We start from the raw sequence: 47,375 nt of genomic DNA on the forward strand, positions 1-47,375 counted from the left end.
CGGTAGGGGCGACCCGCTTGCATTAATGGAAAATACCCATCCACTCAATGAGGTCGGGTCGCCCTTTATTCAATGGGCGGTTGGGGATTAAGCTGTCTTGGATTTTAACCTAATGGTTTAGGTAAAGGGCGACCCGAGTCAATTGAGTGGATACCGTCGTTACTTTATGCAAGCGGGTCGCCCCTACAGGAACATTAACGGTTATCGATTGATGTGATGCCGGGTAAAACGATTACTGCTGGGACTAAGATGTTTAAATCTCAGCAAATGTCAATTTTCCTTACTTAAGCGTACTCCCTGGAACGATAAGATTGCGTAAACTGATCAGGGAGTTGTATGAAGATTTGATGAAGGTTTAGGGATATTCAACGATTGTTTGTCCTTAACAGGTAAATCCCGATTTTTCTTGTAAACAAATATAACAATTTTTCGCGGGTTGCATAAAATTAGTGGCTTAATTGTGAGTAATAAGTAGAACTGGATTTGACGAATAAATACCTTCAGGTACTTTCTGAGCCAGAATTTTCCAGTTCGTTCATAACTATCAAGGTGTAATTCAACCATGATGACTACTCGCAAAATCCGTCGAACGCTTCTCACCCTAACCAGTTTTGCTACGTTAGGATTTGCCGTATCCCTACCCGCCCAAGCTATAGAATTTAGGTCGATTGACGGATCAAACAACAACCTGGATAATCCAACCTGGGGTGAAGCCGAAATTGAACTCATTCGCCTCCTCGAACCCGATTACAGTGACGGGATTTCCGCGCCTGCGGGGATAAATCGCCCCAACCCTCGCGCCATCAGTAACGCGATCGCATCTCAATCCGAATCACTCCCCAATCCCTTCCACGCCAGCGATTGGCTATGGCAATGGGGACAATTTGTGGATCATGACATCGACTTGACTGATCCGCCTGCGGGTGCAGAACCTTTACCCATCATCGTTCCAGAGAATGATTTAACCTTTACCCCTGGCTCAGAGATTCCCTTTAACAGAAATGTCGCCGCACCAGGAACAGGTACAGATAGTAATAATCCCCGCCAACAAGTTAACGCGATTACCGCTTATATTGATGGGTCAAATGTCTATGGATCAAACTTAGAACGGGCGAATTTTTTACGCACAGGAGACGGCGGAAAACTGAAAACCAGTACCGGGAATCTGTTACCCTTCAATACTGCCGATCTGCCGAATGCCAATCCCTTTGGCGTTGATGCTGACAATCTATTTATCGCTGGGGATGTGCGGGCAAATGAACAGATTGGCTTAACAGCCGTTCACACCCTGTTTGCACGGGAACACAATCGGTTAGCTGATGAAATTGCCGCAGATCCCACCACTCCCGAAAAAGCGGCTGATGCGGGACTTTCTGTAGACGACTACATCTATCAAACCACCCGCCGGATTGTCGGTGCCCAAATTCAGGCAATTACCTATAATGAGTTTTTGCCTTTACTCTTGGGTGAAGGGGCAATAGATCCCCATAGTGGCTACGATGAAACGGTAAACCCCAGTATCAGTAACGAATTCTCCACCGCTGCCTACCGAGTGGGTCATACAATGTTATCTCCAGAACTGCAACGGATCAACAATGATGGCACATCAGCGGGGAGTATTTCATTGAGAGACAGCTTTTTTAAACCTCAAGAAATTACCGATAACGGGATTGATTCATTACTATTAGGATTAGCATCTCAGAAAGCCCAAACCATTGATGCATTTTTAGTCGATGATGTCCGCAATTTCCTCTTCCCTGCTGGAAACGGGGGACTGGATTTAGCTGCTGTAAATATTCAACGGGGACGAGATCACGGACTTCCCAGTTATAATGAAGCGCGTCGGGCGTTAGGATTAGGCGGATACACCAGTTTTGATCAAATTACATCTGACGCCGAAGTTGCCCAAAACTTCCGAAATATTTACGGCACAACCGATGGTCAGGATAACATTGATTTAGTCGATTTGTGGATGGGTGGAATTGCCGAAGATGCGTATAACGATGGGATGGTTGGCGAACTGTTCAACACGATTCTCTCCGATCAATTCCAGCGTTTACAGGATGGCGATCGCTTCTTTTATCTAGCCGATCAGGATCTTCTGAATTTAGTCCCGGATGTTGGCGATACAAGGCTTTCTGATATCATTGTTCGCAATACGGATATTACCACGATTCAGGATAATGCCTTCATTGTCGCCAAAGATGTACCAGAATCTTCTGCACTATTCGGATTGTTTTTAATTGGAGTTTTCGGTGGGACTTTGGGGAAATTGTGTAAGCGCTAATCCATTAGGTAGGGCTTGCTGTCGCGAGTATTGGGGAGATGGGGTGAGGGAATGTTGAGGGAGAGCGAGCGCGTTTCCCACGGATGTGACTAACCCAGACGTCTGTCAACACCTGATAGAAGAGGGGGTGAGTCGAGAGGCGTGCGATACGTTCTCAACGAACAGGCTCCGCCAACGCGGATTGGTTAATAATGTGGGAATCTCTATATATGCAACCTTTGACACGGTGACGGATCTATTGACAAAAAAACAACGTAATGGTAGAAAATCAAAAAGAGTTTTTTCTGTTTATTTCAACAAAAAAGGAAATAAAATATGAGCATTGAGACAGAACGAGTTCCGGCTTCTCAATACATGAAAAAGACCCTGGGAATTTCTTCAGCTCCCTACGAAGCCTACCTTAACTATGGATATGCACTTCTAGCTATTGCTGGAGCTGACGGAGAGGTTTCAACAGCGGAGATGGACTGGTTGCTGAACCATCAACGCATGGTTGGCGCTCCAGAAGAGCTTATGGAAAAATACAAATCCTTTGACTACAAAAGTGCTAAATTGGAAGAGTTATTATCCCATATTACGGTTGATGTTTCTACTTGGTCATCGTCGAGGACATTGTTGTATCACGCCATTCAAATGGCTCGTGCCGATGAAGATTACTCATCTGAAGAGCAAAAAGCTGTAAACAAAGCCGCTAAACTTTTGAACGTTGAAGATGATATTGCACTGGCTCTCAATAAATTGGTAGAAATGGAAGAAGCTACCAATGGATTGCGTAGGGCTCTATTGCAAACCGAAACTTGGAATGCTTGATATCTTGATATTTGGCTTCCAGGTGGGGCAGATAGTTGATTGACACCCCCACCGTTTAGAGACGTAGCTACGTCTCTACATTAATTTCCTTCTCTGGCGCGATTTCGTTCCCCCCGACAATCCCGATCGATATTATCAACCTCTTCTTGCGCTTTACATTGCTCGTAGACAATTTGACCCGTTGAATAATTGGGAAGTTGTTTCCGTTTTTCTAAGGCTTTTTTAAAGTAGTTTAGGGCAGCTTCCGGTTTATCTTGATGCACTAAAATTTGGGCTTTCAGGTATAAGACTTCTGGATTATCAGGCGTCATTTCCAGAGCGCGTTCGACATAATCCATCGCCTGATCATATTTTTTCAAATCTCGATAGGCTACAGCAATCCCCCGATATGCCAGATACTTGGGATAACCATGAGTTTCTAACTTTTCAATCGCATCAGCCGGATCAGCAAAGGGGACATTAACGGCTAACATCAAATCCATGTGACCTGTGAGTAAGTTCAACTCTGGATCGGTAGGCTCAATGGCTTTGGCTGCATCGATATATTGAAAGACTTTCTGGAGTTTACTTAGCGCTCTAACTGGACCTTCTTTCTCAAAGTTATAGGTTCCTTCTAAAAAGTGACCGACAGCAGTGTAAAGATTACCGCGTAGTGGATCGGATATGATCAGTTGTTCAGCCGTGGTTCGGGTTTTTGTGGCGTAAGTATTCAGGGCTTCTAACTCTCGCTCAGTGTACGCGATCGCGGCTAGCATGGCATAGACTAACGGATCAGTTCCTTCACTGGCTTCCGCTTGCTGAAGGTAGTCCTTCGCGGTTTTATAATCTCCTTGTTTAAAAATTGATTCAAATGCGGCTTCCGTATTATCACCAATATTGCGGGGATTACTGGGACGAAACGGATCACCCGCTAAACTCGGAGTCACCCAGCAACTGACAACCATAATAGCTGCACCAGCTAAGGCATTTACAGTTCGTCGCGGGGTTGGCAACCAATGATTCATCGTCTTCACTATAACTAATGTCTTTAACGTTCGACGTTAGGGGAAATTTGAGGTTCCGTCCGCAATCCTAGACGAATGTCACTGACTTAAGTCCTGACTTTTCACGCCATTTAGAAAAATCGATATCAAACCCTTTCCCCCCAGCCCCCTTCCCAACCCCCCTCGTTCCCCCCTACCCCCCTCGTTCCCCCCTACCCCCCTCGTTCCCCCCTACAAGAGGGGGGAGGACAGAGGATGCGAGAGCTTTTGTTGCATGGGGGAGGACAGAGGATGCGAGAGCTTTTGTTGCATGGGGGAGGACAGAGGATGCGAGAGCTTTTGTTTCATGGGGGAGGAGAAAGGATGCGAGAGCTTTTGTTTCATGGGGGAGGAGAAAGGATGCGAGAGCTTTTTTGGCACGGGGGAGGATAGAGGATGCGAGAGCTCTTGTTGCACGGAAGGGGGAGAACAGAGGATGCTTTGCTTTTATTGATTGCAGGGGGAGAATTCAAAGCCTTCTCTCTCTTCAGGAGAGAGGTTTGGAGAGAGGACCAAAAGTAAGCTTAAGTCTGGTGGGTTAAGCGAAGTCGAAACCCACCCTACGGCATATCAAAGGTTTTGGCGATCTCACAATGCAAATTTTCAGTGCCATTCATCCTAAGACAATCGATGCCACAATGAAGAAGATCCGAACATCTTTTTGCTTAACGGATTTGGATGCTTTATCTCAAAAATATCACCTATCACCCCCCCGCTACTCCCACCGCGATCTTAAAAGGTTTGACTCTAACCCTAGCACCACAACAACTCGGACTGATCATCGGTCGCAGTGGTTCTGGCAAAACCACCTTATTGGAAATTTTGGCAGGTTTAGCTCAAGCCACATCGGGCGATATATTCTGGGGTGAACAGGGATTAACTCCTGATCACTTACAACAACTAGCCGGATTGGTGTTTCAGTTTCCTGAACGCCATTTTTGTGGCTCTACGGTACTAGAGGAATTGCGGATGGGACACCCGGAATTGGGTTCAGAACGGGTTCAGGAAGCGTTAACTGAAGTGGGACTGGGTGAGATTTCGCTGTATACCTCTCCTCATGCGCTCAGTGGCGGTCAACAAAGGCGTTTAGCCTTAGCGGTTCAGTTAATTCGCCAACCGACTGTATTGATGTTAGATGAACCCACGGCGGGACTAGATTGGTCAATGCGCCGCCAGTTAGCGAATTTGCTCTTAAAACTCAAGTCTCATTGGACATTACTGGTGGTGACTCACGATGCGGGTGAGTTATTGCAAATTGCTGACTGCTGTTGGACAATCCAACAGGGTGAACTGAACTCGGTTGACCCAGCGAGTCTGGGACAAAAGGCGGTGGTTACGAGTCATTAGTCAAAACACTGATTTCACGGATTTATTATCCAGATGGGGGTAGGGAGGTGAGAGCTTATTCACACACTGATTACACAGAAAAGTTTGTTCTCTCATCAAGACGCGGGTGATTATGATTTTAACGGAGATTGTTTCGTCATTGGTCATTTGTCCTTCGTCATTTGTTTGTCCTTCGTGGACATGATATTAATGAACGATCAACAACTGCTTCCGGAAATGGTTGAGGTTTGGCAAGAAACCTTAAATTGGCAACCGAATCCGAGTCAACACCAGCAGTTTCAGCACTTGTATGCTGGAATTTTGGCAGGGAATCGCCAGTTGAATTTAACCCGCATCACCCAACCGGAGGATTTTTGGGAAAAACATTTATGGGATTCGTTGCGAGGTGTGGCTTCGCTGTTGTCAGAGGAGGAGAAACCGCTCAATATTATTGATATTGGTACGGGTGCAGGATTTCCGGGATTGCCTGTTGCGATCGCGCTTCCTTCAAGTTCGGTAACGTTACTGGATTCAACCCGCAAGAAAATTACCTTTCTTGATTCCCTGATTCCCCAGTTATCTCTCCCCAATGCGACTACTGTAGTCGGTCGAGCGGAAAACTTAGGACAACAGCGTCAGCATCGCCAACAGTATGATATTGCCCTAGTTCGGGCGGTGGGTTCGGCATCGGCTTGTGCTGGCTACGCTTTCCCCTTTCTGAAGCCGGGAGGGTTAGGGATTTTATATCGGGGTCATTGGAGTGAAGAGCAAACCGATGAGTTGAAGGGGAAGGTTGAATCATTAGGGGGCGCGATCGCATCAGTTGAATCCTTTACCACGCCCCTCTCTCATAGTATCCGCCACTGTTTGTACTTACGAGTCCCCATACTGCTCGGATAAGTCCTCAAGTCCTCATTTAATTTCTTCCCTCCCAGCTCTCTCAGCTCCCAGACGCGCCATGGCACGTCTCTACTTCCCCAACTTCCCCAACTTCACCGCATTGACAAAGCGGCTAAATCACTCACATCTGGTAAAAAACCCCAATCTTTCTGATATACTAGCTTGCCTGCGGCAACTCGTGTTAGGTTAACAATAGTGTAAATATTCTGTAATAATTAGAGTTACGAGCCAAAGCATTAGCTTCAAACCTGATATGACGACCCAGAGTTCACAAAGGGGTCGTAGCTAAACCGTGTAAATGGTCAAAAGAGTTTGATTTTACTACATCAGTCTGTGCTGTTGAGGTTGGTCAGGATCAGTGGAAAATTATCTGGACGTAGAAATCGTTCATTCCTTTCCTCTATCCTGTTTCAATCCAATTGCTGGTGTATGCTCATGGATTCAAATTTCAATCACATCTGGAGGTATCCTTCATGTCCGTTCGTCTTTACGTTGGCAACCTGCCAAAAGAACCCGTTGATCGCGATGAACTGCAAGCCATTTTTGCCGAAGCCAGTCCCTCGGTTTCCACCAAAGTGATTAAAGATCGCAAAACGGGGAAATGTCGCGGATTTGGTTTTGTCACCGTTCCCAATGATGAGTTGGCTGAGCAAATTATTGAGAAATTCAACGGTCACGTCTTTAAAGACAGTGCCTTGAAAATCGAAAAAGCCCAGCCCAAGTCAAAAAGTGCCAATGAGGAGGAACCTCGCTCATCTGGAGGTGGCAGTACCCCCGGACGTCGGCCAGGGGGTAAAAAAGCCAAACGGAGTTCTTCTCCAACACCCGATTCGGGTTCAGTTCAACCTGACCCCCGGTGGGCGGATGATTTGGCAAAACTTAAGGAACGATTATCGGCGCAACCGAATAATTCCTAGAGTTTGTCTGAATCAAAAGCCAAACCCACTGAACTCGTCTAGTGACAAAAGCGGCGTTAGACAACCCGCGCTAACCGTAGGACACGGTAAACGCAGTCTGTTCTGCTGCCAATTTACCGTGTCCGTCTTTGTTGCCAAATTCCAGGTATAGCAAAAGGCAGAAGGCAGAAGGTTTATGATTGGTACGTGGTGTTTCAGCCGTTAAAGAAAGTCCTAACTTTATGACTTTATGGCGACAGCTATAATGTTGATTCGCTAAATACCGACTGACAATGATACCCTTACTTCTGGGGTGACACCCTGAAATCTGGGCATCGTTAAACCAACGATGACATAAGCCCAATCCCCAGTAATTCATAACCAAGAAGGACATTTTAGTATGAGTGCAGAAACTGACCCCGTTAAGGTGATGAAGCAAGAAGTCGGTAAAGCAGCGGCTGAACGGGTGCAATCCGGGACAATTGTTGGCTTAGGTACAGGTTCAACCACGGCGTATGCGATTCAGTATATCGGCGATCGCATCAAAAAAGGTGATCTGAAAGATATTAAGGGAATTCCCACATCATTTCAGGCAGAAGTGTTAGCGAAAGAGCATGGTATTCCCTTAACTAGCTTAGATGCGGTGGATCATATTGATGTTGCCATTGATGGCGCTGATGAAGTTGATCCGCAAAAGAATTTGATTAAAGGCGGTGGTGCAGCACATACTCGTGAGAAAGTGGTGGATTCTCTCGCCGCTCAATTTATTGTGGTTGTTGATAGTGGTAAGCTAGTTGAGCGGCTGGGTTCCACGTTTAAACTGCCTGTAGAAGTTATTCCGATGGCGTATGTCCCAGTGATGCGGGCGCTTGAGAAACTGGGGGGCAAACCCGAATTGCGGATGGGGGTTAAGAAAGCGGGACCCGTGGTAACCGATCAGGGAAATATGGTGATTGATGTTACCTTTGATTCGATTGATAATCCAGGTGAATTAGAAAAGACGATTAATAATATTCCTGGTGTTTTAGAGAATGGTTTATTTGTCGGTGTGGCTAATGTGGTGCTAGTCGGTGAAGTGAAAGATGGGAAACCCCTAGTACGCGAGATGTAATCGGTTATCCATCTCGTTTTATTGTAGGGTGGGCAAGACTATAAACATTGAAATGCCGATGTTATCGTTTGTTGCTCTTGCCCACCGAGCGAGTAACTGCAATTTAGTAAGATGGTGCGTTACGCTGCGCTAACGCACCCTACAATTTTATTAATTTGCATTCGATTCTTTTTGTTGTAACGCTTGCTTAGAAGACAGGGCGACCCGAGTAAATTGAATGGATAAAGTTGTTCATTGGTGCAAGCGGGTCGCCCCTACACAATGATGGCATTATTTGTGTTTATAAGTAGATGGACACAATTAAAGCGACAAATTTCGATGTAGAAGTCTCGTTTTAGGGGATCATCGATATACATCAGGGTTTTGATGTGTGTCCAGGTCAATTGTCTCCGCAGTGCAGAGACAATGTCGGGTGCTATACAGCATTTTTCAGCACAGGTAGAGACGCGCCATGGCGCGTCTCTACTCACCTTATCGCCGTCGTAACACCATCATCGATCGCGCGATAACTGGAATCGGCTTATCCTCGGTATAGATGATTTCTTCCTCGACAAAGCGAGGCTTGTCGGTGTCAATCACCACCACCCATTCTCTGGCTTGCAATCCTGGGGGGAGCGTAAATTCAATCATCTCATAGTGAGCATTGAAGCAGATGAAGAAACTCTCATCCATGACTCGTTCCCCCTCCTCTCCCGGCGTGGCAATTTCTTCACCATTTAAGAAAATACCGATCGCCTTGGTATACCCCGCCATCCATTGATCCTCGGTCATATCGCCGCCATCGGGGTTGAACCAACTAATATCCTTAACGCTAGAACCGTGAATCGCTCGACCGAGAAACCACTTGCGTCGCCGGAATGTCGGATGCTGGCGGCGAAAATAGATCAGTTGACGGGTAAAGTCTAAGAGTGCCGCATTTTCCTCCGGTAAATCCCAATCAAACCAGGAGATTTCACTATCCTGACAGTAGGCATTATTATTCCCCCCTTGCGATCGCCCAATTTCATCGCCGCCTAGTAGCATGGGGACGCCTTGGGATAGCATCAACGCTACCAAAAAGTTGCGCCGCTGTCTATTCCTTAACTGGAGAATTTCTGGGTCATCGGTTTCGCCTTCCGCCCCACAATTCCAGGAACGGTTATGACTTTCCCCATCCCGGTTTTCTTCCCCATTTGCCTCGTTATGCTTTTCGTTGTAACTTACGATGTCATTCAGGGTAAACCCATCATGGGCGGTAATGAAGTTAATGCTAGCACTCGGTCGGCGTCCGTTGGACTCATACAAGTCAGAACTTCCGGTAAAGCGATAGGCAAATTCGGCTAAACTACTATCTTCACCACGCCAAAAGTCGCGCACGGTATCCCGATATTGCCCATTCCACTCGGACCACAACAAAGGGAATTTACCCACTTGATAGCCGCCCATACCCACATCCCAGGGTTCAGCAATCAGCTTCACATTGCACAGAACCGGGTCTTGGTGAATAATATCAAAGAATGCCGCCAGACTATCCACCTCATAGAGTTCTCGCGCCAACGCCGAGGCTAAGTCAAAGCGGAAGCCATCCACATGCATCTGTAGCACCCAATACCGCAGGCTGTCCATAATTAGCTTCAGGACTTGGGGATGACGCACGTTCAGGGAATTACCACACCCGGTAAAATCCATGTAGTAGCGAGGGTCATCTTCCATGAGACGGTAGTATGCCACATTGTCAATGCCGCGCAGGGAAAGCGTGGGACCGAGATGATTGCCTTCGCCCGTATGATTGTAAACGACATCCAGAATCACCTCAATCCCCGCTTTATGTAGCGCCTTGACCATTTCCTTAAACTCACGCACCTGTTCCCCTTGGGTGCCACTGGCGCTGTAGTTAGCATGGGGCGCGAGATAGGCGATAGAATCATACCCCCAGTAATTTTTTAACCCTTTATCCACTAAATGTCCGGGTTGGGACAAGAAGTGATGCACCGGGAGCAATTCTACTGCCGTAATCCCCAACGTCTGAAGATACGCGATCGCGGCAGGATGCGCGAGTCCCGCATAAGTTCCGCGTAGGGGTTCGGGGATGTCTGGGTTTAGCTTAGTGAAGCCCCTAACATGGGTTTCGTAAATAATCGTTTCGTGAGCCTGTCGTTGCAGCAGTTCGTCCTCTTCCCAGTCAAAGGATTCATCGACAACGACAGATTTGGGAACCAGATGAGCATCATCAATTTCAGACAATACCAAGTCTTTCTCTGGATCGTCCCACGGATAACCAAAGATTTCCTCCCCGTAGCCAATCTCGCCATCCAATGCCTTAGCATAAGGGTCAATGAGCATTTTATTGGGATTGAAGCGATGACCCTCCTCCGGTGCAAAGGGACCATGGACGCGGAAACCGTACCGTTGTCCTGGACCAATACCCGGTAAATAACCATGCCAGACGAAGTTGCTGACTTCCGTCAACTCGAAGCGTGTCTCCTCATCCTCATCATCGAATAAACAAAGCTCGACAGCCGTTGCGTTTTCACTGAACAAGGCAAAATTTGTGCCTTTACCATCCCAGGTTGCTCCTAAAGGGTAACTTTTACCGGGCCAAACGGGTACATACATGGGTGAACCTCCTTACTCCATCACTATAAAATACTCAAGCTAAAGGCAACCTTTTTCCTAAGCCGTAAGATGGATCTAATTACTTATCGCATTTGCGCCTGATCAGGATCAACCTATAATTGGGCAGATTATTCCCTTCCCTAACAATAGATGCAGTTGATTAATAATGGGTAGATCAGCCAATCAATGCTTTTGGGGATTTAGGAGATCAACTGCTGCTTTTAGAAGTGAATCGGGATTAAGTCAAACATCTAACAGAATTGGTCATCGGTAATTTTGAAACTTTTATGGCAGCCAATGGTATACATTCAACCTATCCCATTTTTAATCCTCAACGTCTAAGCAATTCTAACTGACCATGAATCTCCAAGACCACTATGTCGCATTGATGATTGGTAACTCTCGGCTGCACTGGGCTTGGTTTGTGGGAGATACTCTCCAAGAGGCTTGGGATACCCAGCATTTCCCAGCAGCCGAGGTGGAATCGATCATCCAACACTGGACATCTGGTCTTCTACCTACTACTATCTTCGGTAAACCTTTCCTTTCTTGGTACTCTTCCAATCCATACCTACCCCTTTATATCGCTTCAGTCATTCCTGAGCAAACTCCATTGTGGCAAACTTATCCAGTTGCCCACGTTATTACTCTAGAGGATGTACCGCTTTTAGGCGTCTATCCCACCTTGGGCATTGATCGCGCCCTGGCTGTGTTAGGGGCGGGGGAAACCTATAATTATCCCGTGCTGGTGATTGATGCGGGGACAGCGTTAACCTTTACGGGTGTCGATGATCATCGCCATCTTGTCGGCGGCGCTATTTTACCCGGACTCAAATTACAACTCGAATCCTTAGCCCACAACACAGCCGCCTTACCGTCTATCTCACTTAAGCGCCAATTACCTAACCGTTGGGCGATAGATACCTTGACCGCGATTGAAAGTGGCGTTATTTATACTCTATTAGCAGGAATTCGAGAGTTTATTGCCGATTGGTTGCATCGCTTCCCTAACAGCCCAATTGCTTTAACGGGTGGAGACGCTGACTTATTACTCGACTATTTACATAGTCGTTCTCCTAAATTTTATCCTGATCTTGTTGCCGATCGCCACTTAATTTTTTTGGGAATTAATTTTGTGGCTATAACTAAGAATCTTGCAGGCGAAGATGTATAGCCGAAACGATTGGTATTTTGGGAATACCCTATTGAGGGCAAATACCACCGCAAAATTCTCTATGGACAACTTATGATTTAAGTTTGATTTATCTAATTATTGAAAGAATAATCGAATTAAATTTTATTGAGAATTATTAGCTTTATCATTTTTTAGCGATAACTTTACAAAAAAAACACAGGTAATACACTGAATTTCTTAGTCAGTCTGGAATACTGGAAATAGGCAAGGGTAAACAGTTAAGAGAATTAAAAAAATGTCCTTTTCTAACCAACTCCAGCTACTTGATCTAAAAAATATGGAAGAAAATCTTGAAGAACTCCTTTCTAGATGTCGTCAAATCCGACAGGGTTCAGGCGATGACCAAGACACCGAGGTACGAAATCAAACCGCTTCTGCTGACCAAGAGTCAGACTCAGACGATACATACTGGAGTTGAGCATTCGGGAGCGCGATCGCATGAGCTAGATTAATTGGCAAGCCTTTGAGGAGTGACTTGATCGGTTTACCCCAATGCTTGCCTCTGTAGCGTCTGGCTTTGAGCGCTCGTTGCTGGAATAGTAGCCGTCTGAGCGACTACCATCTGGTTTTGAGCCTGTGCCACCTCAGGTACAAGCAACGGTGTACCGAACACCAATGCAGAACCAGCCGCTAGCACAGATAGCCCTCGTGTCAGGGAGTTTTTTGACGTTTGTGAATTTTGATAGAACATAGCGTATAGACCTTTATTAAACGTGTGGCTAGCTTTAATGTGAATGTGGCTGTAGATAATGGTGAGGTTATGCTCACGGGTAACGTTGATAATCTGAAAGCTAAGAAAGCGGCGGCACAAGATGCGAGTAATACGGTGGGTGTCTGGAACGTGGAAAACCAGATTAATGTACAACCTGTTGACGAGGTAACTCAGAGTCAGATTACCACCAATGTGAATAATGCGCTTGAGCGTGATCCCTATGTGGAAGCGAATCAAGTAGATGTGGCGGTGAATAATGGAGTTGCCACGTTAACGGGTAATGTGGATACCTGGTATGAACGCAATCAAGCCACGGAAGAAGCCTACGAAGCTGGCGCGATGAGTGTGGTTAATCAGCTTGATGTTGATTATGATATTCAGTCCTAATCGGCAAAATTGACGTTTTCGTAAATATCGCTCAAATTGATCTGAAACTCGATTGACCTTAATTCAAGAACCGCCTCGGCTGATTCCTGCTCACTTAAGAACCATTGACCCTCAGTATTTTTGGCATACTGCATCACATGATATTTGGTTTGGTCAATCAAAATATATTCCTTAAACTCTGGAATCGACCGATAGAAAATAAACTTATCGCCTAAATCATAATTCTTCGTTGATTTGGATAATACCTCAACAATCAACGAGGGATTCATCACCGTCGTTGTCCCCGTTCCCGTATAAATCGGTTCTCCTTCAATAACCATCACATCAGGATAGGTGTACTGACGATAACGAGGTATCCATAACCGCACATCCCCGATATAGACGCGATAATTTTGCCCTCTCAAACCAAACTTTAAGTTGGCGGCAAAATTCAACGCAATTTCATTATGATTCGTTGTCCCACCCGTCATCGGTACAATTTCTCTATCGCGATATTCATGCTTATACTCCGCTTTCTCCTCTAGTTCCAAGTATTCTTCTGGGGTGTAGTAGCGTTTTTGTGTCTGTAATTGCATAAAAGATACCCGCTATTCCTCTACCTCTAATAGTTTCTCAGCCGAAACGTGATAATGCTCAATTTTAACCAACGGTTCCCATCCTAATGTTACTGGGTTTTGTATCGGATGCACCTCTGGCGTAGTGGCACAATTAAACACCACATACAACCAATAATCCTGCTTCAACCGTTCCGCCGTTTTATACTCATTCGTGGTTAATCCTTTAGCAATCAGTTTAACCGACTCCCCCATCGGCATCGCCATGATTACTTGCACGGGTTCTGGAAAAATGGAGCCACGCAGGATCACATTGGCTTTTAATTGGTCTAGCTGTACGCCTTGGTTAGCAGCCGAACGACTCTTCATCAGCAAAATACCTGGATTTTAATCGAGTCCGCGATATCACCCCTCTCCCTCAACGTCACCTGAATCGGGACAGGGTTCTCGTGATCGAGCCTAACTCATCACCCGATCGCACCGCACCTCGTCTGTCTAGGACTTGCTGAATACTGTTTTAATCTTTTGTATAAACGATTTAAATCTCAAAATTTGAATTGATATGTAAAGATAATTAAAAAGCAGAGTAAATGAAGTTGATATAAGAAAGGAGACAACGGATGGTCGCAGTAGCAGAGGGAATTCAGCGTCGGTTGACGATGCAAACCGCCGAAATTGCCCCGGATACCATAGCAATCCGATCGCTGGATTGGGATCGCGATCGCTTTGATATAGAATTTGGGTTACAGAATGGTACGACCTATAACTCGTTCCTGATTCAGAGTGAAAAAACGGCGTTGGTGGATACGTCTCATGAAAAGTTTCGCCAACTCTATCTCGATACATTGACGGGATTAATTGACCCAGCCAGATTAGATTATCTGGTAGTTAGCCACACAGAACCGGATCACAGTGGCTTAGTTAAAGATATTCTGGCACTTGCCCCCAATATTACGGTGGTTGGGTCAAAAGTGGCGATCCAATTCCTGGAAAATTGGGTGAATCAGCCGTTTCAATCGCAAATCGTCAAAAATGGCGATCGCGTTGATTTGGGAAATGGGCATATCCTGGAAGCAGTAATTGCCCCGAATCTCCATTGGCCCGATACGATTTTCACCTACGATACCAAAACCCAGGTTCTGTTTACCTGTGATGCTTTTGGGATGCACTATTGTGATGATTACACGTTTGATGAAGATTTAGACCTGCTCGAAGCCGATTTTAAATATTACTATGACTGTTTAATGGGTCCCAATGCCCGTTCGGTGCTATCCGCCCTGAAACGGATGGACAAGTTACCTGAAATTAGCACCATTGCTACAGGTCATGGTCCCTTACTCTATCACAATCTGAGTGAACTCACGGGACGGTATCGGCGTTGGAGTGAGGAACAGGCAAAAGCTGACACGACTGTTGCTGTATTTTACATCTCTGATTACGGATATAGCGATCGCCTCTCCCAAGCGATTGCCCATGGAATTACCAAGACGGGTGTAGCGGTGGATATGATGGACTTGCGATCGGCTGATCCGCAAGAGATTAAGGAATTGATGAGTATTGCGTCTGGGGTGGTGATGGGTACACCGCCGACGACGGGAGACGTTGCTGCTGTCGCCCAAACCGCGATGGGTACAATTTTGGGGGCGACGAATCCGAAGCAGTCGTTTGGTGTGTTTGAATCGGGGGCTCTTGAGAGTGAATCGGCGTATCTGTTGGTGAATAAGTTTCGGGATTTAGGACTAACGCCAGGATTCCCGCCGATTTTAGTCAAAGATACACCGAATGAACGGGTTTATCAGTTATGTGAAGAAGCGGGGACGGATTTAGGACAATGGCTGTCACGCGATCGCACGATTAAGCAAACGAAGTCCCTGGATAGTGATTTGGATAAAGCCTTGGGGCGAATCAGCAGTGGGCTCTATGTTATTACTGCCAAAAAGGGGAATATCAGCAGTGCGATGGTAGCGTCGTGGGTAGCGCAAGCGTCATTTAAACCCCTGGGCGTATCGGTGGCGGTGGCAAAGGATCGGGCGATCGAGTCGTTTTTGTATGTGGGCGATCGCTTTGTTCTTAATGTCTTGGAAGCCGGAAGTTATCAAGGGCTGATGAAGCATTTCCTCAAGCGTTTCCCGCCCGGTGCAAACCGTTTTGAGGGGATTAAAACCTATTCTGCCAGCAATAGTTCTCCGATTTTAGCTGATGCTTTAGCCTATATGGAATGTGAAGTGAAAAGCCGCTTAGATTGTGGCGATCACTGGACTATTTATGCCACAGTTTCGGCGGGACGAGTTTCTAAGACGGATGCGATGACGGCGGTACATCATCGTAAGGTGGGGAATCATTATTAGTCATTTGTCATTTGTCCTTTGTCATTTGTCCTTTGTCCTTTGTCCTTACACATAACCCATAAAATAAGTCCCGAAAAAAAGCCGAATTAACCCTTGACTTTTTCACGGATTTTCGGTACTTTTATATCATGGGAAAATGTGCCGTCCTATAGACCAAAATTAATCTTAACCCGTAGGGTGGGTTAGGCGGTGCTTAATAGAGAAACAAACTAGATAATCTTATGTCCGCCGTAACCCACCAATGGTTAGGCGGTGCTTAATAGAGAAACAAACCCGATAATCTTATGTCCGCCGTAACCCACCAAGTTACCCTTTCTTTCCGGGTGAACTGACAATAAAGCTTCCTTGAACCAATTAATGTCTTCCCTTTTCACGATACTAGGGCGAGTCGAGGAAATTAATGGATTTGCCCTTAACGAGAATTCAGCGACTCGCCCCTACAGCATCTACATTAGCATGGCGGTCATGGGAGTCTTTGACTTGGGTACGTTTGCCAAAGATGGCGTCGGCTTCGTCAAACAGGAGAATTGCGCCTCCAGTTTCGGCGGCGTCGAAGATACGGCGCAGATTTTTCTCCGTTTCGCCGATATATTTACTGATAACGGCAGACAGGTCTATTCGATATAAATCTAAGCGTAATTCATTTGCCAAGACTTCTGCCGCCATGGTTTTCCCTGTACCACTTTGTCCGGCAAATAGGGCGCTGATACCCAAACCCCGATTACTTTTCTGGGCAAATCCCCATTCTGTATACACTTTAACCCGTTGGCGCACCTGATTTACCATGTCTTTGAGGAGTTTAAGTTCGGGTTCAGGGAGGACAAAATCATCCCAAGTGGCGGTGGGTTCTAGGCGTTGTGCCAAATCTTCTAAACGGGGGCGGGATTGGATGCGACAGATATCCCAGAGGTGGGAGGTGAGGAGTGAGAGTTGGGGTTGGGTGTCGGCGGGGGTTTGTTTACGCCCTTTGGGTTTGGCTTGGGTTTCCAGTTGGGCGATATCAGAGTGGAAGGCGATGCAGGCGGCTTGGATATCGGTGTGGGTGAGGTTGAATTGGGCGACGATGGCGGGGATTTCGCCATTGAGTTGGCTGGCGGTTTCCCCCAGGTGGGTGTGCCAGAGGTGGAGTTGTTCGAGATGGGAGAGGGCGGGGATATCGGTGGTGATGAAGGGGCGTTGGGCGGAAGGGAGGCGTTCGGGGGTACTGATAATCAGGGGGGTGTGGATGGCTTTGAGGAAGTGGCAGAGTGCCTCGATATGGGGGGTATGGCTGGTGTTGAACTCCTGGCAATCTAGGAGGAGGATACTCTGAGTGAGGAGTGCATCGCGGTGCCAACGGCGGATGAGGTGAGAGACGTCTGGGAGAGAGGTGGGGAGGCGATGGGCTTCTAGGCGTTTGAGGGGGCGATTGAGGAGGGAGGCGACGGTGGTGATGATGGCACTGGCGGCGCTGGGGGTAGTGTTACACAGTTGGATGATGGGTTGTAGAGACGCGCCATGGCGCGTCTCTACATCTGGAAGGCGAGGGGCAGATAACAGGGATTCAACACCCGCCTCGTTGGTGGATTCCCCGATAGTATTAGGATTAGTCTGCCATAACTGGGCGATGCGATCGGCGATTTGTTGATGAGAGGGTTGCAGGGTAGCCGGAATCGCTGTGTCTAGGGGTTGAATCAAGTGCATCAACTGGGTGTCTTGATAGGGTTGACCCAATAGATACAGCAGGGGGACAACACCGACGACATTCAGGGGCAACGTGACCAGAAAACCAAGGTTGCTCCTTTGTCGTCAATATCTCCCCTGGATAGCCAGCAACAAAATTACATAGTACAACGTTTTAAAGAAGATGATTGTTGGAAAAGAGCAACCGGTTCAAAAAAAGGATTCATGGCTGAGAAGAATGAAAAATATTCAGGTGCAAAGACAAAATACGAATTGACAAAGAAAAACTTCATAGAAGCAGCTCATTTATTTTCTAAATTTGAATATTGGGTTGCAGCCCTGTTTAAATTCTCTCGCCCAGATGACTTAGTTTCGTTAATAAACGAGGGAGTTCCAGCGGATTGGTTTGCATCGATATCCATCGTGGCCATTGGATGTAGCCTTAAAGCTAACAGTCGAAAGAGGAATGGTACGCGTAGTGCAGTTTTTTCCAAATGACCGTAGACAAACAAATGCAATATCCTTTACAAATGCTGAACTGACAATTCTTGTTAATCTCTTGCCCTAAAACGTTTGGGTCTTCCGGACTTAGTGTGCCAAACTATCAGTTTTAATATCTCAAAATCAAGCTCCATAAGGACTGTAGCGCCTAAGCCTCTAAAAACAACTTGAAATTAGGGAATAAATGGCTAAAGCTCTTGCTGCCCAATATTTTAGCAACTCCAACTAACAATTTAGCACACCAACTACGGAAGACCCGGTGAGGTTGAGGGGAGGAAGTGCGATCGCGGGGTGATTTAATTTGGGAAGAGAGTGCGATCGCGCTTGGAGAAAAGCATAACATCCCCGACAGGGCGCATCATCCCAAAATCGGTGGGAGAATTGGCAAGGTTAGCATATAAAAGTGCGATCGCCTTGGATTAAAGCATATACTGTTCGCGGTCATAATTGGACAGATGCTTCGTTTCGTTCCTCCGCTTCGCGGAGGACTTCACTCAGCATGACATATTTCACCTTTAACGGCTACGAGGGAATTCGCGTGATGATTGGGTTGAGGAGATGGGATGCGATCGCGCGGTGATTTAATTTGGGAATAGAGTGCGATAAGCTTCGCTTGTGCCGAAGGCAATCGCTGTTTAGGTTAGGTTGAAAGGAGAGAGTGCGATCGCGGGCGTGATCAGATTTGGGAGGAGAGTGCGATCAGCTTCGCTTGTGCCGAAGGCAATCGCGTTAAGGTTAGGTTGAAGGGAATAGAGTGCGATCGCGCTTGGAGAAAAGCATAACATCCCCAACCGGGTGTACACTTCCCAATCAGCATACAAAAAAACCGAGTTGCATTCTATCACGTTATTGGTACGCCTTGCCGAGTATTTGGACAGATGCTTCGTTTCGTTCCTCCGCTTCGCTACGGACTCCACGAACCATGACATATTTCACCTTTAACGGCTACGAGGGAATTCGCTTGGTGATTGGGTTGAAGGCAGATTGTGCGATCGCGGGCGTGATCAGATTTGGGAGGAGAGTGCGATCAGCTTCGCTTGTGCCGAAGGCAATCGCTGTTTGGGTTAGGTTGAAAGGAGAGAGTGCGATCAGCTTCGCTTGTGCCGAAGGCAATCGCGTTAAGGTTAGGTTGAAGGGAATAGAGTGCGATCGCGGAGTGATCAGATTTGGGAGGAGAGTGCGATCGCGATCGTCTATAAAGTCAAATATATCATTGGGCGCAACGTTTGCAATAGGGCGCACGGGGCGTGCGCCCCTACAGGCGGACACATTTTTCCATGATAAAAGTATACCAGAAAAAAGGCGCGATCGCATGGATTTGGTTTGAGTGCGATCGCAAAAGAGGAGTAAAAGAGTAGCTCAATTTCTCCACTATTTTCATCAACCCAATTGTGCTATAAACCATTCCCGTAAGCGCGAACTTAGACGCACCGAACTACTCGCTAAATCCTGCACGGCTTTTATTGATGCTTCCTTAGAAATCAGACCCATTCGATAGGCAATTAGCAACACTCCTAAGGTTCCCTTAACCTGCAAACCTAAACCAATAGCAACCCGTCGGGCTAACTTCTCATCAATCAAAACCCAGTCCGCTTTAATTTCCTGAGCAAGTATTATCACATCCTGTTCACCCCGATCAAGTTGCACTAATTCAGCCGATAATAACAGAGAACGCTCTGGCGCTTGAATCACTAACCAATTGGCTTGAGCAACCGCCTCAGCACCTGGACGTTCCTCTCCCTGTAATGCTACTTCTTCATAAACCGAGACAGGCACAACCACCTGCTCAAACAGTTGATTTAGCAGAAATAGATAACCCGTAATAGATAGGGCGATTAAGGGGGTACTATTAACAACAGTCTTCAATGTGTTTCCCCCTGCTTATACCAAACTGCACTCACCTCTCCCTCTTGTTCTAATTCCTCCTCTAGGTAATCAATCACAGCGAATCCCGAGTCAGACAGCAACTGATAAAACTGCCAACGACTACAACCCATGACTTGGGCAGCCAATCCACCTGAAATATCACCGGATTGGTATAAAGAACCCAAGGTTGAGAGTAAGATTTGCCGCCGCAAGTCCTCTGGCTGTGGTTCGGGTAGAGTTGTCAATAGTTCATCCGGAACAATAACTTCTATTTTCACGTTACAATTCAATGTTTACCCATTGAGGCTATAGGTGTATATATTTCTTTATGATAAAACCCTACCAAAAAAATGGCGCGATCGCGCTTATTGAAAAAAATCATAACATCCCCAACCGGGCGTACACTTCCCAATCAGCATACAAAAAAACCAAGTTGTGTTCTATCACGTTATTGGTACGCCTTGTCGAGTATTTGGACAGATGCTTCGTTTCGTTCCTCCGCGAAGCGGAGGAACGAAATGAAGCATGACATATTTCACCTTTAACGGCTACCAGGGAATTCGCTTGGTGATTGGGTTGAATAGAAGGGATGCGATCGCGGGGTTATAAGATTTGGGAAGATAGTGCGATAAGCTTCGCTTGTGCCGAAGGCGATCGCGTTTGGGTTGGGTTGAGGGGAGAAAGTGCGATCGCCCCTACAGGCGGACACATTTTTCCATGGTGAAAGTATACCAGAAAAAAGACGCGATCGCGCAATTAACTATGTAGAATTATAATATCCCTCTCAATGGTATCAGACTGAATATGGTTTCCTCCGTTACCATCAAACCTTCTACTCTAATTGGTAAAATTAAACTCCAGCGAGTTGAAGAACTTATGCTGTTTAAATTTACTGAGGATCTGCAATCCCGAATGGAAGAACTACTCGAAAAGAAAAAAAGCGATCGCCTAACCTTAGAAGAAATCAGCGAACTCGAAGCGATTGGCGAACTTGATCGCATTTTTACCCATATCAATGCTATGCTCCTCGCTCAAAAATGACCGTTAATGAGACAGTACGCCAACAAGTGCGAGAGCGAGCCAAAGGATTGTGTGAATATTGTCATTCTCCCGAACAAATTTGCACAACTCGTTTTACGATTGATCATATTTTACCGCGTTCTCTTAACGGTTCAGATCACTTGAATAACCTGGCTTTTGCTTGTCGCCGTTGCAACGAGCGTCGCTATAATTTCGTAGCTGGATACGATCACATCACTGAAACGATTGTTTCTCTTTTTAACCCGCGTCAGCAACAATGGTCAGACCATTTTATCTGGAGTGCGGATGGGAAAGAAATCCTGGGAACAACCCCGATTGGTCGAGCAACGTGCGATCGGCTTGATCTCAATGATACCCGCTATCCAGAAGAGGAATCGATCCGAAGTGCGCGAGAACTATGGAAAAGAGTAGGTTTACATCCTCCCAAAACTGATCCAAGCCAATCCGCTTAAACAAGTGTGATTAGCTTCGCTAGTGCCGAAGGCAATCGCGTTTGGGTTAGGTTGAGGGGAAGAGAGTGCGATTCGCGATCGTCTATAAGGTCAAATATATCATTGGGCGCAACGTTTGCAATAGGGCGCACGTCATATTGAGAAAGGGCGGTCGATTTAGCAGAAATAGATAACCTGTAATAGATAGGGCAATTAAGGGGGTACTGTTAACAACAGTCTTCAACGTGTTTACCCCTGCTCATACCAAACCGCACTCACCTCTCCCTCGCGTTCTAATTCCTCCTCCGGGTAATCAATCACAGCGAATCCCGAGTCAGACAGCAATTGATAAAACTGCCAACGACTACAACCCATGACTTGGGCAGCCAATCCACCTGAAATATCACCGGATTGGTATAAAGAACCCAACGTTAAGAGTAAGATTTGCCGCCGCAAGTCCTCTGGCTTTGGTTCGGGTCGAGTTGTCAATAGTTCATCGGGAACAATAACTTCTATTTTCACGTTACAATTCAATGTTTACCCATTGAGGCTATAGGTGTATATATTTCCTTATGATAAAAGCTTACCAAAAAAATGGCGCGATCATAGTTTAGCTTAGGTTGAAAGGAGAGAATGCGATCGCGTTTGGGTGAGGTTGAAGGGAGAGAGTTCAATCGCGTTTGGGTGAGGTTGAAGGGAGAAAGTGCGATCGCATGGTTATAATATTTGGGAATAGAGTGCGATCGCTCGCCTCGTCGGTTGGTTGGAAGCCTGAAACCCAACATCACCATGCCGATCAATAATCTTGAATTCAAGAGCCACTCTCCAAATATCTGCTCACGAAATCCACAGGTTTTAGGCACTCAAACTCACCCGTCTGTGCTATTATCACCCGAATCAGCTCATGATTCGACGATATAAAACAATCCGCTTCACCAAATTTGGCGGTCAGATAAACACCAACATCTTCCCGTGGTAACCACACAAAAGGATCTGTCGGCTGGAAACCCGGTTCATTCACCAGAACATAACGCAACTTTAAATTCTGCCAAATACGAGCAACAACACTACCCGCCCAATCTTTATTTTTTAACCGCTTTGCAACTCGTAAAATTTGCTCAATGACAACTGCCGAAATCACCACCTCTGCCGCATCAGAACGACGAGATTCAAATCCTAACCACTGTAAGATCTTCCATTCAGCACTGGTAGAATTGGCAACTCCCACAATATAGACATTGGTATCTAGAAAGACTCGTGATGGTATAGCCATCTCAGTGGGATTCCCCTTCAGCCAGCATCTCTCTCTTAACGTCACGAACTAACCCGACAATCGATTCTGAGGAACTGTAGCCGCTATTCCTAAGTGCTAGGATTAACTCTTGGCGGACTTGCTCCATCGGGTTCTTGGCTAAATCGCTTTGCCATGATATTTCTGGGAGTTCCTGCTTCAATGAGTCTAAAGCCACCTTAGTTTCCCCGGCTGAAGAAACAATCGTTACTGTTTGAGGTGTTTGAAGTCGCGTTGCTTTCAAAAAGCGCAAAAAGTCCAGAACCTCAGCCAAGATTGGCTCTGGAACCTCTCCCATTTCTTGTAAGATTAGATCTTTTGAAGTCATCGTTACCTCACGGTGAACCATAGGGCCATAGTTCAATTTTCCTCTATTTTAAAGCGATCGCCCTTAGTTTAAAGAATAATATCCCCACCAGGGCGTATATCCCAAAGTTGGTGGGAGAATTGATAAGAGTAGCATAACAGGAGTGCGATCGCGCTTATTGAAAAAAAGCATAATATCCCCACCAGGGCGTATATCCCAAAGTTGGTGGGAGAATTGATAAGAGTGGCATAACAGGAGTGCGATCGCTGTTTAGGTTAGGTTGAAAGGAGAGAGTGCGATCGCGCCTCAAAAATCAAGCTATTCCTTAGCAGATAAAAGCCTGTTGCCTGTTCCCTAATCTCAACCGTTAAGGTTAATGAAAGTCCGACTACTTACAGACTAGCCTTTGCCATTCAAACTTGCGTAGTTTTTAATCTGCCTTCTGCCTTGGTTATCCTCCCTCTAACGGCACAGGGGGTTCCTCTAGGGGACGAATAATCGTGGGGGCGGGTTCTTGTTCAGGTTCCTGAAAGATTCCCTCCAGCGCCTTTTCTAAACTTTCCGCCATGATAATGCGATTTTCATAAACAACAATCACCCGTGCTAAAATAGGTAGGCTATTGCGTTCGGCTTCCAGGTAAAGCGGTTCGACATACAGTAAGGATTGTTCAATCGGAATCACCAACAAATTCCCCTGAACTGCCCGTGAACCTTGACGATTCCACAGTGAGATTTGCTGAGAAATGACCGGATCTTGATTAATTAAGGCTTCAATTTGTTCGGGTCCGTAAATCAGTTCTTGTTTAGGAAACTGATATAAAAATAATTTGCCATAATTCTCACCATCTGAACGCCCTGCCAACCAAGCAATTAAATTATTACGTGCCTGAGGTGTAAAGGGATGGAGGAGAATGAACTCTTCATTCGTAGCCGTTGGCAGTTTCATAATCAGGTAGTACGGTTCCAGAGGTTGTAACTCAGTTCCGTAAATCTCCTGGGGAATCCGCCATTGGTCTTCCCGGTTGTAAAATACTTGGGGATCAGTCATGTGATAGGTGAGCAACCGTTCCGACTGGACACTGAAGATGTCTACCGGATAGCGAATATGAAGTCGCAACGCCTCAGGCATGGCATCTAACGGTTTAAATAAGGTAGGGAAAATCTTTGTCCAGGTTTGAATAATTGGGTCATCGGGGTCAGCAACATAGAATGTAATAGTGCCGTGATAGGCATCAATGACGACTTTAACCGAGTTGCGGATATAGTTAAACTGATTATCACCAGGGTCAGAATAGGGATAATGTTCGCTGGTGGTGTAGGCGTCAATAATCCAGTAAAGATAGGTTTGATCCGCTTCTGTTTCCCCACCCTGAGGATTAACACTGACAATATACGGATCGCGATCATAACGTAAGAACGGCGCGATCGCCCGAATCCGTTGGTTGATGTTGCGACGGAATAATACTTTGGTTTCCGGCATAAAGTTGTCCGTAAACAGCATCTTCCAATCTTTGAGATACTCGGCAAACAACAGCCTGCGCCAACGTGAACCAATGAGAACACCCCCATTACCATCGTAGATATTGTAAACATTATCCTCACCACTGGGATAATCGAATTCCCGCACTTTAGTGGGAGTCATCACATAATTTTCAGTCAGTTGTCCGTAGTAAATTCGGGGCGCACCAATGGGTATACTTTCGCGAATCAGTTGGCTAGATGTGGATAAATCTCCGCCAACACCGGGATCAGCACTGGTGCCAATATCTTTCACAAAATAGTTAGGCAATCCGCCACTACCCACCCGATTTACAGGACTCATCGTAAAGCCATAGCCGTGGGTATAAACTAAGTGTTGGTTAACCCAGGTTTGGGCTTGTTCGGGCACTGATTCGTAGGATAATTCCCTCGGTGCAATAATCACTTGTTGCTTTTCAATCGTAAAACTGGGTGCTGGTACAGTTAGGGAAATCTCTGTGTCTTCTGCTTCTAGTTCATCGCCTTCTTCTCCCGCAAAGGAAGGCGGAACACCAGACACTTCTAACGGTAGCCTGTAGCGGTCAATATCAGCGTCCGCAAATTCGTAGTAGAGACGGATACGTTGTAGCTGACGATTAGTTTGCAGGATGGGACGAGCATCCCAGAGGCGGATATTGCGAATCGTTAAAACATTTTCATCTAAATCAGCACTGGTTAGTTCGCCTTCGGGGTTAAAGATTTCTACATTAATACTATCCAGATCAAATGCGGCTCGACTCAGTTTGATACTGCGTTCAATATAGGGGCGTTCCCGTTCTAATTCATTCGGCTGCACGCCAAACTGTTGCACCGTCGCCGGGATTAGCCAGCCTGCGATCGCGACCATCATCACATACAATCCCAGTAGGGAGAGTGTTCCCTTGCCACTTCTGTGCAGCGACTTAAACCCGATTATTGGTCTCAGGAGTAAAAATAAAGCAATCCCCAGGGCGAAAACACTTAACCCTGTATTAATCGGTAACTGCGCCTTAACATCGGTATAACTAGCACCATAGGTAACGCCACGAGTGGAATACAGCAGTTCATAGCGCGATAGCCAATACTGGAACGCCACTGTCACCATCGCCAAAGAACCCAATCCATGTAAATGATAAAGTTGATGATCAGAAAATCCGGGAAACCGCCCATGAGATAGACTATTTCCAGATACCAAATAGGTTAAGGTTACGGCAATTAAACCAAACAGACACAGCCCCCCCAGCCAAAAGTTCAATAGTTGCCACACCGGAAGTTTAAAGACATAGAAACTAATATCCGTGCCAAATAAAGGGTCATTCGCGTTAAAGGCGGTTGGCTGTAAATACTGCAAAATCCTGCCCCATTGTCCAGATACCACTAAGGCAAAAACCACTGAAAAAACAACAGCCATCACCGTTAACCAGAATTGGGAATTAACCACCAATGCGATGACAATGATGACTAAACCAATGAGTTGTATTATCTGTACCAGCAACTGTAGCAATACATCGTGTATGGAACTCCAATCAAAAGGAGGCGGTAGGGGTGGGGTTACACTGGGCAAATTAAAATCAGGTTGCCAAAGGGAGATAGCCACTTCGCCGTAGTGTATTAGCATTATCCCCACGAGTACGTCGAGGCATAGTACGATTGGCAAGAGTAGTCCTAACCGCAGCGCTAACGCTCCCTTTTCAAGGTTTAAGGGTGTAGAGTCTTGTGTAGGAGTCTTTGATAGGGTTGGATTGAGTTGAGTAGTCCCCGGAGGTATCCTAGTGGGGTTGCCAACCTCCTTAGCGATGGCGGCGGGATACTTCAGCCGATTGGCGAGAAACAAGTTACTGAGTAAAAATCCGGCGGATAAGCAGCCAACAAACGCCCACAAACCTAGCTGAGTCCGCAAGCGTAACCAGAATGCTGACAAATAGTCAAGCTCAATGAACCATAAAATTTCCGCAACCAGGTGAGCCAGCAAATCCCAGGCTAGCCACAACCCCAGAAGCACGATGGTGACTTGAAAAAGGCGGTTCCAGATGCGTTTAAACATTTTTCTGACATATATTTGTCTTCATAACATTAATCTGTCACCTCCAACAAATATAGCAGTAGACAAATCGATTAGGAATTTCCGAACTGTGCTAGAGACGCGCCATGGCGCGTCTCTACATAAAAAGGGTATAGCTTTCTCAAAAGCCCGTGACGAGGATTGAACTCGTGACCTCACCCTTACCAAGGGTGTGCTCTACCACTGAGCTACACGGGCTGATGTAATGGACGCTTCTAATACACACATCCCCTAAAAATTAGAGTCATGTGATGGGCCGAGTTGGATTTGAACCAACGTAGGCATAGCCAGCGGATTTACAGTCCGCCCCCATTAACCACTCGGGCATCGACCCATTTCGTTCACAGTTATTAATACTAGCACAACTTTTAATTTGTGTTCAACTTTTTTTCGGACTTCCCCATCTCAGCTATCTTCCCGAATGGGCGCAAGCCTTCTACCCCTACAGCGCCGTCATCTGAGCCATCTGCTCCATCTGCCCCGTCTTGCCATTTTGTATTAAAAATAACAATTACTCAGATAAGCTGGCTCTAATATCACAGCTTAACCTTGTTTATCTCTATCAACAAACAGAATTACCCAAGGACTATCTATACAAATGGTTAGACGATTAGGGCGACGCAAATTTTTGATCTATGGCTCCGCCACGTTGGGAACCAGTATTCTGCTCAAAGCCTGTAGTGAGCCGCCAGCAATGGATACCACCGGAGAGGCGACAACCTCTGACTCGGCGGCGGCTGGTGGCAATGGTGACACGATAACAGTGGGGATTCTCCATTCCCTCAGTGGCACCATGGCGATTAGTGAAAAAAGTGTCGTGGATGCCGAACAACTGGCGATTGAGGAAATCAACGCCGCTGGGGGTGTCCTGGGTAAGCAGATTGAACCGATTGTGGAAGACGGTGCCTCAGATTGGCCCACGTTTGCGGAGAAAGCCAGAAAATTAATTGACCAAGATAAAGTCGTCTCCGTTTTTGGCTGCTGGACGTCGGCTAGCCGCAAGGCGGTATTGCCCGTCTTTGAAGAGAAAAAACATATGCTCTGGTATCCTGTGCAGTACGAGGGTCAGGAGTGTTCTAACAATATCTTCTATACAGGCGCTGCTCCGAATCAGCAGATTGAGCCAGCCGTGGCTTGGTTGCTGGAGAATAAGGGCAAACAATTCTTCCTGATTGGTTCTGACTACGTGTTCCCGCGTACCGCTAATACAATTATTAAAGCTCAGCTTGCAGAACTAGGTGGCGAAACCGTTGGCGAGGATTACTTGCCTCTGGGGAATACAGAAGTTACTCCCATTATTACTAAAATTCGGGCGGCGTTGCCAGACGGGGGCGTTATTTTTAATACCCTCAACGGAGATAGTAATGTGGCGTTCTTCAAACAGCTACAGGGTGCAGGGTTGACCCCTGATAAGTATCCGGTTATGTCTGTGAGTATTGCTGAAGAAGAAGTCAAGGCAATTGGTACAGAATACCTGAAAGATCAGTATGCGGCGTGGAACTACTTCCAAACGGTTAATACATCAGAAAATCAGGAATTTGTCAAGGCATTTAAGGCAAAATATGGTGAAGACCGAGTGACCAATGATCCGATGGAAGCTGCCTACATTGGCGTTTACTTATGGAAGCAAGCGGTCGAAAAAGCGGGAACGGCTGATGACTTAGAAGCGGTTCGCAAAGCAGCTTATGGTCAGAAATTTGAAGCCCCAGAAGGGATGGTTACGATGAATCCTAACCATCACCTCTCGAAGGTGGTACGGATTGGAAAAGTGGGAGAGGATGGTCTGTTTGAAATTGTCAACGAGACGGAAGCCGCCGTTGAACCCATTCCCTGGAATCAATTTGTTGCCGATACGAAGGGATTAGGCTGTGATTGGTCTGATCCGAGTAAGGGTGGTAAATACAACTTAAAAGACGTATAAGCCGATAGACGCCAATCAACTTCAAGGTGAAGATCGTCATTGGTCTTATGTCCTTTGTCATTCCTGACCAACAATCAACGTAGAAAATTGTGCTAGCAGGACTTTTAGATAGTCTCTATGGCGGTATCAGTATTGGCGCTGTTTTATTAATTGCAGCGCTAGGATTAGCCATTGTATTCGGACTCATGGGTGTGATCAACTTGGCACACGGGGAGTTGATGATGCTGGGTGCTTATACGACCTTTGTTGTCCAAAATGGGTTCAAGTCTCTGGGGGAACCTTGGTTTGCAACCTATATCTTATTTGCCATACCGATCGCGTTTCTGGTAACCGCCGCTGTGGGATTGATTCTGGAACGGGGTGTCATCCGCTTTCTGTACGGGCGTCCCTTGGAAACCTTGCTGGCAACCTGGGGCGTTAGTCTAATTTTGCAGCAGTTCGTCCGTAGCGTAAATTGGGTGATGGTGATTGGGATTGTCCTATTTTGCCTGCTGTTTTTTGGGGCGCTGTGGGTACTGTCTCGTCGGGCAGATTTTCCGAGGATTCGCAGTTGGGCAATTCCGATAATGGTGGTATTATCCCTGGGAATTGTCTTGACGATTGGCAAGGTTTTGAGTGAAATATTCGAGCTAGTGTTAACTAAGCCTTGGTTTGGTACTCAAGGTGTTGATGTCACCGCGCCAAGTTGGATGCGGGGGGGATGGATGGTGGAGTTGTCAGAAGGCAGCTTTCAGTTATCGTATGTCCGATTATTTATTATTGGGCTAACGATTCTTTGCCTCACCGGAATTTACCTATTCTTGCAGCGTTCAGCTTGGGGATTGCGGATTCGCGCTGTAACTCAAAATCGGAGTATGAGCGCTTGTTTGGGAATTCCTACGGGTAAGGTTGATGCGTTAACCTTTGCTATTGGTTCGGGTTTAGCTGGGGTTGCAGGTTGTGCAATTAGTTTGCTGGGTTCAGTTAGCCCGAATACCGGTCAAAATTATGTCGTCGATACATTCATGGTGGTGGTGGTTGGCGGCGTCGGTAAATTAGTGGGTTCGATTGTGGCGGCGTTAGCGATTGGGACGATTAATTACCTGATTGGTTCGGGAATACTGGCTTTGCTCTTTCAGCCCATTGAGCCGTTATTTGATTTGTTTACCTTTTTTTCCACTACCAGTATGGCAAAGGTGATGGTATTTGCCCTAATTATTATCTTCCTGCAAATTCGACCCGGCGGTATTTTTCCACAGAAAGGACGCTCTTATGAATTATGAGGCAGAAGGCAGACGGGAGAAGGAACAAAAAAGTTCAGCCATAAAGGGAGTAATTAAGGCAGTTTTAGGATAACGAATGACAAATGACAAATGACCAATGACCAATGACCAATGACAAATGACAAATGACTCAGTAATTGAAATTCCCGGAATAGACCAACGGCGAAAGCGTCGTCAATCGCTGCTGATTGAAGTGGGTGTGGTTACTCTCATCGCCCTGCTACTGATTATTGTGTTTCCCTTGGCGCTGTCTGACTTTCGCCTGAGCTTATTGGGGCGATTTTTGGCATTGGCGATCGCAGCTTTGGCAATTGACTTGATTTGGGGCTATACCGGACTTTTAAGTCTGGGTCATGGCATCTTTTTTGCCTTGGGCGGTTATGCCTTGGCAATGCATCTAAAATTAGCCCCCTTGGAAGGCGAGACTTTACCCGAATTCATGGGTCTTTATGGGGTAGACAAATTGCCCTGGTTTTGGCAACCCTTTGATTCCTTGGGATTTGCTGTCTTTGCCGTGATTATTGTTCCGGCTGTCGTCGGCAGCTTATTCGGCTATCTTGTTTTTCGCAATCGGATTCGGGGTGTTTATTTCTCTATCCTCACCCAAGCGGCTACGATTGTCTTTTTCAATTTCTTCAACGGTCAACAGAAACTATTTAACGGCACGAATGGTTTGACCAATTACCAAACCTTGCTGGGGGCTGATGTGAATGCCAGCCGCACCCAGTTTATCTTTTATACCATTACAATTCTGTTGCTGATTATCTCTTATGCCTTATGTCGCTGGCTGACTCAGGGGCGTTTTGGACGCTTACTGGTGGCGATTCGCGATGATGAAAATCGGGTGCGGTTTTCGGGATACAATCCCACCGGATTTAAGGTGTTAGTCTTTGGTATTTCTGCGGCATTGGCGGGAATAGCGGGTGCAATGTTCACGCTGCAAACGGGTATTGTTTCACCGAAGGCGATGGATATTGCCTTTTCCATTGAAATGGTGATTTGGGTGGCGGTTGGTGGGCGTGCCACACTGGTGGGCGCAATTCTAGGGGCGCTGGTGGTTAATTTTGCTAAAAGTATTTTAAGTGAAAACTTTGCCGAAAGTTGGCTATTTTTCCAAGGCGGATTATTTTTGTTGGTGGTGACTGTGTTGCCGAGTGGAATTGTGGGGTGGTGGCGGTATTCCGGGTATCAGGCGTTGCTGAGTCTATTCGGTAAGCGTAAAGAGGTAATTACTTACCCCAGTTTAGAAGAAGACCCAGATGTGCAGCGGGAACGAGAGGAAATTAGTCATTAGTCGTTCGTCATTAGTCGTTCGTCATTAGTCCTTCGTCCTAGGTTAGCTAAACGTTTGCCAACTATGAATCAACCGATATTATCAATTGAAGATTTAACCGTTAGTTTTGATGGCTTTAAGGCACTCAACAACCTCAACTTCAGTATGGATACTGGAGAATTACGGGTGATTATTGGACCCAATGGTGCGGGAAAAACGACGTTTCTCGATGTGATCACCGGAAAAGTCCAGCCAACTAGGGGACGAGTTCTGTTTAAAGGACGCAATCTGCGGCGCAAACCTGAAGATATGATTGTGCGGATGGGGATTGGTCGTAAATTTCAAACCCCGCGAGTTTACCTAAATCTAACGGTGCGAGAAAATTTAGATTTAGCCTGTAATCGCAGTAAAAATGTTTTTTCAACGCTGTTTGGGCGTCCTGCTGCATCGGAACGACGCACGGTGTTAGGGTTATTAGAAACAATTGGTTTAGTTCCCAAAGCCGATTTACAAGCCGATTTACTCTCCCATGGGGAAAAGCAACGGTTAGAAATTGGTATGTTGGTGGCGCAATCCCCGGATTTATTGCTGGTTGATGAACCTGTGGCTGGGTTGACCGATGAAGAGACCGAAAATATCGCTGACTTACTGATTAATTTAGCTGAGAGTCATTCAATTATTGTCATTGAACATGACATGGAATTTGTGCGGCTGATTGCCCGTAAGGTGACGGTGTTGCATGAGGGTTCGGTGTTATGTGAAGGAAGTATTGATGAGGTGCATAATGACCCCCGTGTGGTGGAAGTGTATTTAGGGCGAGAGTCCTCGATTAGCGCCCATCAAATGAAACTGCTGCGAATTGTAACCGCAATGGCTTGGTCAGATGGGGATTTAGCACCCGAAGAAGCGGAGTTAATTATTGCTCGCTTGAGCCAAATGTTTTCGACAGATAGTGAAGACCAGAATAAATTAAAAGCAGAACTGCGGGATTATCTAGCCGCCAATGTTGATATTGATGAATTGGTGGCTCAAATTGAAAGTCCTCAAGAACGGGAGTTGATTCTGAAGTTGGGGTATGAGGTGATTAATGTTAGCGCCCGCACGCCGAATGAACCCACTATTAATGAACAAGAAGCAGCCGCTTATAAAGAACTGGTGAAGCTGCTGGATTTACCGGAAGCTGTGGTAAATCGCTTAGAAGCAGATACCTCCAAGTCATTGTGATTGAGGAATGAATTCATGAAATGTGTTTTTTGTCAAATTTATTTCTGAATAAGCTCAAAAAATTTTGTCATTGGGGTATGCTTGTATTTTGGGAGTTTTGCCGACGCTAGTGAAGAAAATGACGCCAGAGTAAGGGTTTAAAGCCTGTGTCTTTGCAAAATAACTACAATTAACCTATGTTACTATGCTATACAATTTTTAATATATCATACTACAGTGGGGAGGGCGGGTTTTGTTGAAATGTTATCGGTGAATAGCTGAATTTAGTCCCTAAACCCGCCCCTACAATTATGCCTAAACCCGCCCCTACAATTATGCCTAAACCCGCCCCTACAATTATGCCTAAACCCGCCCCTACAATTATGCCTAAACCCGCCCCTACAATAGTTCCTAAACTTAATACTCCTCAATAATATTTGAGCGATGCTGCACTACACTAAGAATACCAATTAACCGCTTCTAGCTATGAGTCAAACTGACCAAGTAATATCTAAAATTGATCATCAATCCTCAACTCAGCTAATGCTGCAAATTAGGGATGTGAATGTTTATTATGGCGAAAGTCACATCCTGCGGGATGTAGATTTAAGTGTACCCGTTGGACAAATGGTTTGTCTGATTGGACGTAATGGCGTGGGAAAAACAACATTATTGAAAACGATTATGGGGTTGCTCAAACCTCGAACAGGTACAATTACCTTAGCCAAGCAACTGATTACCCATAAATCCCCCGATCAACGGGCAAAATTAGGCATTGGTTATGTTCCCCAAGGGCGGGAGATTATTCCGCGCTTAACGGTAAAAGAAAATCTGTTGCTGGGGTTAGAAGCCTGTCGTCGGGGTAGAGGGAACAAAGCCGAGATTCCCGAAGAAATTTTCAGCTTATTCCCCGTGTTAGAATCTATGCTATCTCGCATGGGCGGAGATTTAAGTGGAGGACAACAGCAACAACTTGCGATCGCGCGGGCGTTAATGGGGAAACCTCGATTATTGGTATTGGATGAACCCACCGAAGGAATTCAACCTTCGATTATCCTAGAAATTGAAGCCGCTATCCGCCAGATTGTCAAGTCTACAGGCATTTCTGTGCTGCTGGTGGAACAGCATCTGCATTTTGTCCGACAAGCAGATTGGTACTACGCGATGCAAAAGGGAGGTATTGTCGCATCAGGTTCAACCAGCGAATTGAGTCAGCAGGTGATTCAGCGCTTTTTAGCGGTTTAGTTTTAGGGAACAGGGAACAGGGAGAGATGGGGGAGATGAGGGAGATGGGGGAGATGGGGGAGATGAGGGAGATGGGGAAGCAAATGACAAATGACAAATGACGAATGACAAATGACGAATGACAAATGACGAATGACAAATGACGAATGACAAATGACGAATGACAAATGACGAATGACAAATGACGAATGACAAATGACGAATGACAAATGACTGAAACACCAGATTCACAGGATTGACATCTAAAAATTTTACCTTGGAAAGGCAAAGGGTGCTTTGTCTATAGTAAAACCATGACAGTATCGCATTTGCCTTATGCATCACTCAGAATCGGGTATTTTTTCTAACCATCCAAATGTCGCGACTCCTTCCCCGCCATCGCGTCGCTTTCGTCTATTTGTTAATCCTGGACTCTGGATCAATCATATCAGCCGTCGTTGGAGTATTCATCAAAAAATTGGTTCTGGCTATTTTTTAGCGGTGAGTATTGCTGTTTTGGGAACGGCGACAGGATTAATCGTTGGAGAACATTATGATGATAGCGCCAGAGAGTCGTTAGAAATTACCCAGGAACGACTGGATATGTTAGGAAATTTAGAAAAATCTTTTTTTACTATTCAATTGTACCAAGAACGACTAACCTATTTATCAGAAAATCAGTCTTTAGAAGCTGATTTTATTGTGAGATTAAATGAAACTTTAATAAAAAGCAATAGTCAACTCGCCCAATTACAATTTCATTTAAAAAATCATCGTCAATTACCCAGCGATTATAAGAACTCGCCAAAAGATATATTGAATTATTGTGAGCGGGGTTTAGGCACCTATCATCAGATCGTTAGCTCTCTTTTAGAAAGACTTAATTCTGAAACGCTTACTCCCAGTCAACTTCAAACGATTCAACCTTTTTTTGTAAAAACGTTTAAAAGCGAACTGATTCCCCAGTTTGAAACAATTTCAGCAAGTTTAGACAAGCTCGTTAGCTTAACTGAAATTCAACAACAGCAGGCAAAGGCTAAATTTAAGGACGCTAAGATATTACGGGCTAGCATCATTGCGGGGAGTATGATGCTATCGATAGGAATTGCGGCTGTTTTAGCCATCTATACCAGTCGCGCGATCGCACGTCCAATTGAAGCCGTAACCCGCGTTGCAGAACAAGCTACTCATGACGGTAATTTTAACCTGCAAGCCCCCGTCATGACTGAAGATGAAATTGGAGTTTTAGCCACGTCTCTGAATCATCTTATTCAACGAGTCGCTAGGCAAATTCGCGACTTACAGCAAGCCCAAGTGCAACTGATTCAAAGTGAAAAAATGTCCAGTTTGGGACGGATGGTGGCTGGACTTGCTCATGAGATTAATAATCCGGTTAATTTTATTTATGGCAATCTCAGTTATGTCCAAGACTATACCCACGATATTCTCGAACTCTTACATCTCTATCAGCAGCAGTATCCCCAACCTTCAGCGGAGATTCAAAGGAAACTTGACGACATAGATTTGCAGTTTATCCGTGAAGATTTACCCAAAATTATGAACTCCATGCAAGTGGGAAGCGAACGCATTCGCCAAATCATTTTATCCTTGCGAAACTTCTCTCGCCTCGATGAGGCAGAAATGAAACGAGTTGATCTTCACGAAGGAATTGATAATACACTTTTAATTTTAAATTCTCGTCTGACTCAGAATATTAAAGTGATCAAGCAGTATGGACAAATTCCTTTAATTGAGTGCTATCCAGCACAACTTAATCAAGTGTTCATGAATATTATCAACAATGCCATCGATGAACTGAGTGTTGAGTCAGGTTTGGCGAAACGACAGATTTTAATTCAAACCCAGCACGTTGATTCTGATCACGTCGAAATCACAATTCAGGATACAGGTTCGGGGATTCCTCCAAACATAAAACCTAAAATATTCGACCCCTTTTTCACCACCAAGCCCGTCGGACAAGGAACAGGGATGGGTTTGGCTATATCTTATCAGATTATTGAGAAACATCAGGGGAAAATAAAGGTAATTTCAGAATTGGGTCAAGGTTCAGAGTTTATCGTCAGTTTACCAATTAAGCCGGAGTAATTCCGTAGATTATACAGTATGCTCTCACCGATAACTATAAGTTCTCAGTAGATCCACGGTTTCGTTGAACTGGTATGATTCCTATAATCTTCCTAGTTATATGAGGAACAGTAAAACGATGTATGAACGCGACATAATACCAATGAACAATCAATCTAGTCCTGTAGATACCGTTTGGCAAGCAGCGAATACCCTATCAACAGAGGAAAAAGCGGAACTGGTAGAACGGTTACTGGGTCAAGAATCGGGATTAATTGTCATATCCGCCACCAGTCATCTGGCTGACTATATCATCGCTCAGACTCACCTATTATCCAGAACAGGTTTGGCGTATGTATGGAGAGCGATCGCGAATCGGATGATTGGCGAAGAACATGATCCTTGGGGTTAACTATGCGACTCCAACACGTTAGGAAAATCACCACGATTCAGGGTGCTATTCTGGTGATTGAAATCAGGGAATGGGAAAGACTGGATATCCAACCCAGTAGGGGCGCATAGCGATGCGCCCATTCCCCATAACTTAATCTAGTTCAGTTTATTTCCACGAACCTACTTAAACCCTTTCCAAAGATGACCATAATCACCTAATTTGTAGGATAAAAATATAGTTACCCTCAATCATTATAAATTGAGAAATGATTATAGTTGTAATGGGAGTTTCTGGCTCTCGATGCGATCAGCAATGGATCAGTGGATAATGGCAGGTAAAAATACAGTATTAGCCTGTTCAGCGCTTAAATCAAGTTATCGTTAAGTTTTACATCTTCAAGATTCACAAGCCCAGTTTATTTACCTAAAAGGTAGCTTTGAACTCATTTATGAACGGCTTAAACATCGCCAGCACCACTTTATGAAGGAAAGCCTGCTACGCAGTCAGTTTGAAACCTTAGAAGAACCGACTCCCTCTGAAGCTATCCACATTGACGCTTCCCAATCTCCAGAGGTAATTGTTCAGAGCGTGATCAATCAGTTGAACCTGGAGTAAATTTTGTTGATCGTTGCTTGTTCATTCTGTTCTCTGCTCCCTCTGCTCCCAGACGTGCCATGGCACGTCTCTACATTGCTCCCTCTGCTCCCCCTGCTCTATAACCCCACCACAAAACTTATTCAGCAACCCCTAATTACCCCCATTTCCCGGCGAACAATCAGGTAACTCACTAGCGGGAACCACTGAATCGGAACTGGCAAATCCTTGCAATTTTTGTTTATAATCAACTAACTGTTGGCGAACCTCTTGGGAGTCAATCTGACCGATCATCCGATTAATCACATTAATTGCTTGTGACCAGCTTTGAGTACAGACAGCTTGTCGCAATTGGGCATTGAGGTTAGCTGAAGGGGGACTAACTGTTCCGGTAGCACCTTCCGGAGTAACTGTTCCGGTGGCTCCTCCCGCGAGTCGGAAGGAATTAAAAAAGCCCTGAATACTCTTTTGCAAGTATTTTTCTTTGGACGTACCGACTCCTAATAAATAGACCCGTTGATTGACTAAATAAAGCCGATATCTACCAACAACACCTTCAGAGTGCTGCATTCTAAATGCTTTGCCAGAATAATTATTTAAATTAATCGCTTGCTGATTTAATAGTTGACCCGCCATACTTTCGGATAATCCCAGCACTACTCCGGTTAAAAACTCATTGATTTGACCCGAAGTTTGGATCATAGTGCTAAAATCTCCCGGTAAATCAAAGTAAGCCACCAAATAGTTCGCTTCGTTGGGACGTTCAACGGTAAATGCCTTCAAGTTCAGTGGAGCTAATTCAGTGTTGATTGTGTCCTGTTCTTGGCGAGGTGTACCGGGCATTAAGACAGTGAAATTGCCTTCGGCTGAGGAGAAGGGTTTCCAGATGGATTGGGCGACTTGAATCGGGGGTTCAGCCCGCCCGATTCCCGGTGTTGCCGATCCACTCACCAGCAAGGTGGTGATTAAGAATGGGAGTAGTACCTTGGTATTCATGGCTCTATTTATTTGGCAAGGTTATCAGCCTCACTTTAGCCGAAAAAGACGTATACAGAAAAGGCGCACTACTGACAGTGCGCCCTCGCTTATTCATTAGTAACAGAGGCATAAGTTTGCGACTCCTGCCACAGCTTGCAGAGAAAAAACTCGGTGCGATCGCTTAACTTGACGACAAACACACCCTCTTCACCATGGGGATTAGATGTCATCCAAGTGCCTTTCAGGGTGACTTCGATATAATTAGCATCGCAAATCGACAGAGAAATCTCATCGATTATTTGTTGCCGAACCGCCTTTTCTAAGTCAGCCAAGTGAGGCATATCCACAGGCAGTAAAAACGAAGCGGTGCTAGATTCGACCCAGAGGCTGGACGCGGCTCTTAGAGACAACATGACTCGTGCCGTCACCCATTCCTCTAGAGACCCCGCTAGACGCTCGAGGTAAAAGCTATTTTCAGTATAAGTAAGTTTCAGCATGACCTGATATCTCCTATTATTCCAGGTGGACGTGCTGTTCGCGCCAGAACTGTTCGGCAAAAGCTACAGTGGGATGCATAGGCGCTTTGGGCTGGGTGAGTAGAGTCATTCCCGCTTGCTCAGGCGTGCGATCGCCTTTGCGAGAGTTGCACTGTTGGCAAGCGGTAACTACATTGTCCCAACGATGGTTTCCGCCCTTAGAACGGGGGATAACGTGGTCGAGGGTGAGCCGTTTTGAGCTACCACAGTATTGGCAACGATGCTTATCTCGACGCAAGACTTCACGGCGATTCACGGGCGGTACTTTCCAGACGCGATCGCAATTGGCTTTGGTCAAGCGAATCTGTTCAGGAACCAGCAAGACTAAGCTGGGTGAATGCACTGGATAGCCTTGACCCTTAAACCAATCTAGCGGTTCGGCTTTGCCCGTAACCAGAAGCGTCACCGCCCGCTTCATGTTGACTCGACTGATGGGTAGGTAGTTCTTAGAGAACACCACCACTGAACGCCTTAATCCGTCAGTTACACTCGTCACGCTTTTTACTCCTTGGGATAAAGAAACCCCGCTGCTGGTTGTAGTCAGAGCGGGGGATTGGAAAAACGGTATGGTTTTCTTGTCCTATATCGGTATGGCTTGGATGCGCCTGTACCTCCCGCTGTGATCCGGTTTTGGATTGATACTTGTTAAATTTTCGGCGTCAGAATTAAATTGGTTTCCAATTGGGTTGGTACCGGGTTCTATCGAGCCATATCCATCCCGAATAAAAAACTCCACCGACAAACCTGCTGACTGCCAATCGCCGAGGCGACTGGTATCAGGGCAAGGGGTGGAGAAGGATCGATGAAGGCTCACAGGAGGTAATTTGTTTCAATACTGCTTTTTACATACTACACTTGTATTACGAACCTGTCCACATAATTGAGGAAAAAAACATGATACGTACTGCGCCTAGGACTTCAACCACTGACATGGAAGTCACCAGCATCCGCTTGGAGAGAGAGTTAAAGGAGAAGCTCAAAGATCTATCTGGCAACCAAGGCTATCAAGCCCTAATTCGAGATATCCTCTGGAACTATGTTCAGCAGAAATTGGGCGATTATCGACCTAACTTTTCGGTCTACGATATCAGAGCCAGCATTCGGGCTACCGCCCAGCAAGAAGAGCGGTGTGTACTCACGGGCAAGTTTATTCAACCCCAGGAACCGATGTTATTAGGATTGACGTTTAACGGCGATATGGTGCCTCTCAGTTTGGAAAGTATGCCGCCGGAGACATCCAACGTTAAAGCGGCGCGTTAGACATCCACCGATTCAAAATGCGCTATCTGTAGGGACACGATATATCGTGTCCCTATGATAAGTCCCATTAAGAGGATGACCTAGGACAATAATTTTACCGACATTTTCCGACATTGTTTGACATTTGTGGGAAGCGCTCGCTCTTTGTTGCCAAAATAAATTAAAATGATTTGAGCTCAAGACTTACGCAATTGTCACACGCGATCGCTTTCCCCCCCTTCCTTCAGATTGCCTTTCTCTACAACGGATGCCCGACAAGGATTACAAAAGTTCATGAGCGTGCCGTTTTCTTTTGTCCGACTACTTATTACCTCGCCCCAAAAAACTGGTGGGCATAATGTCTACTATCATTTAGCCCGCTTCCAATAAGTAAGCGCTAGTTTCATCTAGAAGCGCTACAGTTTCTCAATCTCTTCTCTAGTAAGTCCTGTTGCTTCTGTGATTGTGTCAATATCAGTCCCTTTTTGTTTTAAGATTCTGGCTATGTTAATCTTTGCTTGCTGTTTGCCTTGCTCTATACCCTCCTCAATTCCCTCTAATCTTCCCTCTGAACGCGAACCTTCTATCAGGCTGATTTCATAACGCTGATTCTCCATAAATCTCAGGTAGTTCGCTCTTTCTTCTTCGCTCAAGCTATCGACGAGTAAATTTTCCTTCGCTTCCGCTAAACCTTGGGCTGTAAATTCATCTTTGATTTGGCTCTTTTTCAAGAAATATATCCATTCGTCTAAGGTTGTTTTTGCTATGTCGTTAAAATTGTTGACTTTAATCACATAATATTCGGGAAAAATCTCAGAGACGTCTTTGATATTAAACAGCTTCTGCTGGTTTATTGATAGACCCAACCTGTCTTCTAAGTGAAGACCACAAAAATCTAATTTTCCTTTGTAAATATAATCATCTCCCTGTCCCAGAGAAAAGTATACGACATTCACTGAATAAACTTTTTTGACCTTCCCATAAGGCTCCCCTTTTTCCAGGAAGTCAGTAATTAATCTCGCAGTGCCATAGAGCATCCGATGGAAATAATCTTGCTCTGTATTGTTTTGCACTTCAATGAGAATCAATTCCCCCTGGTCATTTTCAGCCAGAATATCGACTCGATTTAGCTTGTCATCCTCCGCTTGTTGATTGCTTTCACCTTCGAGTATTGATTGGATCTTGATTGGTTTCCCCAATAACTCACTCAAGAAACCTGCCAAAACACCATAATTAGCTTTGTTTCTCAGTAATTTTTTAATCGCCCAATCAAATCTGATGTGTGTTTGGCGCATAACGGCATTGATGGGAACGTTTACTTAGTATATTGTGACAGATTTAGCCCTAATGATTCAAGATACAGCGCTTTGCGCTGTAATAAAGTACAGTAAATAAAAGTCCCCCTTTTTAAGGGGGATGCGAGGGGGATCGACAATGTACCGCATAGCAGAGCAAACTGCTGTAATGGCTCTGTTGCCAATCTACTCACGACTTGAACCTGAAGTCACCTCATCATTTATGTAGAGACGTTCCATGGAACGTCTCTACAATGGTGCCGAAAGTCTTAATCGATCTGTCTACTGCTATACCCGGAAAAATCTGTGTGTCACCCACTCACCACCAAGCCGCCGTTTTCCAGCACGTACATGACATCCGCACGCATCGCATGAGCCATGCGGTGGGTGATGAAAATCACGGTGCGGTCTTGGGTGATACGCTCAATAGTGGCGAGGATTTCCGCTTCTGTCGCGGGGTCGAGGGCGGATGTTGCTTCATCCAGAATCAGAATCGCGGGATCTCTCACCAGCGCCCTGGCTAAGGCGATTCGTTGCCGTTGTCCCCCGGATAACTGTCCGCCTCTGTCTCCTACTGGGGTGTCGTAGCCTTGGGGTAAGGACAAAATAAACTTGTGAATTTCGGCGGCTTTAGCGGCGGCTTCCACTTGTTCATCGGTGGCGTCTAAATAGCCCATGCGGATGTTTTCTCGCACGGAACAGTTAAACAGAATTACATCCTGAGAAACCAGATACATTTAACCCGGAAAAATCTGGCAATTGCTGGAATTTTCTGGGTATGGCACAATCTGGAATGAAGCTATCACTCCAGATGCGGAGGTATCTCTCAAAGCCTTCAACAAAATGTTGAAAGCGCCATTGATATCACGCCCAATCGCGTGACCACAGGAGGGGCAAACAAACTGTTTGTTGCCTCCTAGTTTTGTGTGAATGTGTCCACACTTTGAACAGGTTTTACTGGTGTACTCTTCTGTTACGTCTACTACAACACAACCATACTTGGCTGCTTGATGCTTCAACGAAAGCTTGAAACGGTAATGGGACCATGTAACCAATTTTCGCGCCGTCTTGGTTGATAGTCGCCGCTTACCCCGTTTGACCATATTTTTGACCTCAAACGTTGGCAAGAATATTACCTTATATTTGGTGCATAAGTAATTAGCTGCCTTTTTGTGTAGTTCCGAAACTAGGTTCCGAATCTTGATGCGGATTTTTTGGGCGGCTTGACGCAACCGATACCGTAGGCGTTTAGATTTGCGTCCCTTGGCTAGAGCCATCCGAGACATTAGCTTGTCAAGATGGCTGGCTAATCGGTAAATGCGTCCCATATCATACTTGCCAATCTCCCAAATTTCGGAGCCATCAAACCCCGTTAAAAACGTTCTCACACCCGGGTCAAGGGCAATGGCTAGCTCACTTTTCAGGGGTTCGGGTCTAGGCGCATCTATGGCGTAACAAATGAACCAACGTCCTCTGTCTAGTACCAAGGTAGGCTCATGGTGCATGACTTCGATAATTGGTTCACGAGCCTTGAAACTTAGCCCCTTGGTTTGTGTTGGATAGAACGTTCCTTTTTTCCAGTTATCCTTTTGAAACCGAATGGACTTAACGGGTTCACGCACTGAGCGGAACTTGGCGTCTCCCCCTGATTTTCTGGCACTTTTGTGTGCTTCAAACGCCTGAAATACGGCTAATTGACGTGGATTATAAGGGGTTTGGCTTACCCAAGATGGAGCCAAGCTCATTACCATTTTTCTCAAGTCGTATTTACCGATTCTTTGGGTTTTGAGTATGGCAATGGCTTGATTAAAACACCATCGGGAAGCCGATATCCATTGAAACCATGTCTTAGCTAGTGCCGTTTCTGGGTAAACTCGAATCTTCTTTGATAGCAGAATTGTACTTTCTTTTTCCGTACACTCGGCAACATTAGACATGGACGATGGCAAGGATATCCTCAACCCTTTGGAGTTCATTAGATCTCTCACTTGTGTTGAGAACCAAGAGGAAGCCGTTTTTTGGCTGACATAACCACTCGATGAAGTCAAGACCGAACCTGACAAGTCGGTCTTGGTGAGAGACCACAACTTCTGTGACATTTCCTGACAAGACTTGTCCCAAAAGGGAAAGTAATCCTTTGGGCTTGTAATTGAGTCCTGAGCCGACTTCATTGTTGTTTTTGCTAACCGGAGCAATATATTACCACGCCCAGGGAGATATTTCAAGAAGTATCTAGAAATTGCCTGTCAATCAGGCTCTAGTCATCAACAGTCCAATTTGAGAACGGAGGGAGCGTACTGTGGCATGACGTAAATCAACGCTATCAAACAGAATACGTCCCTTATCCGGGTCATAAAATCGCGTCAGTAAGTTGATAATTGTACTTTTACCTGCTCCACTTTGACCGACAAATACCGCAAAGTCTCCTTGGCGAATCTTCAGGGATAGATTTTTTACCCCACTTCTTTCAGCCGAGTAGTTAAAGGTAACGTTGTCAAAGTAAATTTCGCTCTCAAAGTGAGGTAAGTCAATGGCATCTGGGGCATCCTGAATGGTAGGTGTTTCTGATAAGATATCGTTAATGCGCCGCAGGGCTGCAATGCCATCGAGAAAATAAGGCACCGACCCAGTTAAGGCGAGAATATTTAGATTCAACCCAACCAATAAAAGCTGATAAGAAACCAGGGTTCCTACCGAAATCACATTGGAGAACGTCATCGACGCACCGACGCTTAAGGTCACAATCTGCGTCAATATAAAACCAATCATGGGGATTCTCTATCATAGCTTGCTTCCCCCACCCCCGTCAGTCGGAAAAGTCGGATCTTAAAGTCGGAAAAGTCGGATGATTTATCGCATCAATACCCGCTATTTTAGACTTTATATTCTGTTTATAAAATACTCTTAAACCTTCATAATAACTTTACCTACTCTGTTTAAATTAATGTTATAAATAAGAAAGAGTTAAGGATTTTTAATCATAAAAAAAACACTACTAATCGTTACTGGATTGATGGCGCTCGGTTTTCCTGTTAATGCTGCTCAGGTTACCCAATTTAACCAAGCTGACCAAGCTGACCAAGCTAAAGTGAGTCAACAAGATCAACCGATTCAAACTGAAACAAACGTTTGCGTTAGAGTGCGGACCGGATGGAGATGTTTTTATTAATAGCTATCCCCATTTGGATAAGGTCATAATTTGAAGATTTGAACCCCTCCCCACTTATAATCTTTGATTGAGGTGGGGAGGGGTTAATTATGTAGGTTTATCAAAAATAAGATGACTCAGTTGAGTTAGGGCGCTTTTTCCAAAACTTCTGCGTTGTGTCAATTCAAAGAAAAGATTTGGACTTGTTGTTGTCTATCTTTAGAATTGAATGGTACGCTCATTTACTGATCTGCGTAGTCTTTAAAATCTTGAAAATTCTCTTTGTCAGCAATAGTCAAAACTGACATATATTGATTATCTTTTGCACCACTCAAAGCATTTATAGTGAGTGTTGCAGTATAGTCACCCAGAGAGGCTTCTACTTGTAATTTCTTGTTGCAACCTTCTTTTGCCTTATAAAGGGCTTTGTAGTCAGTTGAATTTTCGTTGAACCATACAGAGATTGAATTATCACTTATGCGTGGTATATCAACCGTAGCCATCATATTTTGTAGGGAGCTAGTTGTGTCTTTAGTTACATTTTTGAACTCTATAAGATATCCCAAACCTTCTAAAATTTTATTATGGTTATAAAACGAGTACATTGCTGTAGATACTACTGGATCATCTGGATTAAAATCTTTAAATGGAGATTGTTCAACAGAACTAATAGCCCATAAAGTCTGTTTTGATGAATCTCCAACCTTCTGAGATGGTATGTTGTCTAGATACTGTAATGTTGGTAGCAGATTCTGATCTGTCACATTGACTACGAATAACACACTGTTGTATTTTCGGAAAAGAATGTCTGTTATCCACTTGACTGCAAAATAGACTATTAGTGCTAATGCGACCCAACCGATTAATGATAAAAGACCTCTGCCAATAAGTATTAAGCTACCTTCTACAATTGAAGTATCTATTTCTATTACAAATGTCTCAGCGATTTCTTCTATTTCAATTGTCTGCTCTATTTCTCCTTGCACAACAACTTCAATTTCTTCACCAATCACAACCTCCCCCTGAGCCACCTCCGCAGCAAAAATTCTAGTTACAAGAGCTTCAAGTCCAGCTTGAAGCCTACCTATTATTTTAGAGATAAAAGGGTTAACAGCCTTAGTAATAGCCGTAGCTGCGGCTGCATCAAATACTACAAGTCCTATTTCTTGAGTAGTCGTGAAACTTGGTGAACCGAAATAGACATTGGCAATTCTAGTATATTGTGCGTCTTTTAGATTTAATTTATCTCGAGTTTCTGCATCCATCTCAGTAGTAGCAATTGCACACATCGCACTACCGTTCCGGTTGAAGATAGCAGGTGTCCCGTCAGGAAGTTTACCTGAAATCCATTTTTTTTTATCCTTGATATTATCTATGAGTCCTCGAAGATCTGAAGAATCATCTGATAGCTTATTCAATAACTGCTGAGTAGGATCGCCGCCTTCGAGCGTCTGAACTAACGTTTTAGCCAGATCTCGTGACATGTGATTTCCTGACTTGAAAGGCATCAGCTTTACAGAGTTTGACGAGTTTCCAATCATTTGAACCTCTTACATCACAATAGTGTTCTCTGTTGTACATTCCTAAGACGATTCTGAGAAGCAATTTCTGATTTTTTTGAGTTAGAAGCGTTTTTCATTTCCGAAAAGCTTCTTCGCCAAGACTAACCGTTTCTTCTATCCAGAAAGATACTGCTGCACATACTGGCTTAATTCCAGTTTCCCGACAGATTGCAAACTTCCACACTGATCGCACGAACCTTACCGTAAGGCATCGCCAAAAGATAAGCTTGGGATGAGGCAGACTTGAAGAAGTTTGACTAAAAAAAACGAATCCTCACCTTTATCCCCGACAGACTCTTGACCAAGGATTGAAAATAGGCAAAACGATACCAAGGAGGAGAGCGGGACGATCGCAAAAATTCTCCCGCCACTTTCCCCACCTGATGCTGTTTTTGCCTCCATAGCACCGCCAGACAGAAATTCACCCAATTTCCCGTCTCTTCCTCAAATTGTGCCAACGCCAAAATCGGTGCAAGCAGCCTTTCACACAGCCCCACCTTAACGCACCGACAACCATCACTCTTTACTTCTAACTTCCCCTCAGAAGTCGCCGCAACCATCACCGACTCAGAGTGCTGCACATCACGCGCTACCTCCTGCGCTTCCTCACCAACAACACTCTCCACTTCCTCCACCGCTTCCGGTAACGTCACCGTCTCGCCCACAATCGCTTCAACTGGCGCATTCCCCTCGGACATTTCCCCAATTGCCGACTCCGTTGCAGTCGGTGGAACAGATTTATCCGTATCCGTCCCCTCCTCCTCTATAAAATATCCCCTCAACTCCTCACGCAGAATCTTCCGCGCCTGGGAAATACGCTTGCAGACGTTATCGTAGGAAATCTCTTGCCGTTGGGCAATTTCTGGGTAAGACAATTCCTGATAAAAGTGCAGGATAAACGTCTCGCGCAACCTTGTCGGTAAGTTATCAATCGCACGACGAATCACAATCCTTTTCTCGTCAGTCTCCACTGCAATTTCTGGCGTATCCTCACTCCGTACCAGTCCTTGCTCCTCATCAGAGGCGTAACCTTCTATATCCTCAACTCGATTCGCCCCCCGACTGCGTTCTCGATGAATATCCACGCAGAGATTATGAGTCAGACTTGTCAACCAAGCCTTAAAATTAGTAATTTCTCCCGCATACTTTTGCACCTTCTCCCAAGCTTTCAGCATCGCCTGCGAGAGCGCATCTTCCGCATCCGTTGGGTTCCCCCCCATCCATTTAATGCAGCAACGGTAAAGATAATCTTGATACTGCTGCCATTGCTGCCAAAATGCTTTCCCTAACTCTTCAGAGCAACCCCGAATGCCTGATGCACTAGCTGATTGAGAATTTGACATGACTTAAAAACTGGTAGTGAACCCAATAGGTAAGGATTGGATTTAGTTGCTCTTTTTTGAGGCTGCATCCTTTCCATGTCTCTATCATGGCTCCCCTCCCTAACCCCTGTCAGTCGGGAAAGTCGGATCATCAAAGTCGGAAAAGTCGGATCGTTGCCACGCTCAGGCAAGATACCCGACTTCTCGCCAGAATCAGGTATCTGAACTGCTATATCAACTGCCACATCACGCACTAAAACACATCCGTATTAATACGGAAAATTTATCCGTATTACATAAATTTTCAACCCAATCAGGTAGCAGCCATGCAATTATCCTATTAGATATGTCCTGGAATGTATTTCATTCAATCGCCAACTCTGTAATACGCTAATATGGTTCTTCCGGAGTTACTATGCTAAACTATCAGTTTAAACAATCAAAAACCAAGCCCCATAATAATTGTAGCGCCTCAGCTATTCAAAATTGAGAAAAACATCCAGATAACGCCCAAACCTTTTGTTATATAAAGGCTTTG

The 47,375-nt window shown here is 45.3% G+C and carries 48 protein-coding genes, 2 tRNA genes and 2 pseudogenes; 22 read left to right on the top strand and 30 right to left on the bottom strand.

What is annotated here, in order from left to right:
• Positions 1–562: 562 nt before the first annotated feature.
• The gene (locus tag RIG27_RS04935; RefSeq protein WP_446342991.1) at positions 563–2,287 is read left to right on the top strand and encodes a peroxidase family protein; all 1,725 of its coding nucleotides are present in this window, start codon (positions 563–565) and stop codon (positions 2,285–2,287) included.
• A 315-nt stretch (positions 2,288–2,602) separates the two neighbouring features.
• Positions 2,603–3,097: a TerB family tellurite resistance protein gene (locus tag RIG27_RS04940; RefSeq protein WP_446342993.1), complete on the top strand. Its 495-nt coding sequence runs from the start codon at positions 2,603–2,605 to the stop codon at positions 3,095–3,097.
• 80 nt (positions 3,098–3,177) lie between these two features.
• On the opposite strand, the gene RIG27_RS04945 is transcribed toward RIG27_RS04940, so the two are convergent.
• Positions 3,178–4,101, bottom strand: a complete 924-nt coding sequence (locus RIG27_RS04945; protein ID WP_446342995.1) for a Sll0314/Alr1548 family TPR repeat-containing protein — start codon at positions 4,099–4,101, stop codon at positions 3,178–3,180.
• Positions 4,102–4,797: 696 nt separating this feature from the next.
• On the opposite strand from RIG27_RS04945, the gene RIG27_RS04950 reads away from it, so the two are divergent.
• From RIG27_RS04950 to RIG27_RS04960, 3 genes are all read left to right on the top strand, one after another.
• Positions 4,798–5,466, top strand: coding sequence for an ABC transporter ATP-binding protein (locus RIG27_RS04950; protein WP_446342997.1), 669 nt, complete (start codon positions 4,798–4,800; stop codon positions 5,464–5,466).
• Between the two features lie 189 nt (positions 5,467–5,655).
• Complete coding sequence (rsmG, locus tag RIG27_RS04955; protein WP_446343080.1) at positions 5,656–6,345, top strand: 16S rRNA (guanine(527)-N(7))-methyltransferase RsmG; 690 nt, start codon at positions 5,656–5,658, stop codon at positions 6,343–6,345.
• Between the two features lie 473 nt (positions 6,346–6,818).
• The gene (locus RIG27_RS04960; RefSeq protein WP_446342999.1) at positions 6,819–7,262 is read left to right on the top strand and encodes an RNA recognition motif domain-containing protein; all 444 of its coding nucleotides are present in this window, start codon (positions 6,819–6,821) and stop codon (positions 7,260–7,262) included.
• 70 nt (positions 7,263–7,332) lie between these two features.
• On the opposite strand, the gene RIG27_RS04965 is transcribed toward RIG27_RS04960, so the two are convergent.
• The gene (locus RIG27_RS04965; protein WP_446343001.1) at positions 7,333–7,635 is read right to left on the bottom strand and encodes a hypothetical protein; all 303 of its coding nucleotides are present in this window, start codon (positions 7,633–7,635) and stop codon (positions 7,333–7,335) included.
• A gap of 6 nt (positions 7,636–7,641) precedes the next feature.
• Between RIG27_RS04965 and rpiA the strand changes: the two genes are divergently transcribed.
• Positions 7,642–8,352: a ribose-5-phosphate isomerase RpiA gene (rpiA, locus tag RIG27_RS04970; protein ID WP_446343003.1), complete on the top strand. Its 711-nt coding sequence runs from the start codon at positions 7,642–7,644 to the stop codon at positions 8,350–8,352.
• A 305-nt stretch (positions 8,353–8,657) separates the two neighbouring features.
• Here the strand turns inward: rpiA and RIG27_RS04975 are convergent.
• Both RIG27_RS04975 and glgX read right to left on the bottom strand, forming a co-directional pair.
• Positions 8,658–8,765: pseudogene (locus RIG27_RS04975) on the bottom strand (PDDEXK nuclease domain-containing protein); the annotation flags it as partial.
• Positions 8,766–8,823: 58 nt separating this feature from the next.
• Positions 8,824–10,947 carry a glycogen debranching protein GlgX gene (gene glgX, locus RIG27_RS04980; protein ID WP_446343005.1) on the bottom strand — a complete coding sequence of 708 codons (2,124 nt, stop codon included), beginning with the start codon at positions 10,945–10,947 and terminating at the stop codon, positions 8,824–8,826.
• A 358-nt stretch (positions 10,948–11,305) separates the two neighbouring features.
• Between glgX and RIG27_RS04985 the strand changes: the two genes are divergently transcribed.
• Both RIG27_RS04985 and RIG27_RS04990 read left to right on the top strand, forming a co-directional pair.
• Positions 11,306–12,121, top strand: coding sequence for a pantothenate kinase (locus RIG27_RS04985; RefSeq protein ID WP_446343007.1), 816 nt, complete (start codon positions 11,306–11,308; stop codon positions 12,119–12,121).
• A gap of 256 nt (positions 12,122–12,377) precedes the next feature.
• A complete protein-coding gene (locus RIG27_RS04990) occupies positions 12,378–12,560 on the top strand; it encodes a hypothetical protein (RefSeq protein ID WP_446343009.1) in 183 nt (60 codons plus the stop codon).
• Positions 12,561–12,626: 66 nt separating this feature from the next.
• Here the strand turns inward: RIG27_RS04990 and RIG27_RS04995 are convergent, their stop codons facing one another.
• A complete protein-coding gene (locus RIG27_RS04995; protein ID WP_446343011.1) occupies positions 12,627–12,833 on the bottom strand; it encodes a hypothetical protein in 207 nt (68 codons plus the stop codon).
• A gap of 24 nt (positions 12,834–12,857) precedes the next feature.
• On the opposite strand from RIG27_RS04995, the gene RIG27_RS05000 reads away from it, so the two are divergent.
• On the top strand, positions 12,858–13,241 hold the full coding sequence (locus RIG27_RS05000; protein ID WP_446343013.1) for a BON domain-containing protein: 384 nt from the start codon (positions 12,858–12,860) through the stop codon (positions 13,239–13,241).
• Here the strand turns inward: RIG27_RS05000 and RIG27_RS05005 are convergent.
• Positions 13,238–13,816 (bottom strand): Uma2 family endonuclease, encoded by a 579-nt coding sequence (locus tag RIG27_RS05005; protein ID WP_446343015.1) that lies wholly within the window; start codon positions 13,814–13,816, stop codon positions 13,238–13,240. The two genes, RIG27_RS05000 and RIG27_RS05005, sit on opposite strands and share 4 nt — an antisense overlap.
• A 12-nt stretch (positions 13,817–13,828) precedes the next feature.
• Positions 13,829–14,017 (bottom strand): annotated as a pseudogene (locus RIG27_RS05010) (protein NO VEIN domain-containing protein); the annotation flags it as partial.
• 398 nt (positions 14,018–14,415) lie between these two features.
• On the opposite strand from RIG27_RS05010, the gene RIG27_RS05015 reads away from it, so the two are divergent.
• Positions 14,416–16,143, top strand: coding sequence for a diflavin flavoprotein (locus RIG27_RS05015; RefSeq protein ID WP_446343017.1), 1,728 nt, complete (start codon positions 14,416–14,418; stop codon positions 16,141–16,143).
• Positions 16,144–16,566: 423 nt separating this feature from the next.
• Here the strand turns inward: RIG27_RS05015 and RIG27_RS05020 are convergent, their stop codons facing one another.
• Positions 16,567–17,898, bottom strand: a complete 1,332-nt coding sequence (locus RIG27_RS05020; protein WP_446343018.1) for an ATP-binding protein — start codon at positions 17,896–17,898, stop codon at positions 16,567–16,569.
• Between the two features lie 27 nt (positions 17,899–17,925).
• On the opposite strand from RIG27_RS05020, the gene RIG27_RS05025 reads away from it, so the two are divergent.
• Positions 17,926–18,303: a hypothetical protein gene (locus RIG27_RS05025; RefSeq protein WP_446343020.1), complete on the top strand. Its 378-nt coding sequence runs from the start codon at positions 17,926–17,928 to the stop codon at positions 18,301–18,303.
• A gap of 493 nt (positions 18,304–18,796) precedes the next feature.
• Here RIG27_RS05025 and RIG27_RS05030 read toward each other — a convergent pair whose 3' ends face one another.
• The 5 genes from RIG27_RS05030 to RIG27_RS05050 all read right to left on the bottom strand — a co-directional run bounded on the left by RIG27_RS05030 (position 18,797) and on the right by RIG27_RS05050 (position 20,450).
• Entirely contained in the window at positions 18,797–18,934 is a 138-nt protein-coding gene (locus RIG27_RS05030) for a hypothetical protein (protein ID WP_446343022.1), read from the bottom strand.
• Between the two features lie 48 nt (positions 18,935–18,982).
• Positions 18,983–19,123: a hypothetical protein gene (locus RIG27_RS05035; RefSeq protein WP_446343024.1), complete on the bottom strand. Its 141-nt coding sequence runs from the start codon at positions 19,121–19,123 to the stop codon at positions 18,983–18,985.
• A 128-nt stretch (positions 19,124–19,251) separates the two neighbouring features.
• Entirely contained in the window at positions 19,252–19,548 is a 297-nt protein-coding gene (locus RIG27_RS05040; RefSeq protein WP_446343026.1) for a hypothetical protein, read from the bottom strand.
• 138 nt (positions 19,549–19,686) lie between these two features.
• Positions 19,687–20,172, bottom strand: a complete 486-nt coding sequence (locus RIG27_RS05045; RefSeq protein WP_446343028.1) for a DUF3368 domain-containing protein — start codon at positions 20,170–20,172, stop codon at positions 19,687–19,689.
• Positions 20,169–20,450, bottom strand: a complete 282-nt coding sequence (locus RIG27_RS05050) for a UPF0175 family protein (RefSeq protein WP_446343030.1) — start codon at positions 20,448–20,450, stop codon at positions 20,169–20,171. The genes RIG27_RS05045 and RIG27_RS05050 overlap by 4 nt, the downstream gene beginning before the upstream one ends.
• 526 nt (positions 20,451–20,976) lie before the next feature.
• Here RIG27_RS05050 and RIG27_RS05055 point away from each other — a divergent pair.
• Together RIG27_RS05055 and RIG27_RS05060 are read left to right on the top strand one after the other, a co-directional pair.
• Positions 20,977–21,213 carry a hypothetical protein gene (locus RIG27_RS05055; protein WP_446343032.1) on the top strand — a complete coding sequence of 79 codons (237 nt, stop codon included), beginning with the start codon at positions 20,977–20,979 and terminating at the stop codon, positions 21,211–21,213.
• Entirely contained in the window at positions 21,210–21,665 is a 456-nt protein-coding gene (locus RIG27_RS05060) for an HNH endonuclease (protein ID WP_446343034.1), read from the top strand. The genes RIG27_RS05055 and RIG27_RS05060 overlap by 4 nt, the downstream gene beginning before the upstream one ends.
• 228 nt (positions 21,666–21,893) lie before the next feature.
• On the opposite strand, the gene RIG27_RS05065 is transcribed toward RIG27_RS05060, so the two are convergent.
• The 7 genes from RIG27_RS05065 to RIG27_RS05095 form a co-directional block, all read right to left on the bottom strand.
• Positions 21,894–22,166, bottom strand: coding sequence for a UPF0175 family protein (locus tag RIG27_RS05065; RefSeq protein ID WP_446343036.1), 273 nt, complete (start codon positions 22,164–22,166; stop codon positions 21,894–21,896).
• 8 nt (positions 22,167–22,174) lie between these two features.
• Complete coding sequence (locus RIG27_RS05070; RefSeq protein WP_446343038.1) at positions 22,175–22,459, bottom strand: hypothetical protein; 285 nt, start codon at positions 22,457–22,459, stop codon at positions 22,175–22,177.
• Positions 22,456–22,917, bottom strand: coding sequence for a hypothetical protein (locus RIG27_RS05075; protein ID WP_446343040.1), 462 nt, complete (start codon positions 22,915–22,917; stop codon positions 22,456–22,458). Before RIG27_RS05075 ends, RIG27_RS05070 begins: the two co-directional genes overlap by 4 nt.
• 1 nt (position 22,918) lies before the next feature.
• Positions 22,919–23,263, bottom strand: coding sequence for a hypothetical protein (locus RIG27_RS05080; protein WP_446343042.1), 345 nt, complete (start codon positions 23,261–23,263; stop codon positions 22,919–22,921).
• 430 nt (positions 23,264–23,693) lie between these two features.
• Positions 23,694–26,783, bottom strand: coding sequence for a UPF0182 family protein (locus RIG27_RS05085; protein WP_446343044.1), 3,090 nt, complete (start codon positions 26,781–26,783; stop codon positions 23,694–23,696).
• A gap of 144 nt (positions 26,784–26,927) precedes the next feature.
• A tRNA-Thr gene (locus tag RIG27_RS05090) sits at positions 26,928–26,999 on the bottom strand.
• Positions 27,000–27,053: 54 nt separating this feature from the next.
• Positions 27,054–27,135, bottom strand: a tRNA-Tyr gene (locus RIG27_RS05095).
• A 264-nt stretch (positions 27,136–27,399) separates the two neighbouring features.
• On the opposite strand from RIG27_RS05095, the gene urtA reads away from it, so the two are divergent.
• The 5 genes from urtA to urtE all read left to right on the top strand — a co-directional run bounded on the left by urtA (position 27,400) and on the right by urtE (position 33,705).
• Positions 27,400–28,722, top strand: coding sequence for an urea ABC transporter substrate-binding protein (urtA, locus tag RIG27_RS05100; RefSeq protein ID WP_446343046.1), 1,323 nt, complete (start codon positions 27,400–27,402; stop codon positions 28,720–28,722).
• Positions 28,723–28,811: 89 nt separating this feature from the next.
• Positions 28,812–29,984, top strand: a complete 1,173-nt coding sequence (locus RIG27_RS05105) for an ABC transporter permease subunit (RefSeq protein ID WP_446343048.1) — start codon at positions 28,812–28,814, stop codon at positions 29,982–29,984.
• Positions 29,985–30,102: 118 nt separating this feature from the next.
• Complete coding sequence (gene urtC / locus RIG27_RS05110) at positions 30,103–31,278, top strand: urea ABC transporter permease subunit UrtC (protein WP_446343050.1); 1,176 nt, start codon at positions 30,103–30,105, stop codon at positions 31,276–31,278.
• Between the two features lie 63 nt (positions 31,279–31,341).
• On the top strand, positions 31,342–32,481 hold the full coding sequence (gene urtD, locus RIG27_RS05115) for an urea ABC transporter ATP-binding protein UrtD (RefSeq protein ID WP_446343052.1): 1,140 nt from the start codon (positions 31,342–31,344) through the stop codon (positions 32,479–32,481).
• A 522-nt stretch (positions 32,482–33,003) separates the two neighbouring features.
• Positions 33,004–33,705 (top strand): urea ABC transporter ATP-binding subunit UrtE, encoded by a 702-nt coding sequence (gene urtE, locus RIG27_RS05120; protein ID WP_446343082.1) that lies wholly within the window; start codon positions 33,004–33,006, stop codon positions 33,703–33,705.
• On the opposite strand, the gene RIG27_RS05125 is transcribed toward urtE, so the two are convergent.
• Complete coding sequence (locus RIG27_RS05125; RefSeq protein WP_446343054.1) at positions 33,694–33,936, bottom strand: hypothetical protein; 243 nt, start codon at positions 33,934–33,936, stop codon at positions 33,694–33,696. The two genes, urtE and RIG27_RS05125, sit on opposite strands and share 12 nt — an antisense overlap.
• Before the next feature lie 84 nt (positions 33,937–34,020).
• Here RIG27_RS05125 and RIG27_RS05130 point away from each other — a divergent pair, with 84 nt between their 5' ends.
• The 3 genes from RIG27_RS05130 to RIG27_RS05140 all read left to right on the top strand — a co-directional run bounded on the left by RIG27_RS05130 (position 34,021) and on the right by RIG27_RS05140 (position 36,778).
• Positions 34,021–35,790 (top strand): sensor histidine kinase, encoded by a 1,770-nt coding sequence (locus RIG27_RS05130; RefSeq protein ID WP_446343056.1) that lies wholly within the window; start codon positions 34,021–34,023, stop codon positions 35,788–35,790.
• Between the two features lie 142 nt (positions 35,791–35,932).
• Entirely contained in the window at positions 35,933–36,181 is a 249-nt protein-coding gene (locus tag RIG27_RS05135) for a hypothetical protein (protein WP_446343058.1), read from the top strand.
• A gap of 462 nt (positions 36,182–36,643) precedes the next feature.
• Complete coding sequence (locus RIG27_RS05140; protein WP_446343060.1) at positions 36,644–36,778, top strand: hypothetical protein; 135 nt, start codon at positions 36,644–36,646, stop codon at positions 36,776–36,778.
• Between the two features lie 132 nt (positions 36,779–36,910).
• Here the strand turns inward: RIG27_RS05140 and RIG27_RS05145 are convergent, their stop codons facing one another.
• From RIG27_RS05145 to RIG27_RS05155, 3 genes are all read right to left on the bottom strand, one after another.
• Complete coding sequence (locus RIG27_RS05145) at positions 36,911–37,753, bottom strand: hypothetical protein (RefSeq protein ID WP_446343062.1); 843 nt, start codon at positions 37,751–37,753, stop codon at positions 36,911–36,913.
• Positions 37,754–37,842: 89 nt separating this feature from the next.
• Entirely contained in the window at positions 37,843–38,232 is a 390-nt protein-coding gene (locus RIG27_RS05150) for an alr0857 family protein (protein WP_446343064.1), read from the bottom strand.
• Between the two features lie 16 nt (positions 38,233–38,248).
• Positions 38,249–38,767: an HNH endonuclease gene (locus tag RIG27_RS05155; RefSeq protein WP_446343066.1), complete on the bottom strand. Its 519-nt coding sequence runs from the start codon at positions 38,765–38,767 to the stop codon at positions 38,249–38,251.
• A gap of 401 nt (positions 38,768–39,168) precedes the next feature.
• Between RIG27_RS05155 and RIG27_RS05160 the strand changes: the two genes are divergently transcribed.
• On the top strand, positions 39,169–39,531 hold the full coding sequence (locus tag RIG27_RS05160; RefSeq protein WP_446343084.1) for a hypothetical protein: 363 nt from the start codon (positions 39,169–39,171) through the stop codon (positions 39,529–39,531).
• 395 nt (positions 39,532–39,926) lie between these two features.
• Here the strand turns inward: RIG27_RS05160 and RIG27_RS05165 are convergent, their stop codons facing one another.
• From RIG27_RS05165 to RIG27_RS05190, 6 genes are all read right to left on the bottom strand, one after another.
• Positions 39,927–40,805 (bottom strand): Rpn family recombination-promoting nuclease/putative transposase, encoded by an 879-nt coding sequence (locus RIG27_RS05165; protein ID WP_446343068.1) that lies wholly within the window; start codon positions 40,803–40,805, stop codon positions 39,927–39,929.
• Between the two features lie 311 nt (positions 40,806–41,116).
• Entirely contained in the window at positions 41,117–41,542 is a 426-nt protein-coding gene (locus RIG27_RS05170; RefSeq protein ID WP_446343070.1) for an ATP-binding cassette domain-containing protein, read from the bottom strand.
• Positions 41,543–42,781 carry an RNA-guided endonuclease InsQ/TnpB family protein gene (locus RIG27_RS05175; protein ID WP_446343072.1) on the bottom strand — a complete coding sequence of 413 codons (1,239 nt, stop codon included), beginning with the start codon at positions 42,779–42,781 and terminating at the stop codon, positions 41,543–41,545.
• A 274-nt stretch (positions 42,782–43,055) separates the two neighbouring features.
• Positions 43,056–43,574, bottom strand: a complete 519-nt coding sequence (locus tag RIG27_RS05180) for an ATP-binding cassette domain-containing protein (protein ID WP_446343074.1) — start codon at positions 43,572–43,574, stop codon at positions 43,056–43,058.
• Positions 43,575–44,195: 621 nt separating this feature from the next.
• Complete coding sequence (locus tag RIG27_RS05185) at positions 44,196–45,437, bottom strand: hypothetical protein (protein WP_446343076.1); 1,242 nt, start codon at positions 45,435–45,437, stop codon at positions 44,196–44,198.
• Between the two features lie 335 nt (positions 45,438–45,772).
• On the bottom strand, positions 45,773–46,858 hold the full coding sequence (locus tag RIG27_RS05190) for an RNA polymerase sigma factor (protein WP_446343078.1): 1,086 nt from the start codon (positions 46,856–46,858) through the stop codon (positions 45,773–45,775).
• Positions 46,859–47,375 lie beyond the last annotated feature (517 nt).

The sequence above is a fragment of the Coleofasciculus sp. F4-SAH-05 genome, from assembly GCF_040222985.1.
In the GTDB taxonomy this organism is placed as follows: domain Bacteria; phylum Cyanobacteriota; class Cyanobacteriia; order Cyanobacteriales; family Coleofasciculaceae; genus Coleofasciculus; species Coleofasciculus chthonoplastes.

Bases quoted from the DNA above. Each gene is read 5' to 3' on its own strand.
- RIG27_RS04935 (WP_446342991.1), top strand. From the start codon at position 563: ATGATGACTACTCGCAAAATCCGTCGAACGCTTCTCACCCTAACCAGT.
- RIG27_RS04940 (WP_446342993.1), top strand. From the start codon at position 2,603: ATGAGCATTGAGACAGAACGAGTTCCGGCTTCTCAATACATGAAAAAG.
- RIG27_RS04945 (WP_446342995.1), bottom strand. From the start codon at position 4,101: ATGAATCATTGGTTGCCAACCCCGCGACGAACTGTAAATGCCTTAGCT.
- RIG27_RS04950 (WP_446342997.1), top strand. From the start codon at position 4,798: ATGCTTTATCTCAAAAATATCACCTATCACCCCCCCGCTACTCCCACC.
- rsmG (WP_446343080.1), top strand. From the start codon at position 5,656: ATGAACGATCAACAACTGCTTCCGGAAATGGTTGAGGTTTGGCAAGAA.
- RIG27_RS04960 (WP_446342999.1), top strand. From the start codon at position 6,819: ATGTCCGTTCGTCTTTACGTTGGCAACCTGCCAAAAGAACCCGTTGAT.
- RIG27_RS04965 (WP_446343001.1), bottom strand. From the start codon at position 7,635: ATGTCCTTCTTGGTTATGAATTACTGGGGATTGGGCTTATGTCATCGT.
- rpiA (WP_446343003.1), top strand. From the start codon at position 7,642: ATGAGTGCAGAAACTGACCCCGTTAAGGTGATGAAGCAAGAAGTCGGT.
- glgX (WP_446343005.1), bottom strand. From the start codon at position 10,947: ATGTATGTACCCGTTTGGCCCGGTAAAAGTTACCCTTTAGGAGCAACC.
- RIG27_RS04985 (WP_446343007.1), top strand. From the start codon at position 11,306: ATGAATCTCCAAGACCACTATGTCGCATTGATGATTGGTAACTCTCGG.
- RIG27_RS04990 (WP_446343009.1), top strand. From the start codon at position 12,378: ATGTCCTTTTCTAACCAACTCCAGCTACTTGATCTAAAAAATATGGAA.
- RIG27_RS04995 (WP_446343011.1), bottom strand. From the start codon at position 12,833: ATGTTCTATCAAAATTCACAAACGTCAAAAAACTCCCTGACACGAGGG.
- RIG27_RS05005 (WP_446343015.1), bottom strand. From the start codon at position 13,816: ATGCAATTACAGACACAAAAACGCTACTACACCCCAGAAGAATACTTG.
- RIG27_RS05015 (WP_446343017.1), top strand. From the start codon at position 14,416: ATGGTCGCAGTAGCAGAGGGAATTCAGCGTCGGTTGACGATGCAAACC.
- RIG27_RS05035 (WP_446343024.1), bottom strand. From the start codon at position 19,123: ATGCTGATTGGGAAGTGTACACCCGGTTGGGGATGTTATGCTTTTCTC.
- RIG27_RS05055 (WP_446343032.1), top strand. From the start codon at position 20,977: ATGGTTTCCTCCGTTACCATCAAACCTTCTACTCTAATTGGTAAAATT.
- RIG27_RS05060 (WP_446343034.1), top strand. From the start codon at position 21,210: ATGACCGTTAATGAGACAGTACGCCAACAAGTGCGAGAGCGAGCCAAA.
- RIG27_RS05075 (WP_446343040.1), bottom strand. From the start codon at position 22,917: ATGGCTATACCATCACGAGTCTTTCTAGATACCAATGTCTATATTGTG.
- RIG27_RS05080 (WP_446343042.1), bottom strand. From the start codon at position 23,263: ATGACTTCAAAAGATCTAATCTTACAAGAAATGGGAGAGGTTCCAGAG.
- RIG27_RS05085 (WP_446343044.1), bottom strand. From the start codon at position 26,783: ATGTTTAAACGCATCTGGAACCGCCTTTTTCAAGTCACCATCGTGCTT.
- urtA (WP_446343046.1), top strand. From the start codon at position 27,400: ATGGTTAGACGATTAGGGCGACGCAAATTTTTGATCTATGGCTCCGCC.
- urtC (WP_446343050.1), top strand. From the start codon at position 30,103: ATGACAAATGACTCAGTAATTGAAATTCCCGGAATAGACCAACGGCGA.
- urtD (WP_446343052.1), top strand. From the start codon at position 31,342: ATGAATCAACCGATATTATCAATTGAAGATTTAACCGTTAGTTTTGAT.
- urtE (WP_446343082.1), top strand. From the start codon at position 33,004: ATGCTGCAAATTAGGGATGTGAATGTTTATTATGGCGAAAGTCACATC.
- RIG27_RS05130 (WP_446343056.1), top strand. From the start codon at position 34,021: ATGCATCACTCAGAATCGGGTATTTTTTCTAACCATCCAAATGTCGCG.
- RIG27_RS05135 (WP_446343058.1), top strand. From the start codon at position 35,933: ATGAACAATCAATCTAGTCCTGTAGATACCGTTTGGCAAGCAGCGAAT.
- RIG27_RS05140 (WP_446343060.1), top strand. From the start codon at position 36,644: ATGAAGGAAAGCCTGCTACGCAGTCAGTTTGAAACCTTAGAAGAACCG.
- RIG27_RS05145 (WP_446343062.1), bottom strand. From the start codon at position 37,753: ATGAATACCAAGGTACTACTCCCATTCTTAATCACCACCTTGCTGGTG.
- RIG27_RS05150 (WP_446343064.1), bottom strand. From the start codon at position 38,232: ATGCTGAAACTTACTTATACTGAAAATAGCTTTTACCTCGAGCGTCTA.
- RIG27_RS05165 (WP_446343068.1), bottom strand. From the start codon at position 40,805: ATGCGCCAAACACACATCAGATTTGATTGGGCGATTAAAAAATTACTG.
- RIG27_RS05170 (WP_446343070.1), bottom strand. From the start codon at position 41,542: ATGTATCTGGTTTCTCAGGATGTAATTCTGTTTAACTGTTCCGTGCGA.
- RIG27_RS05175 (WP_446343072.1), bottom strand. From the start codon at position 42,781: ATGAACTCCAAAGGGTTGAGGATATCCTTGCCATCGTCCATGTCTAAT.
- RIG27_RS05180 (WP_446343074.1), bottom strand. From the start codon at position 43,574: ATGATTGGTTTTATATTGACGCAGATTGTGACCTTAAGCGTCGGTGCG.
- RIG27_RS05185 (WP_446343076.1), bottom strand. From the start codon at position 45,437: ATGTCACGAGATCTGGCTAAAACGTTAGTTCAGACGCTCGAAGGCGGC.
- RIG27_RS05190 (WP_446343078.1), bottom strand. From the start codon at position 46,858: ATGTCAAATTCTCAATCAGCTAGTGCATCAGGCATTCGGGGTTGCTCT.